Origin of the sequence: Paraburkholderia acidipaludis NBRC 101816, assembly GCF_000684975.1 — a bacterium.
Lineage (GTDB): Bacteria > Pseudomonadota > Gammaproteobacteria > Burkholderiales > Burkholderiaceae > Paraburkholderia > Paraburkholderia acidipaludis.
The window spans coordinates 1-55,101 of record NZ_BAXZ01000025.1 but is presented as its reverse complement, the minus strand read 5'-3'; the positions used below and the strand labels follow the sequence as shown (position 1 = coordinate 55,101).

Annotated in this window: 57 protein-coding genes, 1 pseudogene and 1 riboswitch (1 of these 59 only partly in view); of the genes and pseudogenes, 40 read left to right on the top strand and 18 right to left on the bottom strand. The window is 64.5% G+C overall.

The annotated features are described in order from the left end of the window. Window positions 1-324: the 5' portion of a hypothetical protein gene (locus BAC01S_RS24605; RefSeq protein WP_027797153.1), read on the bottom strand. 78 nt of this gene lie to the left of the window's left edge; only the first 324 of its 402 coding nucleotides appear in the window; it begins with the start codon at window positions 322-324; its stop codon lies beyond the left edge, outside the window. 130 nt (window positions 325-454) lie between these two features. On the opposite strand from BAC01S_RS24605, the gene BAC01S_RS34845 reads away from it, so the two are divergent. From BAC01S_RS34845 to BAC01S_RS24595, 3 genes are all read left to right on the top strand, one after another. Beyond that, on the top strand, window positions 455-670 hold the full coding sequence (locus BAC01S_RS34845) for a hypothetical protein (RefSeq protein WP_156954534.1): 216 nt from the start codon (window positions 455-457) through the stop codon (window positions 668-670). Between the two features lie 262 nt (window positions 671-932). Beyond that, complete coding sequence (locus BAC01S_RS24600; protein WP_027797152.1) at window positions 933-1,406, top strand: carboxymuconolactone decarboxylase family protein; 474 nt, start codon at window positions 933-935, stop codon at window positions 1,404-1,406. After that, window positions 1,403-2,260, top strand: coding sequence for a sigma-70 family RNA polymerase sigma factor (locus BAC01S_RS24595; protein WP_027797151.1), 858 nt, complete (start codon window positions 1,403-1,405; stop codon window positions 2,258-2,260). The genes BAC01S_RS24600 and BAC01S_RS24595 overlap by 4 nt, the downstream gene beginning before the upstream one ends. 45 nt (window positions 2,261-2,305) lie before the next feature. Here BAC01S_RS24595 and BAC01S_RS24590 read toward each other — a convergent pair whose 3' ends face one another. Next, window positions 2,306-3,673 carry an MFS transporter gene (locus BAC01S_RS24590; protein WP_084168852.1) on the bottom strand — a complete coding sequence of 456 codons (1,368 nt, stop codon included), beginning with the start codon at window positions 3,671-3,673 and terminating at the stop codon, window positions 2,306-2,308. A gap of 337 nt (window positions 3,674-4,010) precedes the next feature. On the opposite strand from BAC01S_RS24590, the gene BAC01S_RS24585 reads away from it, so the two are divergent. Next, a complete protein-coding gene (locus tag BAC01S_RS24585) occupies window positions 4,011-5,723 on the top strand; it encodes an IlvD/Edd family dehydratase (protein ID WP_027797149.1) in 1,713 nt (570 codons plus the stop codon). Window positions 5,724-5,990: 267 nt separating this feature from the next. Beyond that, a complete protein-coding gene (locus BAC01S_RS24580; RefSeq protein WP_027797148.1) occupies window positions 5,991-7,760 on the top strand; it encodes a methyl-accepting chemotaxis protein in 1,770 nt (589 codons plus the stop codon). Here the strand turns inward: BAC01S_RS24580 and BAC01S_RS24575 are convergent. Continuing rightward, on the bottom strand, window positions 7,739-8,713 hold the full coding sequence (locus tag BAC01S_RS24575; protein ID WP_027797147.1) for a response regulator: 975 nt from the start codon (window positions 8,711-8,713) through the stop codon (window positions 7,739-7,741). The two genes, BAC01S_RS24580 and BAC01S_RS24575, sit on opposite strands and share 22 nt — an antisense overlap. Window positions 8,714-9,000: 287 nt before the next feature. Between BAC01S_RS24575 and BAC01S_RS24570 the strand changes: the two genes are divergently transcribed. Further along, entirely contained in the window at window positions 9,001-9,498 is a 498-nt protein-coding gene (locus BAC01S_RS24570) for an acyl-CoA thioesterase (protein WP_027797146.1), read from the top strand. On the opposite strand, the gene BAC01S_RS24565 is transcribed toward BAC01S_RS24570, so the two are convergent. Together BAC01S_RS24565 and BAC01S_RS24560 are read right to left on the bottom strand one after the other, a co-directional pair. Further along, window positions 9,495-10,955 carry a sensor histidine kinase gene (locus BAC01S_RS24565; RefSeq protein ID WP_027797145.1) on the bottom strand — a complete coding sequence of 487 codons (1,461 nt, stop codon included), beginning with the start codon at window positions 10,953-10,955 and terminating at the stop codon, window positions 9,495-9,497. The two genes, BAC01S_RS24570 and BAC01S_RS24565, sit on opposite strands and share 4 nt — an antisense overlap. Window positions 10,956-11,138: 183 nt before the next feature. Then, window positions 11,139-12,164 (bottom strand): GlxA family transcriptional regulator, encoded by a 1,026-nt coding sequence (locus BAC01S_RS24560; protein ID WP_027797144.1) that lies wholly within the window; start codon window positions 12,162-12,164, stop codon window positions 11,139-11,141. 129 nt (window positions 12,165-12,293) lie between these two features. Between BAC01S_RS24560 and BAC01S_RS24555 the strand changes: the two genes are divergently transcribed. The 3 genes from BAC01S_RS24555 to BAC01S_RS32490 all read left to right on the top strand — a co-directional run bounded on the left by BAC01S_RS24555 (window position 12,294) and on the right by BAC01S_RS32490 (window position 16,534). Further along, entirely contained in the window at window positions 12,294-12,935 is a 642-nt protein-coding gene (locus tag BAC01S_RS24555) for an HD domain-containing protein (RefSeq protein WP_027797143.1), read from the top strand. A gap of 144 nt (window positions 12,936-13,079) precedes the next feature. After that, on the top strand, window positions 13,080-14,921 hold the full coding sequence (locus tag BAC01S_RS24550; RefSeq protein ID WP_084168840.1) for a diguanylate cyclase: 1,842 nt from the start codon (window positions 13,080-13,082) through the stop codon (window positions 14,919-14,921). 44 nt (window positions 14,922-14,965) lie between these two features. Then, complete coding sequence (locus BAC01S_RS32490) at window positions 14,966-16,534, top strand: EAL domain-containing protein (RefSeq protein WP_043203572.1); 1,569 nt, start codon at window positions 14,966-14,968, stop codon at window positions 16,532-16,534. Window positions 16,535-16,553: 19 nt separating this feature from the next. On the opposite strand, the gene BAC01S_RS24540 is transcribed toward BAC01S_RS32490, so the two are convergent. The 3 genes from BAC01S_RS24540 to BAC01S_RS32485 form a co-directional block, all read right to left on the bottom strand. Continuing rightward, window positions 16,554-16,970 carry a universal stress protein gene (locus tag BAC01S_RS24540; protein ID WP_027797141.1) on the bottom strand — a complete coding sequence of 139 codons (417 nt, stop codon included), beginning with the start codon at window positions 16,968-16,970 and terminating at the stop codon, window positions 16,554-16,556. A gap of 159 nt (window positions 16,971-17,129) precedes the next feature. Then, on the bottom strand, window positions 17,130-17,516 hold the full coding sequence (locus BAC01S_RS24535; protein WP_043203569.1) for a hypothetical protein: 387 nt from the start codon (window positions 17,514-17,516) through the stop codon (window positions 17,130-17,132). Further along, entirely contained in the window at window positions 17,513-18,157 is a 645-nt protein-coding gene (locus tag BAC01S_RS32485) for a GNAT family N-acetyltransferase (protein WP_084168836.1), read from the bottom strand. Before BAC01S_RS32485 ends, BAC01S_RS24535 begins: the two co-directional genes overlap by 4 nt. Before the next feature lie 248 nt (window positions 18,158-18,405). On the opposite strand from BAC01S_RS32485, the gene BAC01S_RS24525 reads away from it, so the two are divergent. Next, entirely contained in the window at window positions 18,406-19,065 is a 660-nt protein-coding gene (locus BAC01S_RS24525; protein ID WP_027797140.1) for a glutathione S-transferase family protein, read from the top strand. Window positions 19,066-19,173: 108 nt separating this feature from the next. Here BAC01S_RS24525 and BAC01S_RS24520 read toward each other — a convergent pair whose 3' ends face one another. After that, a complete protein-coding gene (locus BAC01S_RS24520) occupies window positions 19,174-19,428 on the bottom strand; it encodes an RNA-binding protein (protein ID WP_027797139.1) in 255 nt (84 codons plus the stop codon). Window positions 19,429-19,621: 193 nt separating this feature from the next. On the opposite strand from BAC01S_RS24520, the gene BAC01S_RS24515 reads away from it, so the two are divergent. Continuing rightward, window positions 19,622-20,302, top strand: coding sequence for a VIT1/CCC1 transporter family protein (locus tag BAC01S_RS24515; protein WP_027797138.1), 681 nt, complete (start codon window positions 19,622-19,624; stop codon window positions 20,300-20,302). 29 nt (window positions 20,303-20,331) lie between these two features. Here the strand turns inward: BAC01S_RS24515 and BAC01S_RS24510 are convergent, their stop codons facing one another. Next, window positions 20,332-21,087, bottom strand: a complete 756-nt coding sequence (locus BAC01S_RS24510; RefSeq protein WP_027797137.1) for a DeoR/GlpR family DNA-binding transcription regulator — start codon at window positions 21,085-21,087, stop codon at window positions 20,332-20,334. A gap of 79 nt (window positions 21,088-21,166) precedes the next feature. Between BAC01S_RS24510 and BAC01S_RS24505 the strand changes: the two genes are divergently transcribed. After that, complete coding sequence (locus BAC01S_RS24505) at window positions 21,167-21,766, top strand: NUDIX domain-containing protein (protein ID WP_027797136.1); 600 nt, start codon at window positions 21,167-21,169, stop codon at window positions 21,764-21,766. Window positions 21,767-21,984: 218 nt separating this feature from the next. After that, the gene (locus BAC01S_RS24500; protein WP_027797135.1) at window positions 21,985-22,317 is read left to right on the top strand and encodes a DUF2322 family protein; all 333 of its coding nucleotides are present in this window, start codon (window positions 21,985-21,987) and stop codon (window positions 22,315-22,317) included. Window positions 22,318-22,322: 5 nt separating this feature from the next. Here BAC01S_RS24500 and BAC01S_RS24495 read toward each other — a convergent pair whose 3' ends face one another. Beyond that, window positions 22,323-23,294 (bottom strand): helix-turn-helix transcriptional regulator, encoded by a 972-nt coding sequence (locus BAC01S_RS24495; RefSeq protein ID WP_027797134.1) that lies wholly within the window; start codon window positions 23,292-23,294, stop codon window positions 22,323-22,325. A gap of 454 nt (window positions 23,295-23,748) precedes the next feature. On the opposite strand from BAC01S_RS24495, the gene BAC01S_RS24490 reads away from it, so the two are divergent. The 4 genes from BAC01S_RS24490 to BAC01S_RS33400 all read left to right on the top strand — a co-directional run bounded on the left by BAC01S_RS24490 (window position 23,749) and on the right by BAC01S_RS33400 (window position 27,433). Continuing rightward, entirely contained in the window at window positions 23,749-24,909 is a 1,161-nt protein-coding gene (locus BAC01S_RS24490; protein WP_027797133.1) for a GGDEF domain-containing protein, read from the top strand. Between the two features lie 345 nt (window positions 24,910-25,254). Beyond that, the gene (locus tag BAC01S_RS24485; protein WP_027797132.1) at window positions 25,255-26,154 is read left to right on the top strand and encodes a hypothetical protein; all 900 of its coding nucleotides are present in this window, start codon (window positions 25,255-25,257) and stop codon (window positions 26,152-26,154) included. Window positions 26,155-26,246: 92 nt separating this feature from the next. After that, entirely contained in the window at window positions 26,247-26,852 is a 606-nt protein-coding gene (locus BAC01S_RS24480) for a hypothetical protein (RefSeq protein WP_027797131.1), read from the top strand. Then, window positions 26,849-27,433, top strand: a complete 585-nt coding sequence (locus BAC01S_RS33400; RefSeq protein WP_156954532.1) for a hypothetical protein — start codon at window positions 26,849-26,851, stop codon at window positions 27,431-27,433. The genes BAC01S_RS24480 and BAC01S_RS33400 overlap by 4 nt, the downstream gene beginning before the upstream one ends. Before the next feature lie 129 nt (window positions 27,434-27,562). Here the strand turns inward: BAC01S_RS33400 and BAC01S_RS24470 are convergent, their stop codons facing one another. Beyond that, complete coding sequence (locus BAC01S_RS24470) at window positions 27,563-28,582, bottom strand: D-cysteine desulfhydrase family protein (protein WP_027797129.1); 1,020 nt, start codon at window positions 28,580-28,582, stop codon at window positions 27,563-27,565. A gap of 201 nt (window positions 28,583-28,783) precedes the next feature. On the opposite strand from BAC01S_RS24470, the gene BAC01S_RS24465 reads away from it, so the two are divergent. The 4 genes from BAC01S_RS24465 (at window position 28,784) to BAC01S_RS24450 (ending at window position 32,933) form a co-directional block, all read left to right on the top strand. Further along, window positions 28,784-29,974 carry a CaiB/BaiF CoA transferase family protein gene (locus tag BAC01S_RS24465; protein WP_027797128.1) on the top strand — a complete coding sequence of 397 codons (1,191 nt, stop codon included), beginning with the start codon at window positions 28,784-28,786 and terminating at the stop codon, window positions 29,972-29,974. A gap of 15 nt (window positions 29,975-29,989) precedes the next feature. Continuing rightward, window positions 29,990-30,970, top strand: coding sequence for a hydroxymethylglutaryl-CoA lyase (locus BAC01S_RS24460; RefSeq protein WP_027797127.1), 981 nt, complete (start codon window positions 29,990-29,992; stop codon window positions 30,968-30,970). Between the two features lies 1 nt (window position 30,971). Continuing rightward, window positions 30,972-31,358, top strand: a complete 387-nt coding sequence (locus tag BAC01S_RS24455) for a VOC family protein (protein WP_027797126.1) — start codon at window positions 30,972-30,974, stop codon at window positions 31,356-31,358. Window positions 31,359-31,439: 81 nt separating this feature from the next. After that, on the top strand, window positions 31,440-32,933 hold the full coding sequence (locus BAC01S_RS24450) for an MFS transporter (RefSeq protein WP_084168834.1): 1,494 nt from the start codon (window positions 31,440-31,442) through the stop codon (window positions 32,931-32,933). 42 nt (window positions 32,934-32,975) lie between these two features. Here the strand turns inward: BAC01S_RS24450 and BAC01S_RS24445 are convergent, their stop codons facing one another. Continuing rightward, complete coding sequence (locus BAC01S_RS24445) at window positions 32,976-33,902, bottom strand: LysR family transcriptional regulator (RefSeq protein WP_027797124.1); 927 nt, start codon at window positions 33,900-33,902, stop codon at window positions 32,976-32,978. On the opposite strand from BAC01S_RS24445, the gene BAC01S_RS34840 reads away from it, so the two are divergent. Both BAC01S_RS34840 and BAC01S_RS24435 read left to right on the top strand, forming a co-directional pair. Next, window positions 33,889-34,074: a hypothetical protein gene (locus BAC01S_RS34840; protein WP_156954531.1), complete on the top strand. Its 186-nt coding sequence runs from the start codon at window positions 33,889-33,891 to the stop codon at window positions 34,072-34,074. The genes BAC01S_RS24445 and BAC01S_RS34840 overlap by 14 nt on opposite strands. A 16-nt stretch (window positions 34,075-34,090) precedes the next feature. Then, complete coding sequence (locus tag BAC01S_RS24435; RefSeq protein ID WP_027797123.1) at window positions 34,091-34,468, top strand: DUF2784 domain-containing protein; 378 nt, start codon at window positions 34,091-34,093, stop codon at window positions 34,466-34,468. Window position 34,469: 1 nt separating this feature from the next. Here BAC01S_RS24435 and BAC01S_RS24430 read toward each other — a convergent pair whose 3' ends face one another. Then, the gene (locus tag BAC01S_RS24430; RefSeq protein ID WP_407667955.1) at window positions 34,470-34,883 is read right to left on the bottom strand and encodes a hypothetical protein; all 414 of its coding nucleotides are present in this window, start codon (window positions 34,881-34,883) and stop codon (window positions 34,470-34,472) included. Between the two features lie 170 nt (window positions 34,884-35,053). On the opposite strand from BAC01S_RS24430, the gene BAC01S_RS24425 reads away from it, so the two are divergent. The 6 genes from BAC01S_RS24425 (at window position 35,054) to BAC01S_RS24400 (ending at window position 39,759) form a co-directional block, all read left to right on the top strand. Further along, window positions 35,054-35,563 (top strand): MarR family winged helix-turn-helix transcriptional regulator, encoded by a 510-nt coding sequence (locus BAC01S_RS24425; protein WP_027797121.1) that lies wholly within the window; start codon window positions 35,054-35,056, stop codon window positions 35,561-35,563. A 76-nt stretch (window positions 35,564-35,639) separates the two neighbouring features. Then, window positions 35,640-36,869: an MFS transporter gene (locus BAC01S_RS24420; protein WP_027797120.1), complete on the top strand. Its 1,230-nt coding sequence runs from the start codon at window positions 35,640-35,642 to the stop codon at window positions 36,867-36,869. Between the two features lie 48 nt (window positions 36,870-36,917). Further along, on the top strand, window positions 36,918-37,676 hold the full coding sequence (locus tag BAC01S_RS24415; RefSeq protein WP_027797119.1) for an SDR family NAD(P)-dependent oxidoreductase: 759 nt from the start codon (window positions 36,918-36,920) through the stop codon (window positions 37,674-37,676). 299 nt (window positions 37,677-37,975) lie between these two features. Beyond that, window positions 37,976-38,938, top strand: coding sequence for a chemotaxis protein CheX (locus BAC01S_RS24410; protein ID WP_027797118.1), 963 nt, complete (start codon window positions 37,976-37,978; stop codon window positions 38,936-38,938). A gap of 24 nt (window positions 38,939-38,962) precedes the next feature. After that, a complete protein-coding gene (locus tag BAC01S_RS24405; protein WP_027797117.1) occupies window positions 38,963-39,328 on the top strand; it encodes a response regulator in 366 nt (121 codons plus the stop codon). Between the two features lie 17 nt (window positions 39,329-39,345). Continuing rightward, window positions 39,346-39,759 (top strand): hypothetical protein, encoded by a 414-nt coding sequence (locus BAC01S_RS24400; RefSeq protein WP_156954530.1) that lies wholly within the window; start codon window positions 39,346-39,348, stop codon window positions 39,757-39,759. 46 nt (window positions 39,760-39,805) lie between these two features. Here BAC01S_RS24400 and fabV read toward each other — a convergent pair whose 3' ends face one another. Further along, window positions 39,806-41,002, bottom strand: coding sequence for an enoyl-ACP reductase FabV (fabV, locus tag BAC01S_RS24395; RefSeq protein WP_027797115.1), 1,197 nt, complete (start codon window positions 41,000-41,002; stop codon window positions 39,806-39,808). Window positions 41,003-41,629: 627 nt separating this feature from the next. On the opposite strand from fabV, the gene BAC01S_RS24390 reads away from it, so the two are divergent. From BAC01S_RS24390 to BAC01S_RS24350, 9 genes are all read left to right on the top strand, one after another. Continuing rightward, window positions 41,630-42,745, top strand: coding sequence for a SpoIIE family protein phosphatase (locus BAC01S_RS24390; protein WP_043203561.1), 1,116 nt, complete (start codon window positions 41,630-41,632; stop codon window positions 42,743-42,745). 14 nt (window positions 42,746-42,759) lie between these two features. Further along, window positions 42,760-43,323, top strand: coding sequence for a SiaB family protein kinase (locus tag BAC01S_RS24385; protein WP_027797113.1), 564 nt, complete (start codon window positions 42,760-42,762; stop codon window positions 43,321-43,323). Between the two features lie 18 nt (window positions 43,324-43,341). Then, window positions 43,342-43,728, top strand: coding sequence for a DUF1987 domain-containing protein (locus BAC01S_RS24380; RefSeq protein ID WP_027797112.1), 387 nt, complete (start codon window positions 43,342-43,344; stop codon window positions 43,726-43,728). Window positions 43,729-43,829: 101 nt separating this feature from the next. Then, complete coding sequence (locus BAC01S_RS32475; RefSeq protein WP_084168832.1) at window positions 43,830-44,504, top strand: GGDEF domain-containing protein; 675 nt, start codon at window positions 43,830-43,832, stop codon at window positions 44,502-44,504. 306 nt (window positions 44,505-44,810) lie between these two features. Beyond that, the gene (locus BAC01S_RS24370) at window positions 44,811-46,199 is read left to right on the top strand and encodes a class I SAM-dependent methyltransferase (RefSeq protein WP_027797111.1); all 1,389 of its coding nucleotides are present in this window, start codon (window positions 44,811-44,813) and stop codon (window positions 46,197-46,199) included. 22 nt (window positions 46,200-46,221) lie between these two features. Beyond that, on the top strand, window positions 46,222-47,556 hold the full coding sequence (locus tag BAC01S_RS24365) for a sensor histidine kinase (RefSeq protein WP_027797110.1): 1,335 nt from the start codon (window positions 46,222-46,224) through the stop codon (window positions 47,554-47,556). Between the two features lie 7 nt (window positions 47,557-47,563). Continuing rightward, window positions 47,564-48,697, top strand: a complete 1,134-nt coding sequence (locus BAC01S_RS24360) for a hybrid sensor histidine kinase/response regulator (protein ID WP_043203556.1) — start codon at window positions 47,564-47,566, stop codon at window positions 48,695-48,697. Beyond that, window positions 48,697-49,698, top strand: a complete 1,002-nt coding sequence (locus BAC01S_RS24355; protein ID WP_027797108.1) for a response regulator — start codon at window positions 48,697-48,699, stop codon at window positions 49,696-49,698. The genes BAC01S_RS24360 and BAC01S_RS24355 overlap by 1 nt, the downstream gene beginning before the upstream one ends. Window positions 49,699-49,755: 57 nt before the next feature. After that, window positions 49,756-49,965: riboswitch (cobalamin riboswitch) on the top strand. Between the two features lie 90 nt (window positions 49,966-50,055). Further along, window positions 50,056-51,114, top strand: a complete 1,059-nt coding sequence (locus tag BAC01S_RS24350; protein WP_027797107.1) for a HoxN/HupN/NixA family nickel/cobalt transporter — start codon at window positions 50,056-50,058, stop codon at window positions 51,112-51,114. A 75-nt stretch (window positions 51,115-51,189) separates the two neighbouring features. Here the strand turns inward: BAC01S_RS24350 and BAC01S_RS24345 are convergent, their stop codons facing one another. Then, window positions 51,190-51,807 (bottom strand): glutathione S-transferase family protein, encoded by a 618-nt coding sequence (locus tag BAC01S_RS24345; protein WP_027797106.1) that lies wholly within the window; start codon window positions 51,805-51,807, stop codon window positions 51,190-51,192. 16 nt (window positions 51,808-51,823) lie between these two features. Next, window positions 51,824-52,189 carry a YciI family protein gene (locus BAC01S_RS24340; protein WP_027797105.1) on the bottom strand — a complete coding sequence of 122 codons (366 nt, stop codon included), beginning with the start codon at window positions 52,187-52,189 and terminating at the stop codon, window positions 51,824-51,826. Between the two features lie 83 nt (window positions 52,190-52,272). Here BAC01S_RS24340 and BAC01S_RS24335 point away from each other — a divergent pair, with 83 nt between their 5' ends. Both BAC01S_RS24335 and BAC01S_RS35700 read left to right on the top strand, forming a co-directional pair. Beyond that, on the top strand, window positions 52,273-52,719 hold the full coding sequence (locus tag BAC01S_RS24335) for a MarR family winged helix-turn-helix transcriptional regulator (protein WP_027797104.1): 447 nt from the start codon (window positions 52,273-52,275) through the stop codon (window positions 52,717-52,719). A gap of 136 nt (window positions 52,720-52,855) precedes the next feature. Beyond that, window positions 52,856-53,134: pseudogene (locus BAC01S_RS35700) on the top strand (alkaline phosphatase family protein); the annotation flags it as partial. Here BAC01S_RS35700 and BAC01S_RS24330 read toward each other — a convergent pair. Continuing rightward, window positions 53,118-54,866 carry a tetratricopeptide repeat protein gene (locus BAC01S_RS24330; protein ID WP_027797103.1) on the bottom strand — a complete coding sequence of 583 codons (1,749 nt, stop codon included), beginning with the start codon at window positions 54,864-54,866 and terminating at the stop codon, window positions 53,118-53,120. The pseudogene BAC01S_RS35700 and the gene BAC01S_RS24330 sit on opposite strands and share 17 nt — an antisense overlap. Between the last annotated feature and the right edge of the window lie 235 nt (window positions 54,867-55,101).

Here is a 55,101-nt window from a genome sequence, read left to right as displayed (position 1 = left end):
GACGACGGCCATCAGCGTGCTGTCGATGTCGTCGTACACGCTCACGCGCTCGCTGCGCAAATCGTCCACGCCCGTGCAACCGGACGTGCGGCCCTCGTCCGAGACCTGGCACTGGATCGGATGGTCCGCGATATAGCGAACCCGGTCGCGCTCGGGCAGCGAGAGATATTCGCGCATGCTCTGCACCGCGCCGCCGGCGCCGGTGACGTAGCCAATGCTGCATTGATCCGCCGACGTGACGCCGCTGCCGGATGCCTGGGCTTGCGCCCACGTGCTGGACACCGCCATGAGCGCTGCGATTGCCGATGCGAGAAGGTATTTCATGGCGCAATGAGTTGGGTGGCTCGAAGTGCAGAATTGTAGTGGCATCCGGCATAAAGTGCCCGGGCGCGCACAGGCTCGGTAATGGCCCGCCTGCCGGGAATCACGAGGTGGATCTTCGACGGCGACCGTCGTGGCAACTTCTGTGGATCGATCGGCTTCCGTTGGCAGCCCGGAACATCGACTTTACCGCCGACTGACTTACGTCGAATTGACCGTGGATCCGGAGAATCTGGCTTCGCGGAAGGTGATCGAGTCGTCCGGAGGCCTGCTGGTCGAGCGGTTCAGAAAAGCGGCTGCCTATGGCGGTACTGAAGCGCTGCGGTTCCGTATCGCCCCCGGCGGTTGAGCTTCCCAGCAACACCGCACGCGGTGGGCGCGCGAGCGGACTCGGGCAGGCCGGCACCGCGGAATATTGCAGCGTTTCTCACTGGCGGTTCCGGCGGGAGCCGCGCCGCCACGTCCGGTTCTGAACGTCACGCTGCGGCCGGAGCACCCGGTGCATCCCGCTATGCCGTGAATCGCCTGCGCGAAAATTTTCCGCCCCGATGTCACACATGCCACGCCCTGACTCGTCATATCACCGTCACCCTCACAAAGGAGATGGAACCATGACTGCCAGGCTCGACCCATTTGCCGTCGCCCCCGCCCCGATGAAGTCCTGGATGAGCACCTCGCTCGCCGTGGCCGGGAGCCTCGACCCGACCCTCGTATCGCTCGTCGAAATCCGCGCGTCGCAAATCAACGGCTGCGCGAACTGCCTTAACATGCATACGGTCGACGCACGCGCGCGAGGCGAGACCGAACAGCGCCTCTACCTGCTCTCCGCGTGGCGCGAAGCGCCCTGCTACACCGATCGCGAACGCGCGGCGCTAGGCTGGACCGAAGCGCTCACGCGCCTTTCCGAGGACCAGACGCTCGAAGACGCGCGGACTGCGCTAAGCGACCACTTTACCGAGGAGGAACAGGTGAAACTCACGCTGATGATCAACGTCATCAACGGCTGGAACCGCCTCGCGGTCGGCTTCGGACTATGGGTCGATCCGGCGGTGGCGAAGGCCATGGCCAAGGCGGCCGCCGCATGACCGAGGGTGACCTCGCCGCGGCCGCGGCGGGTTTCGACCCGCTGCGGCCCAAGCTGATCCGCGTCGCGTATCGCATGCTCGGCTCCGTCGCGGACGCCGAGGACATCGTTCAGGACGCGTTCCTCCGCTGGATCGACGTCGAGCGCGACGAGGTGCGCGTGCCCGAGGCTTTCCTGCGCCGCATGGTGATGCGCCTGTGCCTCGATCAGCTCAAGTCCGCGCGGCATCAGCGCGAAACCTATATCGGCCCGTGGCTGCCCGAGCCTGTCGTCGAGGAGGACGAGCAGGATGACGTTACGCTGCCGCTGCTGCTCGCGCTCGAACGTCTGTCGCCGCTCGAACGGGCCGCGTTCCTGCTGCACGACGTATTCGGGCTCGATTTCGAAGAGGTCGCGGCCACGATCCAGCGCGAACCGGCCGCCTGCCGTCAGCTCGCGGCGCGGGCGCGGACCCACGTGCGGGAATCGCGCCCGCGTTTTCGCGTGGAGAAGCAGCGCGGGCTCGAACTCGCGAAAGCGTTCTTCGCCGCCTCGCGCAGCGGCGACATGAGCGCGCTGGGCGCCATGCTCGCAGCCGACGTGAGCCTGCATGCGGATGGCGGCGGCAAGCGGCCGGCGGCCGGCCACCCGATACTCGGCTTCGAGCAGGTGATGAAGATCCACACTTATCTTGCCGATCTGTTCCGCAAAAAAGGCTCGACACTCGTGCGCGTGGGCTTCATCAACGGGCTGCCGGGCTTCGTCACGCGCGAAGCGGACGGCGAATTGCAGACCACGGCGCTCGATATCGAGGAAGGCAAGATCACGGCCATTTACGTCGTGCGCAATCCGGACAAGCTGCGGCATCTGCATTAGCCCATGCCGCCATTCGGGGCCTCCGGCCGCGGGCGCGTCGCGGCTTCAGCGCGCCACGGCTGCCGGTTCCGCCCACGTCTGCTCGACACCCTGCGTGCTGCCCTCTTCCAGCGAGACATTGCGCGTCTCCCGGCCCTGCCACCACCAGAGCGCGGCAGCGAACGGCCCCGGCAACGCAAGCACGAGCAGCACGATCAAGGCCGAAGAAGGCGTGCCCGACGAAGCAAACACGCTCGTGAGCAGCAGCGGCGCGATCATGGCGCCGACGCGGCCCACCGCCACCGAAACCCCAAGGCCCGTGGCGCGAATGCGCGTGGGCAGCACTTCGGAGGAAACCACATAGCCGGAGATATACGCCCAGGTCACGCCATACTGGATCAGACAGTAGCTGATCACCATGCCGGCCAGCGTATGCGTCGCGTAGATCACGCACACGGCGAGCGTGGTGAACGCGTAGCTCACGAACAGCGACGCGCGCCGCCCCCACGCCTCGACCAGCAGCGCGGCGGTCAGCCCGCCGGCGAGCGCGGCCGCATTGCCATAGAGGTAATAGATGGGCATGGAAGCGGCGGGCACCTTCATGTACGGCAGAATCACGAGCGCCATCAGCGAAAGCACGCCGTAGACGATGGCCGCCTGCGAGAAGTTCAGCGCGCTCGCCAGCGCGCAGCGCACGCGGTACTTGCCGAACAGCGCGCCGACATTGCGCCAGAAGGTGGGATGCTGCGGCACGAACGCAGTGGGCGCATAGCGTCGGGCCACGGCCGCGCGCACGTCGGCGGGTGTACGCCCTCGCGCGGCCGCCGCGGCGATGCGCTCGACCACGGCCTCGGCGTCGGCCACACGGCCCTGCTGCAGCAGCCAGCGCGGCGACTCGGGAATCACGCGGCGAATCCAGAAGAACAGCAGCGCCATGGTAGTGCCGAAGCCGAAACCCACGCGCCACGAAACGTCGACGGGGAGATTATTCAGGACCACCCAGGAGACGGCGGCGGAAAGCAGCGCGCCCACCGGAAAGCCGGAAAGGATCAGCGAATCGGTGCGGCCGCGATGGCGCTTCGGAATGAATTCGCCCATCGTCGCCGTCACGGCCGAATATTCGCCGCCCACCGCCAGCGCCGTCATCGCGCGGAAAAACAGGAACGATTCGTAGTTCCAGGCAAACACCGTGGCCACGCTGAACGCCGCGTACCAGAGCAGCGTGGCGAGGAAGAGGCGCTTGCGGCCGAAACGGTCGGAGAGATAGCCGAACGCGATCGCGCCGACGAGCATGCCGAGCACCCAGATGCTCACGGCCAGCGACCCCTGCGAGGGCGACAGATGCCATTGCGCCTTGAGCGCGCCGAACACGCTGCCGATGATGTTGGTTTCGAACGAGTCGAGCGCCCAGCCCACGCCGAGCGCCACGGTCATCAGCGTGTGAAAGCGCGTCCACGGCAGGTTGTCGAGCCGCGTGAGGGCGTCGGTCTGGATCGCGGTTTGGGAGGTCACAATGGAGTCCTTGAAGACGGCCGGCCCGGCGGAACCGGAATGCAATGCATTCGTCAGAATAGGGACGCCGCGTGACGACCATGTGATCGAAACGGTCGTTGAAATTCGGTGAGCCGAACGATTTTTTCGATAGACTGGCCCTCGACCGCACCGGACCCACGCTTCACCGCGAAACGAGGAGAAGGGACAGAACGCATGCGCGCGCGTTGCGGCCGATAATGAGCAAAACGCCACACGCCCCCCACTACACGGAGACACCATGCGCAAGCTACGCTCGCAAGGCTGGTTCGGCCGCAACGACAAGGACGGCTTCATTCATCGCTCCTGGATGAAGAATCAGGGCATTCCGCACGACGAGTTCGACGGCCGCCCGGTCATCGGCATCTGCAATACCTGGTCGGAGCTCACGCCCTGCAATGCCCACTTCCGCGAGCTGGCCGACTATGTGAAACGCGGCGTGCGCGAGGCGGGCGGCCTGCCGCTCGAATTTCCCGTGATGTCGCTCGGCGAAACGAACCTGCGGCCCACGGCCATGCTGTTCCGCAACCTCGCTTCGATGGACGTCGAGGAATCGATCCGCGGCAACCCCATCGACGGCGTCATCCTGCTGGTGGGCTGCGACAAGACCACGCCCGCGCTGCTGATGGGCGCCGCCTCGTGCAACCTGCCCGCCCTCGCCGTCTCCGGCGGCCCCATGCTCAACGGGCGCTTCCGCGGCCGCGATATCGGCTCCGGCACCGGCGTGTGGCAGATGTCCGAGGAAGTGCGCGCGGGCACCATGAGCGAGGCCGAATTCGTCGAGGCCGAATCGTGCATGAACCGCTCGCGCGGCCACTGCATGACGATGGGCACGGCCTCCACCATGGCCTCGATGGTCGAATCGCTCGGCATGGGCTTGCCCCACAACGCGGCCATCCCCGCCGTGGACGCGCGCCGCCAGGTGCTCGCGCATCTGGCCGGCCGGCGCATCGTCGAGATGGTGCGCGACGACGTGACCATGACGAAGATCCTCACGCGCGAGGCCTTCGAGAACGCCATTCGCGCGAATGCCGCGATCGGCGGCTCGACCAACGCCGTGGTCCACCTGATCGCGCTCGCGCGGCGCATCGGCGTGCCGCTCTCGCTCGAGGACTGGGAACTGGGCTCGAACGTGCCGTGCCTCGTGAACCTCCAGCCTTCCGGGCAGTACCTCATGGAGGACTTCTATTACGCGGGCGGCCTGCCCGCGGTGCTGCGCCAGCTCGGCGAGCAGGGCCTGCTGCACCGCAATGCGCTCACGGTCAACGGCAAGACCATCTGGGAGAACGTGCAGGACGCGCCGAACTACAACAGCGAGGTGATCACCTCGTTCGCCGAACCTTTCAAACCGAAGGCCGGCATCGCCGTGCTCAAGGGCAACCTTGCGCCCAACGGCGCCGTGATCAAGCCTTCCGCGGCCACGCCGGCGCTGCTGCGCCATCGCGGGCGCGCCGTGGTGTTCGAGAACGTGGAGGAACTGCACGAGAAGGTCGACGACGACTCGCTCGACATCGACGAAAACTGCGTCATGGTGCTCAAGGGCGCGGGGCCCAAGGGTTACCCGGGCTTCGCGGAGGTCGGCAACATGCCGCTGCCGAAGAAGGTGCTCAAAAAGGGCATCACCGACATGGTGCGCATCTCCGACGGCCGCATGAGCGGCACGGCTTACGGCGCGGTCGTGCTGCACGTTTCGCCCGAAGCGGCGGCGGGCGGACCGCTCGCGCTCGTGCGCACGGGCGACATGATCGAGCTGGACGTGGATGCGCGGCGCCTGCATCTGGACGTTTCCGACGAAGAACTCGCGCGCCGCAAGGCCGAATGGAAGGCGCCCGACCTGCCCGAGCGCGGCTACTACCGGCTCTATGTGAAACACGTCCTGCAAGCCGACCAGGGCGCCGACCTCGACTTCCTCGTTGGAGCGAGCGGCGCGCCCGTGCCGCGCGAATCGCACTGATCGCACGACGGCGTGGCGGGTGGCCGCGGCCTCAGGGCCTGCCGCTCGCCCGCATCCCGAGTCCCTTGTTGCCCTGCACCCACGCCGCCGCCCGCCTGGGCGGCGATCTCCGCCTTCGATCCCCCCCATTCGCCAATCGTTTGCGCGTAGACCTTCAGATTGCCCCGAATCGTCCGTTAAGTAGGGTGGGAAAGCAGTCCCCGCTGCCGGATTTGCGTTGTCGGGTAGCCGTTGTTGGGTAGCGAAAGAGACCGGGAACTCAGAAAAGTGAAACGTTTATCGTTGAATAAGCGAGCATGGAGCATCGTCGCCCTGCTCTGGATTTCGCTCATCGTCATGGTCGCGGCGAATGCCGTCATGACGCGCCAGGGCATGCTGAGCGACCGCAAGGACATGCTCGCCCAGCAGACCGAGAGCGCCATGAGCCTCATCGCCTGGTATCAGAAGCAGGCCGCCTCGGGCCGGCTTTCGGCCGACGACGCGAAGCGCCAGGCCCTCGCCGCGCTGCGCAACATGCGCTACGGCGCCGACCAGAGCGGCTATTTCGGCATCTACGACTCGCAGACCGTGGCCCTGCTCGTCCCGCCCAAGCCCGATATGGAAGGCAAAAGCCAGGCGGACATGGTCGATCCGCAGGGCACGCACGTGGCCGTCGAGATCGTCAAAAGCTCGTCGCCGGGCGGCGATCACTATAGCCAGTACGTCTGGCCGAAACCCGGACACAGCTCGCCGGTCGGCAAGATCACCTACTCCGACCTCGTGCCGGCGTGGGACTGGCACGTGTTCACGGGCGTCTACGTGGACGACATCGACGACGCGTTCTACCGCGCCCTCGCCGGCAATCTCACGCTGATCTGCCTGATCGGCGCGGCGCTCACGCTCGGCATGCTCTGGCTGATCCGCAGCATTCGCACGAGCCTCGGCGGCGAGCCCGACTACGCGGCCGAAATCTGCGCGCGCATCGCCTCGGGCGACCTCAACGCGCAAGTGAAGATTTCGGGCGGCGGCGAGCGCAGCCTGTTGTATGCGATGAGCCAGATGCAGCATCAGCTCGTGGACACCGTGCGCCGCATCCAGACCTCGGCCGAATCGATCACGACGGGCGCCAACGAGATCGCCACCGGCAACCTCGACCTGTCCTCGCGCACCGAAGAGCAGGCGGCCTCGCTGGAAGAAACGGCCGCGAGCATGGAAGAGCTCACCGCCACGGTCAAGCACAACACCGACAACGCGCGCCAGGGCAACACGCTCGCCGCCAACGCGGCCGAAGTCGCGGCGCGCGGAGGCGCAGTCGTGCGCCGCGTCGTGGCCACGATGCACGATATCTCGACCACGTCCGAGCGTGTCGAGCAGATCATCGGCGTGATCGACGGCATTGCGTTCCAGACGAACATCCTCGCGCTCAACGCGGCCGTGGAAGCCGCGCGCGCCGGCGATCAGGGGCGCGGCTTCGCCGTGGTCGCCGCCGAAGTGCGCAGCCTCGCGCAGCGCAGCGCGAGCGCCGCGAAGGAGATCAAGGAACTGATTGGCCAGTCGGTGGCGCAGGTGGTGGAAGGCTCGAAGCTCGTCGACGAAGCGGGCACGACGATCGACGAAGTCGTGCAGTCCGCGAAGCGCGTGGCCGACCTCATGGGCGAAATCTCGGCTGCCTCCGAAGAGCAGCATTCGGGCATCGAGCAGGTCAATCGGGCCGTTTCGCAGATGGACGAGATGACCCAGCAGAACGCCGCGCTCGTGGAAGAGGCGTCGGCGGCGGCGCAGGCCATGGCCACACAGTCGCAGGGCCTGCGCGAGGTGGTCGCGGTGTTCCGGATTGGCGGAGCGGCTTACGCAAGCGCTCCCGCGCCGGCCGCTCCCGCCTCGCCCGCGGCGCGCGCCGTTTCCGCGCGCAAGGCGCCGGTGCGGCCGGCCGCCCCGCGCGAGCCGGTAATGAAGTCACGCCCGAGCGCCGTGGCCGCGCCCGCACGCCAGCCCGCAGCGGCGGTTGAGGCGGCCTCGGCGGCAGCCGGCGACAATCAGGACTGGGAAACCTTCTGACGCTGCTGCTTGCGCCAGTCAGCAAACGTCGACATTCCCGGCTCGAGCACCACCGCATCGAGCCGGGTCCAGCTCCAGTGCGCACCGTCCACGCCGGACATCGGCACGGGCGTCGCCATGGGTACGCCGGCCGAACCCGGCCGATAGGCCTCGCCCGGCCAGAACACCGGCATCGCGCTTCGGGCGGTCATGGCTTCGAGCAGATCGGCCGGGCCGCCCTCGTCCGCCACCACATCGCATTGCGCAGCCCAGTCGCGACTGTCCCACGCCAGAAATACGCCGGTGTTGCCGAGCGCATCGAGCGTCAGCACGGCGTTCTGCTCGGGCCGCCAGTAGTACTCGACAATCCGCTCGCGCTGCGCGAGTTCGTCGAGCACTTCCTGCGTCTGCGCAGTCGCATAGATCGAGCCGACGCCGTGCACGCCGATGTGGCCGCGGCCCGCGCAATACTTCTGCTTCGCCTCGTCGAGCACGCGCGCGAGCTTGCGCGTCATCGCCGGATCGCTCTTCTTCAGGTAGTAGTCGATCAGGCCCGCGTTGAACGCGTCCACGGCGTGCGACTCGTTCGCCGTGCCCGTGAGCAGGATCTTCGAGCACGCCGTGCCCGTGACCGAAGAAAGAAACTGAATGCCGTCCATACCCGGCATTTCGCAGTCCACCACGAGTGCCGCAATGTCCTCGAAACGCGCGGCGTCGGCCATCACGTCCTCGCCCAGCGCGTTGCCTCCTCGCTTCTCGAACTCCGACCAGGCCGGCCCCGATAGCGGGCTCTTCGTGGCATGCCGCTCCGAACGCGAAGCCACGTGCGCGAGCGCCTCGTGCGGGTCCGTGTAGAAGCGGTGCATGGGCGCGTCGTGAAAGAACCCGCGCAGGGCGTGGAGAAAGTCGGCGCTGTCGTCGACGAACACTACGGATACGGGATAAAGCACCGGCTGTCTGACTATCGAACTCATGGCTGCCTCAGTAAATACAGGCCGGGGCGGCAACGATTCCGTGCGCGATACCCGGTGCAAAGCGTCCAGATTATGCGGCGATAACGCATCGCGGAGCAACCTGTGGACATTAGTGTGCGGCCTCGAATGCGATGCGCATCAACAGCAAACGTTGGCCGCCACGAGGGCACAAAACAGTGTGGGCTGAGCCGTTTTTGCGACGCACGAAGGGGGCCAGAATGCCTGCATGTCATTTCCCGAAATGACATGCGCGGCTGCCGCCTGCAGTCACCTTCTGGAGTTATACGATGTTCACACGCGAAGCCATTCCCGCCCTCCTTACCCGTGGCACTGCACAGCTCTCCGAGCAGATCACGGATGCAACGCCCAGCAAGACGTTCCATCACGTGATCGACATCTATCTCAAGGACTCCAATGCCTTCATGAACACCTATTTCGCGCGCTATTTCGAGTGGCAAGGCATTTGCCGCGAACGCTGGTTTCACGAATGCATTCACAACAATCTGCTCGCTTCGGGTGGCGTGTTCGTGACCAAGCGTGCGCATCAGGAATACGTTCAGGAGACGTTCCCGTTTCAGCGGGTGGACTGCTATCTGAACACGTTCCAGGTGCGGCAATGCTCCGCCTATCTCGTGTTCCGCTTCTGCGTGGACGGGCGGCCGGTATCGCTCGGCTATCAGCAGATCCTGTTCGCCGGCACCGACAAGCGCATCCGCCGCTTCCCGCCGGGCATCATCGAACGGGTCAAGGAATATGAGCTGATCCTGCCTTCAGGCGTGAATTAACCCGCGTAGTCCTGCCCCGCCGCCCAGCGGCGGGTCCGCCCCGGCGCGTCGTGCAGCGCGCGGTCAGCGGCGGACCCGGGCTGGGGCAGGCGCAGCGTGAAGGTGGTGTGGACGCCCAGTTCCGATTCGCAAGCAATGCTGCCGCCCAAAGCGTCGGCCACGCGCCGGCAGAACGCGAGGCCCATGCCGACACCGCGGCCATGCGATTTGGTCGAAAAGAACGGGTCGAAAATGCGCGGCAGAACCTCCGCGGCAATGCCCGGACCGGTGTCGCGGAACGTCAGGACGCAAAAGCCGTTTTCGTCATGCGCGCAGATCTCGACGCGCCCTGGGCCACCCTCGGTCTGGATCGCGAACAGCGCGTTCTTGAGCAAATTGAAAAGCACGAACACCACGAGCGAATCCGAACCCGAGAAACGCAGCGAGGCTTCCATCGGCTCGACGTCCACCATCTCGCGCTCGCCGGAGCGGAACGGAAAGCGCTCGAGCGCCGCGTTCACGCAAGAGCGCATGGAGCAGTTTTCGAAGCTGCGCCGGTCGAGCCGGTCGAGCGTGAACGACGCGAGCGACATCTCCACCACGGTGCTCGTGCTGTCCACCTGGCGGCGGATCGAGGAAGCGAGCGACGTGAGCCGTTCCGACTGCCCGGGATACAGGCCATCCACGCAGAGCTGATGCTGCACGGCCAGCTGATAGCCGCGCATCAGTTCCGGCAGCACGTTGCCGATCTCCTCGGCATGCATGCCGATGGCGGCAAGCGGCGTCGCCACTTCATGCGCAACCGTGGCCGCGAGCAGATACGGCCGCATGAGGCCGTAGCGCACGATCGTCACGGCCAGGATGCCGAGGCTCACGGCAATGAAGACGGCCCCCACCGGATAGAAGCCGACGCCGTAGTTCACGGCGTAGTCGCTGGCGGCGAGCCCGTAGAGGCCCAGACTCACGAGGCAGAGGTCGAGCAGCTTGCGGCGGTCGTGCGCGTGCGTCTGCCGGTGCGCCGAAACGAGCAGCCAGCCGCTGCGCAGCGCGAGCACCACCGTCTGCAGGACGTGCAAGGGGTGCAGCAGACCCGCCTTCGGGTAACGCCCGAAGAAGAACGTGCCATAGCCGTCCACCACCCAGTTGCTCAGGACGAGCAGCACCGCCAGCACGGCGCTCAGGCTGTACGAGGCGACGAGGAGCGGCTTCTCGCCGCGCCGCGCGGTGACCTCGGCAACGAAGTGATAGAAGGTGGTGGGCAGGAACAGGATAAAAAGATAGCCCAGCTTGACGAGCATGCCCGAAAGCTCGGGATCGGAGACCTGAAACAGGAAGGCCCACGTGCCCTGCCAGATGAACGTGGTCGCGCACATCAAGGCGAACGGCACCGAAAGGCGCGTCACGCCCTCCGTGAGCAGCACGTACACGCCGAATCCGAGAAACTGCGCGGACACGAACGCGGGCAGGATCGAGAACATAAGTTTGTCGCGTGAAGGGTATTTTTGCCGGCCGATCGTCCCCTGGCGGCGGGCAGCGATTCATTCTGCAGATTATCGCCGGTATTGTCTTTGCAGGGTGGCTCTTATCTTGCTCAGGCACAAATGATGCCGGACAAATGCACTCCCGATGCAAGGCGAATCGCTTTCCAATCCTCACTGAATCTAACGAGCCGCCGGACCCGCCGCCGCGTGCGAGGCGAAACGCCGGCGATATTCAGCCGGCGTCACGCCGACATGCTTGATGAATGCGCGCCGCAGCGTGTCGGCATTCGCGAAACCGCAGCGGGTCGCCACACGCTTGGGCGCCTCGCCCGACGTCTCCAGCAGGCCGCGCGCGGCATTGACACGAACCGTCTCGACCCACGCCGCAGGCGTCATGCCCACCTCGGACTGGAAAAGCCGTGCGAAATGGCGCGGGCTCAGGCCCACGCGCGCAGCGAGGTCGGGCACGCGGTGCGGTTCCTCCGGATGCGCGGCCACCCAGCGCTGCACCTCCTGCAGCGCGGAGCGCCCGGCCGGCTGCGCCGCGCCGCTGCGGCTGAACTGCAACTGCCCGCCGGGCCGTTTGAAGAACATCACGAGCTGGCTCGCCACCCGCATCGCGATCTCGCGCCCGAGATCCTCCTCTACGAGCGAGAGCGCGAGGTCGAGGCCGGCCGTCACGCCCGCCGCCGTGCGCAGCTTGCCGTCGCGCACGTAGAGCGAGTCCGGCTCGACGATCGCACTGGGGCACACCTGCGCGAGCCGCTCTGCCGCGGCCCAGTGCGTCGTCACGCGGCGCTTGCGCAGCAGGCCGCTCGCGGCAAGCACGAAGGCGCCCGTGCAGACCGATCCGTAGCGCCGGCTGCGCGCGGCGGTTGCCCGCAGCCATGCCTGCACGCGCGCGGGCAACTGCGCGGTGGCGGCGTCGGGCGCGCCCGCCACGAGCAGCGTATCGATGCGCTCCGGCTCCTCGCCCGCTGCCTGCGCTCCGGCGTGCGGCTGAGCGGCCGGTGCGCCGGCCACGGCATCGGCCACCAGCCGCACGCCCGAGGAGCTGCGAATCGGGCCCGGCCGGCACGCCACCACGCGCAGATCGTAGACATGCCGGCCCGCCTCCAGATTGGCCTGGGCGAAAACGTCGAGCGGCCCGCTCACGTCCAGCAGCTGGACGCCCGGCAACGCAAGAATGGCGACGATTCTGGCCATGTTTCCCGGCACTCCTTTTCCGTGTCCGGATCCTGCGCGAAATGGCAGAATTCGGCGCCCTCAGTCAATTGAGGACAATTCTCGCACGAACCACAATACATTCACACCCCTTCCCCCACGGAGATTCCCATGAGCTTCGACCTGTCCAACGTCGCCATTCCCGATAGCCAGCTGGCCCGGGAAATCACCGAATTCGTGCGCGACACCGAAACGCCGCTGCTGTTCCATCATTCGAGCCGCGTGTACTACTTCGGCGCGCTCGCCGGCCAGCGCCGCGGATTGAAGTTCGACCCCGAGCTGCTCTACGCGGGCGCGATGTTCCATGACGTGGGCCTCATGCACACGCACAGCAGCCCGCACGAGCGTTTCGAGGTGGACGGCGCCAACGCGGCGCGCGATTTCCTGAAGAGCCACGGCATCGCGCAACACGACATCGATCTCGTGTGGACCGCCATCGCACTCCACACGACGCCTGGCATTCCCAAGCATATGCATCCGGTAATCGCGCTCGTGACGGCGGGCGTGGAGATGGACGTGCTCGGCCTCGCCTACGACAAGTACAGCGACGCCGAACGCGAAGCGGTCGTACATGCGCATCCGCGCACCCCGCACTTCAAGGAGGACATCATCCAGGCGTTCTACGACGGCATCCACCACAAGCCGGCAACGACGTTCGGCAACGTGAAGACCGACGTGCTGGCCGACAAGGATCCGCATTTTCACGCCGGCAACTTCTGCAGCGTGATCCGCCACTCGGCCTGGCGCGGGTAGCACGCGAGGGTGTGCGAGGACGGCCACCGTCCGTGCGTTCGTGGGCGATGCTATTCTTTGTCCATTGTCCGGACCGGCCCAGCCCGTGCCCTGCGGGCGACGGCCCCGGATTTCACGCGCCGCTTCGGCGGATCGGGGAGATCCATGGATCGTACGGCGGACCCATCGCGGCAAACGGCCGCCCGCACAGGCAGGCGGGCGGGCATCGTTTCCCGCATCGTGATGAAGTGCCCGCGTCTGATCGTGACGCTATGCTTCGGCTGCGCGATGGTGCTCGTGGCGGTCGTCGGTGTGCGTCAGCTCTATCTGCTGACGCGCCACGACCTGGAAAGCCGGCAGCGCGACCTGGAAGTTCGGGCCGCGGGCGTGAATGCGCTGATCGCCTCCGAAAGCCGCCGCCTGCTGTTTCTGCGTGACTATGCGCAACACGTACTCGCGTCCATTCCGGAGCCGGAGCAGCCGCACAACACCCGTCCAACCCATGCGGCCCCGCTCCACCCCGCCCCCGCCGCCACGTCCACGGCCGATTCCGATACGAGCCTGAGCACCTGGGAAGTGGCGGGCGCCATGGACGGGCCGCCCGTATTCGGCACGAACGCCGCGGGTCTCTACGGGCTCAAAGGCTTTCGCCGCGACGACACCACGCTGCCGGCCGACCTCGTGCTCGCCCGCCAGATCGGACCGCTGCTCGCGATCAGCCAGAATGCGGACGCCGTGGAAAGGACCGCGGCGTTCATCTCGTCGAACGGGCTCTACGTGATCTCGCCGCAACGCCCGGCGGCCAATGTCGAAGCCATGTTCCGCCGCTTCGAGAAGATGCCCTATTACCGCGGCCAGTTGCCCGACAGCAATACGTCGCATGATGTCGTCTGGACACCGGTCTACACGGAGTTTCAGCAAGGCGAAAGCATCGCCACGCTCAGCGCGCCGGTCTATGTCCGCGGGCGCTTTCGCGGCGTGGTGCTGATGGACGTCACGCCATCGCGCCTGCTCGCGCTGCAACGCTCGTCAGGCGTCCTCACCGACGACGAAACGGACGCCGACTTCGCACTCTTCAACAGCGACGGCAACGCCATCTACTTCCACAACGGCAACATGATCGCGGCACGTCCCGCGTCCTTCACCGACGACCTGCTGCAGGCCGCCCACACCTCCGCCGGCGCCTGGCTACGCGACGGCAGGACGACGGCGGAACGCGGCGGCCATTACCTCATCTTCCAGCGCATCGGCGACACGCAATGGGGACTGGCGAGCGCCACCGACAACGTGGAGCTCACCCTCAACGCGGCGAAGCGCGTATTCAGCAGCCCCCTGATCGTCGCATGGCTCGCGCTTGCCGTCCTACTGTTCGGCACGCTGCGCGTCGTAAACCATATTTTCGGGCGCTATGTCGAAGCGAGCGTCAAGCTCGCGGCGCTCGCGCGCAGCGACCCGCTCACGGGTCTCGCCAACCGGCGCTCCTTCGACGAAACCTTTGCCAGGGCCATCGCACACGCCGCCCGCGCGCCCGGCGGTCCGGCACCTATCGCAGTGCTGATGATCGACATCGACTTCTTCAAGCACGTCAACGACCGTTGGGGCCATGCTGCGGGGGACCGCGTGCTGGAAATCCTCGCGGACATCATGCGCACGAGCCTTCGCACCGTGGATGTGCCGGCGCGCCTCGGCGGCGAAGAGTTCGCGGCGCTGCTGCCCGACGCGGATCGGGCCACCGCCGCCGCCGTGGGCGAGCGGCTGCGCCGGGCCGTGGAAACACACGCCGGGCACGCCGCGCATACGGGCAGCGCCGGACAGCCCGATGCGGCAAGGCCCGAGACGATTCCTTTCTCGATCTCGATTGGCGTGGCGGCAAGCCCCGAAGACGGCCCTGCCGCCAGTGACGCGCTGATGGCGGCAGCCGACCGCCGCCTTTATCGCGCGAAGGAAAGCGGGCGCAACCGCGTCGTGTCCGACGACACAGCCCGCTCCGGACCTGTCAAAGCGTAAGCCGCAAAAAACGCCTGCCCGATATGGCCAGCAGACTGACAACGTTGGCAACGATTGCCCTCGCCGCGCTTGCCGTTTCGGTAGCGCTGGCGGTCGTCACCTACACGACGAGCGCCGTGACGGAGCGCCACCAGCGCGCCCAGGTTGACGAATACGCGCAGCGGGCGCTGATACGCGCCGAACTGGTGACCGACGACGCGCTAACCGCCTTGCGCGAACTCTCGCGCTACAGCGGTCCGCCCTGCACGGCGGACCACCTGCGCCTGCTCCGGCAGGTGGAAGCGGAGCACCGCTACGTGCGCGGCGTCGCCTGGAACGACGGCCAGGGTACTGCCTGCTCGACGCTCAACGATGCCGGCACCCCGTTGCCGCCGCCCGAACTGACCTTGCCCGGCGGTTTCCCGGCATGGCAGAGCACGACCGGCAGGCCTGGCCACGAACAGCGCATGTTCAATATCCGCTACGGCAATCATTTCGTGGTGCTCGATCCGCGCTTCTACCTCGACATCGTGCCGCTCGACGGCACGATCGAAGTCGGCATACTGGAGACCCACAACGGGCTCGTCATCGCGCGCTGGCCGAACGCCGACCCCGGCGCCGTAAAAGAAGCCATGCGCCGCGGCAGTCCCTCGATCTACGCCGACGACCGTTACTACGTCATGGAACGGTCGAGCCGCTATCCGCTCGCCGTCGTGGCTTACGAACCCGAAAGCCGCATTCGCCCCGACTGGCTGCGGTGGGTGAAGACGCTCATCCTCCCCGCCCTGCTTGCCAGCACGTTCATCGCGTGGCTCGCGCTCGCCTGGCGCCGCCGCCAGCGCACGCCGCGCGCCGCGTTGCTGGAAGGCATCCGTCAACGCCAGTTCGAGGCGTGGTTCCAGCCCATCGTGGAGCTGCGGAGCGGCCGCTGTGTGGGCGCCGAGGCGCTGGTGCGCTGGCGCCTCGCCGACGGCACCATCGTCGCGCCGGATTCGTTCATTCCCATGGCCGAGCAGCTAGGCCTGATCCAGCCGATCACGGACCTCGTGATCCGTTCGGTGTTCGAAGGAGTGGGCACATTGCTCGCCGAGCACCGCGACCTGCACGTGTCGATCAATCTCACGCCCGACGATCTCGAGACCTCGCGCATGATGGACACCTTGCAGGCCGGCTACGAGCAATACGGCGTGCGGCCGAGGCAGATCTGGTTCGAGGCCGTCGAGCGCGCATTCATCGACGCACGCCGCTGCGCCCCCGTGCTCGAGCGCTATCGTGCTGCGGGCCACCGGATCCTGATCGACGATTTCGGCACCGGCTATTCGAACCTGGCCTACTTGCAGGAGCTTCCCGTGGACGGCATCAAGATCGACCGGGCCTTCGTTCGCGCACTCCATACGGGCGCGCAGGTCAACGCGATCGTGCCGCACATCATCGCCATGGCGAACAGCCTCGGGCTCGAAGTCATTGCCGAGGGCGTGGAAACCGCGGACCAGGCCGACTGGCTCGAAAACCATGGCGTGCGGTACGGGCAAGGATGGCGGTATGCGAAGGCCATGCCGGCCGAGCAGTTCGTGCGCTATGCGCTGGCGGCGGGTGTTCCGCCCAATGCGCGCGGCGCGGTCCCCATCGGGTGAATGCCTCAGGACACCGAACTCACTGCAACAGCGTGACGGGCGTATGCGTGAGCCGGCGCAGCCGCGCGAGCACGCCCCATTTGCGAAAGAAACCCAGGCGGCTCGCGTCGAGCACGACGATGTCGGCATGACCGCTTTCCGCGCAGGTCGCGATGATGCGCTCGGGCTGGCCGAACACGCGTTTCCAGGTGTAGGGCACGCCCGCATCGTCGAGGATCGCGCGCGTGCGCAGAAGCGCGTCGCGCATGGCCTGCTTTTCGGAGCGCCGCAACTCGCCCCTCGACCGGAAAGCCGAACTCCGGTCCTGCCCGACCTCGTCCAGCACCTCGACAATCTCGACCTCGGAAACGCAGCGCTCCGCGAAGAGGAACGCACCGTGGCGCGCGGCTTCCAGTGCGCCGTTGCGATCGAGTATGGGGATCAGCAGTTTCAACACCGCGCACCTCGTTGGGCCATATACCCGCTGCCTTTTGATGGAATGACGCCCGATGCGCCTGATCTCACGATACCGGGCGCTCCGGCAAAAAGCTGCAAGGAATCCTGATGGTGCCGCAAAAATTGCGTAAACATCCCTGTGTTTATGCGCTTTTGCGCGTCAGGCCCTGGCAGCAGGGTTCAGCTCCGCATACAGAATGACGAGCCAGCGGCGCGGACACGCCGCCGCGATTTCGATGCCCGGCAGCGGGCCCTGCGTGCCGCGACGGACATGGCCGCGCTCGCGGGCATGCTCCCAGGCGCGGCGCGCGTCCGCCTGCAGCCAGTAGCTCACCAGCGCGCAGGTCACGTAGCCGAAGATCAGGGACGGCGTCGCGGATACACCCGGATCGATGGTTTGTGCGGCCATCCCGAAGAGCATGACCAGCACCTGGCTGAAGACGATCGTCACCAGCACGATCTTGAGCAGCGCACGCGTGCGCAAGGCAAGCCGGATGCGCGCTTCCTCTTCCTGTCCGGTGGGCGGCGTGCGCCGGTCGTCGCTCATAGCGGCAGATGCGCGGCGCCGCGCGGCAATGCGATGGGCTGCATGGAGTCCGGAAAGGCCGGAAACGGCCGCCCGGCCGTGGCGGGTTTGCTGAGAATCGCGCTGTCGTAACCACGGCCCGCGAAGCGCACGACGTCGACAAGGCTGAACCCGTGAGCCCGGTAATACTCGATCAGATGCGTGGCGGGAAACGGCGTGTCGAGGGCCAGTTGCGTGAAACCGCGCGTGGCGGCCCAGTACCCCGCGAAGGCCAGCAGCGCACGGCCGATGCCGCGTTGCTGCCACGAAGGATCGACGCCGAACTGATGCAGCGAGGCAACATGACGTTGACGGTACTGCTCGCACTGCGAAGCGCTGTCGCGCGACTCGAGCGTCATCGTCCCGACGATGCGCCCGTTGCACACGGCGACAAAACAGTCGCCGGCCAGCGCCCGCTGCCGCGTGACGCTCGCGCCCTGGTCCACGCAGCCGCAGTGCAGGCCGAGCGCCGCAAGCCTCGTGAACGCGCGATGCAGCAGCTTCGTGAGATGTTCCCAGGAGTCGCGTTGGGGATCGAATCGCCGCAGCACGAGCCGCCCGACACCCGGCTGGTTGCAGATGATCCGCTCTCCATTTCCCGACGCTGTGCGCTGCTTTGACATGGCCCCTCCGGTCCTTGCTACATACCGAAGTCTAGGGTTGGCCCCCTTGGCGTCACAAGAAAAAATGTCGTAAAAGCCGGCGGGTTTTGCGTTACCGACGCATCATGCGTGCCGCCGCGGCACACGGCGTTGCGCTTGCACAAGCAACGGATTCGGCACTTCGTTGCCTTCCTGCAATAATGTCGACGCGGCGCCCGCCTCATCGTCGCGCCGCATCCCGGAACTCACCTGCCGAGCGTAAAAAACCGATGAAGACGCTGTTCTACTATCCCGGCAATGCCAGCATGGCTCCGCATATCCTGCTCGAGGAAATCGGGCAGCCGTTCAAGCTGAAGCTCGTCGATCGCGCGCATGACGAGCACAAATCGGCCGAATACCTCAAGCTGAATCCCAATGGCCTGATTCCCGTGCTGGTTGACGGCGACTTCGTGCTCTACGAAACGGCCGCCATCTGCCTGCACCTCGCCGACACGCATCCCGCGAAAGCACTGGCCCCGGCGCTCGGCACGCCGCAGCGCGCCCACTTCTACCAGTGGCTCATGTGGCTCACGAATACGCTGCAGGCGGCCCTGATTGTCTATTTCTATCCCGAGCGCTGGGTCGAAGCCGGCAATACCGAAGGCGCGCGGCAGGTAGCGGCCCAGGCCGAGGCGAAGATCGCCGGGCTGCTCGATCAGCTCGAAGCGCAGCTCGAAGCGCAGCTCGCGAGTTCGGGCGGCCCGTGGCTGCTCGGCGAGCACTATACGGCGCTCGATCCGTACGCGCTGATGCTGTGCCGCTGGACCCGCGGCTTCCACCGCCCCGCGCGCACGTGGCCGCGGATCGGCGCGTATCTCGCGCGCATGCTCGAACGCCCGGCCGTCGTGCGTGCGTTCGAAACGGAGCAGCTCGCGCAGCCTTGGGTGTGATGCACAGCAGCCGGCGTGACGGCCGGCTGCCGCCGGAACGGCTCGCCGATTGTTTAGTCATGCCTGGCAGCATGGCGCGCCACTGAGGCGGCGGCGCGCCTCTTCGGCTCAGATGAAGCGTTCTCGCCCAACGGTTGCCGAGAGCTGTCGATTCTTCCAGTACATATTGTGCAGCCGCGACTGCAGGCTCGTAAGCACGTGGGCGTCGATCGAGCGGAACGTCAGCGCGGCAGCGGGCCGGGAGCCGTCGCCCTCGATAAACGTGATCTCGTCGAAAGGCGGGAAGCCGTATTTCACGAGCAGGTCGCGAATCTCGTGGTCGGTCGTCCCCGGTTCGATGTTGCCCAACAGCATATGCATCATGTCGCTTCTCCGTGATTCAGGTGGCTGGCGCGCCGCAGTTGCCCTTGCGACAGCGGTGCGCCGCTCCTATTAAACACATTTCGGCGCCATGCCGCCTTGCGCGCGGCAAAAGTACACTTCAAAAATACGGGATCGCCGGCGCGACGTTTGTGCTCGGACAGACTCCCGCCATCACCGGAACCAGGAACGCCTCATGAACGTAACGCTCACCACCGCCCACGGCCAGCCCGAACCGCGCGAACCCGTGCTCGATACCGTCGACCGCGTTTCCGAACTGTGCTTCGGCCTCTTCATGGCGCTCACGTTCGTCGGCGCGGTCTCCGTGGTGAGCGCGGGGCACGATGCCGGACGCAAGATGCTCTATTCGGCGCTGGGCTGCAACCTCGCGTGGGGGCTGGCCGATGCCGTCATGTTTCTCGTGCGCACGTTCACGGGCCGCGGCAAGCGGCTCTCGCTCGCCTTGAGCATCAAGCGGGAAAACGACCCCGCCGCCGCGGTGCAAAGGCTGCACGAGGCGCTGCCGTCTTCGCTGCGCGGGCTGGTCGCCACACCCGAACTCGAACTCATACGGGCGCGCATCGCGGCCATGGAGCCCCTGCCTCGCCACGCCCGGCTGGACGCCGCGGACTTCGCGGGCGCGCTCGGGATCTTCACGATCGTCGTGCTCTCCACATTCCCGGTTGCGCTGCCCTTCGTGCTGTTCCAGAACCTCACTGTCGCGCTGATCGTCTCGCGCGTGCTGACTCTGCTGATGCTCTTCGCCGGCGGCTATGCGCTGGGACGTTTCGCCGGCACGGGCGGCTGGAAGCCGGGCCTCGGCATGGTGGCGCTGGGCAGCATCCTGACCATGGCGATCGTGGCCCTGGGCGGCTGACGACCGGCCCCGGCCCTGTCGCACCCGCCTCAGGCGCGCACGACCGTCACGCCGGCCTGCTCGACCGGGGCAATCAGCGTCTCCGGCGTGGAGGCTTCTACAACAATCGTTTGGGCCAGCGAAATATCGCCGATCCGGTACGCCGAGGCGGCATTGAGCTTGGCCGCCGATGCGAGCACAACGGTCTCCGCGGCACGCGCGGCGAGCGCGCGCTTGATATAGGCCTCCTCGAAATCGCCGGTGCTCAGCCCCGCCTGCGGGTGCACGCCCGTGACTCCCATGAAGTAGAGATCGGCATTGACGTGCGAGATCGCCTCCACCGCGGCCGCGCCAACCGACACGATCGAATGCTTGTAAAGCCTCCCGCCGATCAGCACGACTTCCAGCGCGGGATGAGCCGCGAGCGCGACGGCGACGCTCGGACTGTGCGTCACGATCGTCGCCGCGAGGTCGGGCGCGAGACTGGCGACGAGGAGCGCCGAGGTGGTCCCGCCATCCACGATCACCACCTGTCCCGGCGCGATCATCGCCGCGGCGCGGCGCGCAATGCGCCGTTTGGCCGCCGTCTCCATCCCCTCGCGCTGCGCGAAAGGCGCCACGGCGGGCGAGGCCGGCAGCGCACCGCCATGCACGCGCTGCAGCAGGCCCTCCGCGGCCAGCTCGCGCAGATCGCGGCGCACCGTGTCCTCCGACACGCCAAACCGCTCGCTCAGGTCGCCCGCCAGCACCTGCCCCTCCTGCCGCAGCGTTTCCAGAATGGCTTTCTTGCGTTGACTGGTCAGCATTGTTTTGCACGAAATATCTTGATGTTGCACGAATATGCACGTTACCATGCAAGTCACAATCTGTCGAATGGAGAGTGCCATGACTGCAACGCGCGAGCGGGTTCGTATTGTCGAAACGACTGTCCTGTCCGACGACTGGTATGTGCTGAAAAAGGTGACGTTCGACTTCCGCCGCCGTGACGGCAGCTGGCAGCGGCAGAACCGGGAGACTTACGACCGCGGCGACGGCGCGACGATCCTCCTGTGGAATCCCGAAACGGCGCACGTCGTGCTGACGCGCCAGTTCCGCATGCCCGCATTCGTCGGCGGCCACGACGGCATGCTGATCGAGGCAGCGGGCGGCCTGCTCGACAACGCCACGCCCGAGGCGCGCATCCGCGCCGAAGTCGAGGAGGAAACCGGCTATCGCGTGCGCGAGGTGCGCAAGGTGTTCGAGGCGTTCATGAGTCCCGGTTCGGTGACCGAGCGATTGCACTTCTACGTGGGCGAATACGACTCCTCCATGCGCGTGGGCCGCGGCGGCGGCGTGGAAGCCGAAGGCGAGGAAATCGAGGTGATCGAGTTGCCGTTGAGCACGGCGCTCCAATGGATCGAAGAAGGCCGGATCGAAGACGGGAAAACCATCATGCTATTGCAGTATGCCGCCCTGCATCTGGGCACGTCGCAACGTGCCGCATGACTCTCGCGAGCAAGCCCATTCACCGTGCCGATTGAACTGCGTCCCGAGCGCCTATCGATAACTATCTGATGGAAGCGTTGCCGCCGCCAGGTGCCGTGGCTGCCGGAATCGTTTCGGACCACGATGCATTCGCGGCCTTGGCTGCCGTTACGTAGCAAGCCGGGTTCCAGGTTAAGATGCGGGCCGCCAGTTTCATCCCCTTCAACGGAGTATTTCGCGTGATTCAACCGAGCAACGTATTCAAGGACAACCTCGCCCAACTGCCCGCTATCGACGGCATCGAGCGCATCGACCTGATCGACGGCCAGGGCGCCGTGACGGCGAGCATCGAGAACAAACCGGGCAAACAGGGGTCGCTCGCGGTCTATCACTACCTGAAGCAGGTGTTCGGGACGCTCGATGCGCGTGCCGCCGAGCATGGTCTTGCCGTATTCGCCGAACATACCGCCGACGCGCGCAATCGCCCGGGTGCGCATCCGAATATCGACCGTTTGCTTGCCGTCGCAAGCGGTGGCGAGGCTCTGCGGATCGATGTGATTCCGGCGGGTTGAGCCTTCTAAACGCCGGCATATCTAAGCTGCTGCACGAGCTCGGCGTTAGTGTGCACACCGGCACGCTCATGAATAGCCTGCAGATGATTGCGAACGGTAGCAGGCGCAAGCGCAAGCACTTTCGCAATTTCCTTATGCGTGAGCCCTGCCACCGCCAGCCTGGCGACTTCGAGTTCGCGCGGCGAGAGCGCGTCGACCGGCACACGCACACGGGCGCGCACGAAGACCGTACCGTGCACGACTTCGATAACGAAGAGCGCCGCGCGGCCCTGAAAGCGCGCTTTCCTGGCTCCGCCGATCAGGCCGGCAAGCTGCCTGGGCAAGCTACGTTGCGCGAGGTTCGGCCACTCCTCGCGCAACAGATCGCAAAAGCCCGGCTCGACGAAGCGGAACTCCCCTGCCGTATCGCAGATGGCGAGTGACCACACGATCTCGCCGCCGCGTGGCCTGATCCGCTCCACATGGAACGCCATGCTGGTTTGCAAGGCCTCCGCAAGATGCGGGAAGACAACCTCCAGCATCCGCCGCTGCGCCTCCGCGAACGGCTTGTCCTCGTAGGCGCGGTACAACGAGATCGCCTGACGCATACCCGCTTCCCCGCACCGCCGGCCGATGATCAAGGCCTGAATATGCCGGTAACGGTGTACATAGTCGAGCAGCCCCGGCGTGCGGTTTTGCACGTAGAGGTCGGGCAGGTGAAAATTCAGCGCGGTGTCGAGATTGGCTAGACACCAATGGGCCGCGTGATCGTCTTCCCGGACTTCGTCATAATCTTTGAGCGTTTCGGACGAGTCGTTGTAGAGATACGGTGCATGAAACTCGGCGCCGCGCGCGTCGTGCCGCGCCATGCCCCAGCGTGCCGCATCGAACGGCAGAATTTGTCTGAGCAGATTGAGCGCATGCTCCTGGAAAACTTCGAACGGGACCTCACGGGCCGCAGCATGCAACGACAACAGGAAACCATCCGGTTCGTGCACGGGCGCCTCCTTTCACAACTTCTTTCTGGTGTGCCCCCCGGCTGAACCCTGAAAGTGCCGCTACCGATTCTTGTTCGTGCTGCTTACCTTGATAACACAAAACCGGATCGATCCCAAGCGCACGAACGGGTCCCGCTACGCTCGTGCACGTCGACCGCCTGCAAGCCTGATTGCGCAATCACCGGGTTTGCGTTCGCCGTGCCGATTTAGACGGCGTTTAATTAAAAGCCCTTTCAGCGGCCCCCGGATGGCGCAATGACATAACGAATCCCGCATCCCGCGCCTGGATTTATCTGCACGAGTCGGGTTGACGGAAATTCCCGGAATACGCGCGCGATACGATATGCTTTCATCGCCGCCGGGATACGCAGCCCATGGTTTTCGTTTTGCTTTCATGCGTTTGATAGCGGCCTGTCTTTCCCGATCCGTTCTCCTTTGCCGCCCGCCCAAACTCATGTTCAGCCCGCTCGCGCTATTCGGGATATTGATCGTATCCTGCCTGATGAGTGTCGCCATCCTGGGCTCGCTGCACCGGACCGCGGTGCCGGGGATAGACCGCTGGTGCGCTTCCTACGCACTATTCGCGGTGACTTCGGCGTTCGTGCTGCTCGCCGGCGAGCGGCCACACCCGCTTGCGATCGTCTGCACTTCGCTCATCGCGCTGGTGGCCGTGCTGCTGCTCGTACAGGGTACGCGTCAGTTTCTCGGCATGCGCCCCGCGCTGCACAAAGAGTCGGCCGCATTCGGCATTGCCTTCGCTGCGCTGGCGTACTTTACGTGCGTCTCGCCGAACGTCGATGCCAGGGTCATCCTCCTGTCCACCGTCCTCGCCTACGGGCGAATCGCCGTCGGTATTCTGGTGCTGCGCCACACGCCACGCGACGGCGCGCGGTACGCCTTCCGTTTCGTCACCGCTGCCGCCTGGCTTGGCGCGCTAGTCCATGTCGCGCGGGCCGTCGCGATCATCTTTGGTCTCGTGCCGCCCAGCACGTTTTTGCAGGCTTCGCCCTGGAATGTCCTGCTCGTCGGTCTGGGGATCGTTTCCTTACCGTGCATGTCGATAGGCATGGTGATGCTGGTCCACGATCAAATCGTCAAGAGAATGGACAAACTCGCGACGATCGACGAACTGACGGGCGCACTCATGCGGCGCGCGTTCATGGCGAAGGCAAACAGACTGCTTTCCGAGGCAGTGGTGACAGGCAAGCCGCTGTCCATCACCATTCTTGACATCGACAACTTCAAGGGCATCAACGACCGCTTTGGTCACGCGATTGGCGACCGCACGCTTACCCACATCGCGTCGGTTGTGTTCGGTCAACTGCGGTCCGACGATCTGTTCGGAAGACTGGGTGGCGAAGAGTTCGCGATTGTTTTCGTGGATGCCCGCAAGGACAGCGCCGCCGAGTTGGCGGACGCGCTGCGACTGGCCGTGGAACAGTCGCCTGTCGACGGCGTGCGGTGTACGCTCAGCGCGGGGGTGGACCGGATCGCTCCGGACGATACTCTGGAGCGCGCCATGGCGCGGGCCGACGCGGCACTCTACACGGCGAAGGCGATGGGACGTAACCGCATCGTGACGGCGTCCGAGGTCGAGGTGCGGGACGTGGCATAGCGCCGCTGCGCACCAATCGGGCGGGTCAACCAGCTACCTGCTCGTGCGCCTGATTAGTGGTCGATTAAAAGCGGCCCATTCCAAATCAGGCGCCTTATATCATCAAATGACATTCCCGTCTATCGACCCGGGAATGCTTTATTCATTCCGCATTTTTATTGCCGAAAATTAAAGTCGCCGGTGTAAATGCCGTTTACGTCTTACGCAGCATTTCGAAATACCACCAGATCGACAGATTAAAAGCGGTTAGCGAATTGATGCATGGGATGCACGCAGGCATTAATCGGGTGTTCAACGCCGGGGGATCTTTTTGAGCGGACGGCGCCCGGAATAACTGGAAAGTACATGAAAAACAAGAAATTATTGGTTCCGTCTCTGGTTGCGACGATGGCCCTCGCCGCTTGTGGCGGCGGCGGTGGTGGAAGTTCCGGCGGATCGGCGGCATCCGCAGCGAACAGCGCTTCGTCGCCCTCCTCGGCTACCGCTTCATCACCGGCTGCCGCCTCGTCACCCGCAGCGGCATCGACACCGACCGTAGCAGGTGAAGCATTACCGAGCCTGACGAGTCCTCAGGCGGGTTCGACTGCATCCACGGGCAACGGCATTGAAGGCATCTGGTCGACCGGATATGGCGTAACAAGAAACACCGCGTTTATCGATTCCCAAAATAACATCTCCTATATGAGCGGAGTAGCAAGCACCGTTCTTGAGGAGTTCTTTGGCGTAGTCACCACGGCCGCGCCGAACTGGACGCTCACCTCCGGCGATTACTTCGATCTTGGCACCTACTGGCCAACCACCTCGGGTTCGGGCACATTCGCAGGCAGTCAGACTTTTGCCGGCAGCTATGTGGCAAACGGCACCACGTATAGCCTCTCGTGGACCTACGATCCGGCGAATGCGCTGGCCGTATCGCAATCGAGCGTAACGGGAACGTGGTCGGAGACGGGATCGTCGCTGACGGTGTCCGACAACGGAGCCGTGACCGGCACGCTGAGCAATTGCCCGGTCACGGGCACGCTGCTGCTTGCCACGCCGTCATCGAGCCAGAACCTCTATACGCTATCGGTCACCGGCACGACGACCGGCGGCTGCCTGCTGCAGGAAGGCACGACTTACTCGGGCAATGCCGCGATCACCTTCCTTCCCATTTCAGGTAGCAATTTGTATCAACGCACGATCACTTATCTGATCAGGTCGTCGAATAATTCGGCAATCGCGTACGGTCAACTTTCGAAGCAATAAACCAGCCATTCTGAGGCAAAGGTTCGCAGTGCGATTAAGTATAGCGCTGCGATTTTTTCTAAAAACCATCTATCAATTTACGGGGAAACCAGATGTTCAACATGAGCCGCGCCGCAACGCTAGTCGGAACCGCCAGCCTTGCCTTGTCTCTTTCCGCTTGCATGACTCCGCATTCGTATGTGGACAATTCACTTGGCGAGCCGAATGCCTCAGCTTTGAAGAAACCGGCGACGCCGCAGCCAATCCAGCTTCTTGTTGAATTCCAGACCAAAGGCGTCACCAACGCACGCGGCACGGACTATGTGAAATCGCATATCTACGAGCAGGTTTCCCAGTCGGGCCTGTTCAGTCAGGTATCCTACGATCCGGTTCCGTCCGGCCGCAAGCTGTCGATTGTGATCAATAACGTACCGCTTACGGACAACGTTGCAGCGAAAGGGTTTGGCGTGGGTCTGACGTTCGGCCTGATCGGTACGATGGTCACCGACGGCTACGAGTGCACGGCAAGCTATGTCGAACCCGGTCACGAGAGCGTCGACAAGGTCGTCAAGGACGCCATCTACACGACGGTCGGCAACGCCTCCGGGCCCGAAGGCCTGAAGCCCATGCCGATCCAGCAGGCAAGCGAAACGGTGCTGCGGCAGATGGTGGGCAAAAGCCTCGAGGAACTGGATCAGTCGACCGATATCGCCCAATGACAACTCGACCACCTTCACGTCGTCTGGCCAGGTCGCTCGCCGGGCTGGCGATGCTCGCTTCATTGACGAGCCTGACTGGTTGCGTGACGCAACAAATATTGCCCTATCACGCAAGCGTGGCTAACCAGATGAAACTGGGCAGCGTACCGCCTACCGCGCGCTTCCAGGTCGCAAGCAATGAAAGCCAACCCTCGGACGTTCAAACGATAGTCCGCACGGTGCGCATCCAGGCGCCGGGCGATGGCTCCTGGTCCACGTATCTGAATCAGGCGCTGCGCACCGAGCTGACGACATCAGGCAACTATGATGCAAGTGCTCCTTTGCAAATCGAAGGAATACTGACGGAAGTTCATATCTTCGATGGCAGTGCCGAACTGACCGCACGCTTCGTCGTTCGCCGGGATCAGTCTGTGCGATACGACAAGGTGCTGCATGTCGATGAACGGTGGGATACGCAATTTCTCGGCGCACTCGCAGCATCCGACGGCATGAATCAGACCACGGCCGTATTCCAGGATCTCTTGCGCAAACTGTTTGAGGATCCGGATTTCATCAAAGCGGCGCAGCAATCCGGCACATGATCGATGGCGCCGGTTGGGCGTGACATAGAGCGAGGGCCTGCGCGTTTTGCCAGGCTCCCCTCATCGCCGGCGCACGCGAAAAGGAAAGCATGCCCTCTTCTTCGCGTTACCCGAAATGCCCAACCGACGTCAAAACTCGCTCCGGTAAGCAAAAAGCCCGGGAATACCACCGGTCATGATGAAAAGAATATTCTGCCCGGCAACGTAGTTCCCGGAGCTGGCATTCTGCAAAAGGCCCGCGAAAGCCTTTCCACCATACACAGGATCGAGCAGCAGCCCTTCCGTCGAAGCCATCAGGCGAACGGCCGCGCGCATTCCTTCCGTCGGGATTCCGTAGCCGGGCCCAAGCTGCCCTTCATCAATCGAAATCGCCGCACTATCGACGCTCAGGCCGGCATTGATGAGTCTGGCCGTTTGATTGGCCTTCTCGAGCGTAGTGGTTCGCGCCTGCCCGGCCTTTCCGAGCACCGTGAACGCAGAAACGATCGACGGGTCCCGCCCCAATGCGACCCACCCTGCAACGAGTCCGGCATGCGTCCCGCCGCTGCCGTTGGGAACGACAATGCGATCGAAGGTCAAACCGGCGGCACTCGATTGCGCCACGATTTCGGCGGCGCAATCCGCGTATCCGAGACAGCCTGCCGGGCTTGAGCCGCCAAGCGGGCAGACATAAACGTTTCGGCCCTTCGCGCGCAACTCGTTTGCGCGCTCTTCGGCGTATTGCAATGCGTTTGCGGACCCGGGCAAGTCATGCACGCGCGCGCCCAGCAAGCCATCCAGCAGGATGTTTCCGTTGTCGATATAGTCGGCGTCGAAACGGGGTACCGCTCTGGTCAGAACGAGCTCGCAGTGCAGGCCGACGCGCGCCGCCGCTGCGGCCGTCAGCCGGGCGTGATTCGACTGCCGGGCTCCCACGGTAATGATCGTATCCGCACCGCCTGCCAGCGCTTCGCCAATCAGGAACTCGAGCTTTCGCAGCTTGTTGCCGCCGCCGCCGAGGCCATTCAGATCGTCTCGCTTGACGTAAATGTTGATGCCGCCAAGGTGGGCACTCAGCCGGGGAAGAAGCTGAATGGGCGTCGGGCCCTCAAGGAGCGCGTGACGCGGAAACCTCGAAAGGTCGAGCTGGGAGTGTGACGCCGTGGCCATGGGATCGAGTAACGGGAGAATCTCACAAGCATGATAGGCTACCGCGGCCCTCTGCGCGGCGCCGTTCGCCACTGCGATGCCGAATGTCCCTCTAGCCGCGCCTTTCCGTTCGGGAAAGCCTGCTTGAGCATCGATCGATTATCGGGCCCGAAAAAATCGCGCAACATGATCTCCAGCTGATCGAAGGAAGGAGACACGGCGATGAAGCGGCCTTTGGAGGGTGTTCGGGTACTCGAGATGGGGCAGCTCATCGCGGGCCCTTTCGCGGGGAAGATGCTGGCGGAGTTCGGCGCCGAAGTCATCAAGATCGAGCCGCCGCAAACCGGCGACCCGCTGCGCAAATGGCGTCTGCTGCACGAAGGCACTTCCGTCTGGTGGACCGTGCAGTCGCGCAACAAGCAGTCCGTAACACTCGATCTGCGCACGCCCGAAGGCCAGGACGCCGCGCGCCGCCTGATCGCGCAGAGCGATGTGCTGATCGAAAACTTCCGTCCCGGCACGCTCGAGGCGTGGGGGCTCGGCTGGAACGAGCTGCAAACGATCAATCCGCAGCTCGTCATGCTGCGCGTCTCCGGGTATGGGCAGTCCGGGCCATACCGCGACCGCCCCGGCTTCGGCGTGGTAGCCGAAGCCATGGGCGGCCTGCGCCATCTCAGCGGCGAACCCGGCCGTCCGCCGGTTCGCGTGGGCATCTCGCTCGGCGACTCGCTCTCCGCGCTGCACGGCGTGATCGGCATTCTGCTCGCCCTTCGGCACCGCGAGCAACAGGGCGGCCGCGGCCAGGTGGTGGACGTCGCCCTGTACGAGTCGGTCTTCAACATGATGGAAAGCCTGCTGCCCGAATATTCCGTGTTCGGCGCGGTCCGGCAGCCCGCCGGCAGCAGTCTGCCCGGCATCGCTCCCAGCAACGCCTACCGGTGCGGCGACGGCCGCTACGCGCTGATTGCCGGCAACGGCGACAGCATCTTCCGCCGGCTCATGGACCTGATCGGCCGCCCCGACCTGGGCGGCGATCCGGCGCTCACGCAGAACGACGGGCGCGTGAAGGACGTCGAGCGCATCGACGCAGCTATCGGCGCATGGGCCGCCCGCCACACGCTCGACGAGGTGCTCGCCGCGCTCAACGAAGCGAAGATTCCGGCGGGCCGGGTCTACGACGCCGCCGACATTGCCGCCGACCCGCACTACCGGGCCCGCGACATGATCGTCGAAGCCGCGCTGCCCGACGGCACGCCGGTTCAGGTGCCCGGCATCGTGCCGAAGCTGAGCGAGACGCCCGGTGCGATCGAGCGTCCCGCGCCGGCGCTCGGCGAACACACCGATGCGGTGCTCGGCGCGCTCGGCATCGATGCCGGCACGCGCGCCGCCTGGCGTTCGCGCGGCATCATCTAACAAGGAGTCCGTACCATGATGCCAGAACGAAAGAAGCTCTTTATCCACGAAGTCGCCACACGCGACGGTTTTCAGAACGAAGCACGCTTTGTCGATACGGATGCGAAGATCGCGCTCGTGAACCGCCTCGGCCAATGCGGCTTCGCGAAGATCGAAGTCACCTCGTTCACGTCGCCCAAAGCCATTCCCGCGCTGCGCGACGCCGAAGCCGTCATGCATGGGATCGCTCGCGTACCCGGCGTGGTCTACACGGCGCTCGTGCCGAACGTGCGCGGCGCCGAACGCGCATTGACGTGCGGTGTCGACGAAATCAATCTCGTGATGTCCGTTAGCGAGAGCCATAACCGCACGAATCTGCGCATGAGCCGCGAGCAATCGTTCGCACAACTTCGCGATGTCGTTGCGGCCGTGCGCGGCAGCGGGAGCGGTGTGGCGATCAACGTGTCGCTCTCCACGGCGATGGGCTGCCCGATGGAAGGCGATGTGCCGGCCGCCGCCGTGATGGACTGGATGAGCCGGTTCTCCGACCTCGGCGCGCACGGCATTACGCTGTGCGACACGACCGGCATGGCCTTTCCTTCGCAGGTGGGCGATCTGTGCCGCCGGGCAATCGAAGCGTTCCCCCATCTGGAACTCACGCTGCACTTCCACAACACACGCGGCATGGCGCTGGCGAACACGCTGGCGGCGCTCGCGGCCGGCGTGATCCGCTTCGATTCGTCGCTCGGCGGGCTCGGCGGCTGCCCTTACGCGCCAGGCGCGACCGGCAACGTCTGCACGGAGGAACTCGCGCATATGCTGGAGCTCGACGGCTACGACACCGGCGTCAATCTCGCCGCGACGCTCGATGCCGCCGCCCTGTTGCCCGTTCTCGTCGGCCACGACGTGCCCAGCCAGATCCTGAAAGCGGGCCGACGTCTCGACCTTCACGCAAAGCCAGCGGCGCTGGCCGACAGCGTTCCCGACCAACGCGCCTTCGCGCAACAAGGAGCATGACATGGCCCTGATCGATCACCTCGATCATCTCGTCCTTACCTGTGTGGATCCCGAAGCCACGAAGGACTTCTATACCCGCGTGCTGCACATGGAGCTGGAGACGTTCGGCGCGGGGCGCATCGCCTTCCGCTTCGGCAACCAGAAGATCAACCTGCACGTGCGCGGCGCCGAATTCGAGCCCAAGGCTCACCTGCCCGTTCCGGGCGCGCTGGACCTCTGTTTCATCGCGGCGGTCCCGCTAGACGAGGTCATCGCACATCTGCAGCGCGTGAACTGGCCCATCGTGGAAGGGCCGGTGCCGCGCACGGGCGCCACGCACAAGATCCGCTCGGTCTATGTGCGAGACCCCGACCTGAACCTGATCGAGATTGCCGATCTGCTGGACTAACTGCTGCATGGCGACGGCCCTCGCCACGGGACGTAGATCCCGGGAAGCCACACGCCACACCCGAAACATCAAGGAGACATCATGGGCATCAACCCGCTCGACCCGCGCGGCGAAGCGGCCGCGGGCACACCTTTGCCGGTGTTCGGCGCGGCCCCAGACTACGCGGCGGCCCTCGACTCCAGGCAGTGCGTCGCTCATGAGGCGACTCGCGAGACAACGAAAGATGCCGCGCTCGGCAGCCTGATGGACGATATGCCGGTGGGCGCGTTGCATCGCTTCGTCGTCTGGGTGGTCGGTATCGGGCTCTTCTTCGACATGTACGAGATCTTTCTCGTCAGCTCGATCGGCTCCGCGCTGCAACACGACTTCGGCATCGCCCGGCAAAGCGCCGATTTCAAACTGCTGCTCGCCTCGGCGTTTATCGGCATGTTTTTCGGCTCGCTCTGTCTCGGCAGCCTCGCCGACCGCATCGGCAGGCGCAAGGCGTTCGTGTTCTGCCTCGTGGGGTACAGCGCGTTTTCGCTGCTCGGCGCCTTGTCGGTCAATGCGGACATGCTCGTGCTCTGCCGTTTTCTGACCGGGATCGGCGTCGGGGCCATCTATCCTGTTTCGGACAGCTACCTTTCGGAGATTCTGCCGAAGGAGCGCCGCGGCCGCCTTGCCGCCTGGGCCTATACCGTCTCCTATGTCGCGGTGCCCCTCGTCGGCTTCCTCGCCGTAGGGCTCAATACGCTGCAGATCGGCACCGTGGCAGGATGGCGCCTGATCCTCGCCGTTGGCGGATTGGGCGGGATATTCGTGCTGTTCGTCCAGCATCGCCTGCCCGAAAGCCCGCGCTGGCTGCTGGCGCGCGGCCGCTTCGACGAAGCGAAAGCCCAGTTGCGCCGCTTTGCCGAAAGCGCGGGCGCGAAACTGCCCCCGGTGATCACGAGCGGACCCGCCGCGCCGCACGCGGTGGGCCTTGCCGAACGGATCGCCGTTCTGCGCCAGGCGCCTTATGACAAGCGATTCCTGATGCTGGTGGTCTTTCACCTGTTTCAATGCTTCGGCTACTACGGATTCGGCACGCTCGCGAGCCTCGTGGTCAAGAGCCGGGGTTTCGACGTCACCAGCAGCACCCTGTTCATGGCCCTGTCGTTCCTCGGCTACCCGGCCGGCTCCCTGCTTTCGATCCCGCTTCTCAACTGGCTCGAACGCCGCACGCTCGTCATCGCGTCGATTCTTTCGATCGCGGTCTTCGGCTTCGGCTTCGCGTATTCGGAAAACACAATCCTGATCGTCGTCTTCGGTGTGCTAACGACTTGCGCCTCGAACGTGTTCAGCAACGCCTACCACGTCTACCAGGCCGAAATCTTTCCGGCGCGCGTGCGCTCCACCGCCATCGGCAGCACCTATGCCCTGTCCCGCATCATGAGCGGTGCGTTGCCTTTCCTGCTGCTGCCGGTATTGAACGGGTACGGCGCCGGGGCGATGTTCGGCGTCATCTCCACCGCGCTCGTGATCGTGGCCGTAACGGTACGCGCGCTCGGCCCGTTGACGACACGGCGCAGCCAGGACGAGATCAACCCCGTATGAACCCCCTTGAACCCGCTTGAACCCGCTGCCTCCGCTCGCGAATCAAGGAGCCTCGTGCGCGGGCTCCGGCTGTGCGCCGCCGGAGAGAAAATCGAACAGCCTCGCAACTTCCAGCGCGGACAGCGACGAATCGTTCGCGCTGATCCAGAGCGTCCGGCTCGCCCAGGCATCGGTAAGCCGCACCATGCCGAGCCGACTGACGAGGAGTTCCTGCCGCACCGCCTCGCGCGGCAGGATGCCGATGCCAAGCCCCGACTCGATCATGCGGCAGATGCCGTCGAAACTCGAAACCTGAATCCTGAGCTTGAGCGGCCGGCCCGCTTCGAACGCCGCGTCGGTCAGCCTGGCGAACAGCGAGCTGCCGGTATTGAGCCCGACATAGTCCTCTTCGAGCGTTTGCGCAAAATCGACCTGCTCCTCGCGGGCCAGCGGATGCGACTGCGGAACGAGCAGGACGAGTTCGTCGCGCCGGTACAGCCGCCGCGCGATGCCATACGACGGCACGTTGTCGGCGAAAATGCCGAGATCCGCCTTGCCCGACTTCACCGCTTCGACGATGTCGCCGCTCAGGCGTTCCTCGAGACTGATCCTGATCGACCGGTTCGCACCGAGGAAGCCCGCGAGATCGCCCGGCAGGAACTGCACAACGGCCGAGGTATTGGCCCATAGTCTCACGTGCCCCCGCACGCCGATCGCATAGTCGCTCATTTCGCTGGCCATGCTGTTCACCTGGTCGAGCACGCGGCTGGCATGTTCGACGAGACCACGCCCGGCCGCCGTCAGTTCGATGCCGCGCGGCCGGCGAATCAGCAACGCGCAGTCCGTCACGCTTTCGAGTTCGGCAATGCGCTTGCTGACGGCCGATAGCGTCAGATGGCCGCGTTCGGCCGCTTTCGTCAGGCTGCCCTGCTCGGCCACCATCAGAAAGACCCTGAGCGACTGCAGATCGAAATGTATGGGATTGACCATTGCGGGAATTCCAGTGGACGCGCTGCGCCAAAGCGGACCCGGCAAAGTCTACACCGGCCTCCTCGCGCGGCCCGGCATGCCGATGGATTGCAAACAAAACGCTTACAGGCTCACGATCCCGATCCGCACGAATGGCGCCGCCGGCGGTCGAATTCCGATAACCGCGAACTGACCGAGGCGACTATTTCATGAGCGAGCTTGCGAATCTGGTACTTGTGCTGCACGCGTTACTCGTGCTCTTCATCGTTGGCGGCCTCGCCGCGATCTGGGCAGGCGCCGCCATGAGGCAGAACTGGGCGCGCAATCGCACGTTTCGCACCACGCACGTCGTCGCGATCGGTATCGTCGCAACGCTTGCGGTGCTCGATGTGCCGTGCCCGCTCACCGTGCTTGAGGATTACCTGCGCAATGGAACGGCCGGAGCCGCCGGGCAGCCAGGTTTCATACAGCGCTGGGTCAGTGCCTGGATGTACTACGATTTTCCGGGCTGGGTGTTTACGCTCGCCTACGTTGCGTTCCTGTTAGCCGTCGTGCTCACATGGCGCCTGATCCCGCCCAGGCGGTGAACTAAAGTTTCGGACAGGAAAGCACCTGCAGCGGTCCGGTTGCCGTGCCCGGCTTGCCGTCGCGCTGCGGTGCGCCTTGCGGCGGCGTGGAAACGAGGCGCACGCTATTCGTACCCGCGTTGGCGAGCGCGTATTTCTCCTCGCCGCCTTGCGCTTGCCAGTACGCGCGAAACCATGCGCCGTCATGGAACATGAGCAGCCTGCCGTGGGCCGTCCGGCCGCCCGAAATGAAATCGACGGCTTCGCCGTCTCGCAGCACGAAGCCCTCGTCCGCGTTTCCGGAAACATTCGCCCCGACCAGCTTGCCGCAAGGCATGGTGCTAGATGCCGCTTCGTCGGCGTGCGCGGGATGCGCCAGGACGAGCGCCGCCGCAATGCAGCATGACGGCCAGGCCTGCGTAACGGTCGCTTTCACGTGAAGCCTCGTGGCATCGATATCGATGGGCAGCGGCGCGCAAACAGCGTTCCCGTGCCCGCGCTTCGGTTTCCACAGTTCGTCCCCACTTAGTAGAACTCCCAACTGTTGGATCTCCAATCATTTGCTTTAATGCAGTCGTTCACCCATTTCATGCGGGTCGATCCTCCATGAGCCAGGACAAGTCGAATGCCGCCCGCAAGGCGAAGGTGCTGGAAGATCAGCCCGAACCGCGCTACTCGCCGCCGGAGATTGCGTTTGGCGAGCTCGAACAAACCATTGGTTTCCATTTGCGCCTTGCCCAGCAGGCTTCGTTTCAGGCATTCGCGCGCCGTGTGGGCGCGAGCGATCTGCGCCCCGGCTTCTATGCCACGCTGGAACTGATTCACGAGAATCCCGGTATTTCCCAGACCGCGCTGAGCCAGGCCAACGGTCGCGACAAGTCCACGCTGACGCCCGTGCTCGACGCACTCGAAAAGCGCGGGCTGGTCATACGCGAACGTCTTGCCACGGACCGCCGCAGCTACGCCCTGCGGCTGACGACCGAAGGCGTGAAGGCGTTGAAAACGCTGCGCATGCACGCACGCGAGCACGACAAGATGCTGGACGAATTGATCGGGCCTGCCTCCAAAGAGGAGTTCTTGCGTTCGCTGCGCAAGATCATCGCGCACCTCGCGTGAGGCCACCGGTCGAGGCCGCGCCGCCAACCGATGGCGGCACCACCAGGCGGTCCTTCATTGAACGGAGGGGTACATCATGGAAAGGTCGGACGGACGTTCGAAACTTGTGCTGCTTTTGCTGTTCCTGACGTGGGGAACGGTCTTTCTGGACCGGATGTCGCAGCTCTACCTCGCGCCCTACATGATCGGCGACCTCCACCTCGATAGTACGAAGGTGGGCAATCTGGCCGCGATCACCGGCATCTGCTGGGCAATCTCCACCTTGCTGCTCGGCGCACTGTCCGATCGCATAGGACGCCGTAAGGTCTTGCTGCCCTCGATCTTTGCGTTCTCGCTGCTTTCCTGGCTATCCGGCGTGGTCCAGAGCTACGAGCAGATGCTGCTGGTGCGCGGGCTGCTAGGCATTGCCGAAGGGCCTTGCTTCTCGGTCATCATGGCGCTCACGGAGGAAACGGCCGAACCGCAACACCGGGGGCGCAATGTCGGGATCGTAGTCAGCGCAGCGTCGCTGATCGGTCTCGCCGTCGCCCCGGTGCTGACCACCCAGGTCGCCGCGCACGCGGGCTGGCGAACCGCATTCTTCGTCGCCGGCGTCCCGGGCATCATGCTTGGCCTCCTGATCTGGAAGTTCGTTCCGGAACCCGAGCGCAAAACCCGGATCGAGAAGGAACACCTCACGCTCGGCGACTATCTTTCGATCCTCACGTACCGCAACATGTGGCTTTGCTGCTTCGGCGCGATTGGCGTGATCTGCTGGCTCTTCGAGGTCAACGTCTTCGCGCCGCTCTATATCACGCAGGTGGCGGGCCAAAGCGGCACCACGGCGGGATTCCTGCTCGGCGCCGCCGGCCTTGGGGCGTTCCTCCTCGGAATCCTTTTCCCGACCCTCTCGGACCGCATCGGGCGCAAGGCAGCACTCCTCATCATGTCCGTGCTGATTGCCCTGCTGGTTCTCGCCATGCTGACGCAGTCGCTGTACGCCAATCTGTGGCTGCTGGCGGGAATCTTCTTCCTGACGAACGCGCAGCAAGGCATCGTCGCGCTGCTGATGGTGCTGGTGCCCACGGAGACCGTTCCTGCGCGGCTGGGTGCAACGGCGATCGGCATGGCGACCATGGCGGCCGAAATCGTCGGCGCGACGGCGGCGCCCGCAATCGGCGGCGCGCTGGCCCAGCAATTCGGTCTTTCGGTGCCGCTTTACATGGCGCTGGGCGGCGCGGCCGTCGTCTTTCTCGTCGGGCTGCTGATGAAGGAAACCGCGCGCCGCACGAGCGGCGCGCACGAGGCGGGTTCGTCGATGGCTTGAGGCTCAGGCCACCTTTCCCGCTTTCACGGAAACAGGAATGCAAGGACGATGAGCTTACTGAGCGGCAAAACCTGTCTGATCACGGGCGGCGCGGGCAGCATTGGAACCGCAACGGCGCACCGCTTTCTCGAAGAGGGCGCGCGCGTGATGCTGGTCGATCTGGATTCCTCACAGATCGATGCGGCGCTCGCCTTGCTGGCGCATGCCGACGCCGCGGGTTGCGCCGCCGACGTCGGTGACGCCGGCGACACCCAGCGCTTCGTGGCGGCAACGCTCGCGCGCTTCGGCAAGATCGACGTGGTGTTCGCCAACGCCGGCGTGTTCGGCCAGGTCGCGCCGTTGACGGACTACCCCGAGGACGTCTTCGATCAGGTGCTGCGCGTGGCCGTTCGCGGCAGCTTCCTCACCTGCAAGTACGCGATTCCCCAGATGAACGACGGCGGCTCGATCATCATGATGTCGAGCGTCATGGGCTTGACGGCGGATCCAGGCGTTGCGGCTTATGCCACGTCGAAGCATGCCGTGGTCGGTCTCATGCGTGTTCTCGCGAAAGAACTCGCGCCGCGCAGGATACGTGTGAATACGATCCACCCAGGGCCGGTAGCGAACGAATTTCAGAACACCATCGAACGCTCGCTCGATCACGTGCTGAACACCGACGCCACCGCATTTCTCAACGGAGTCATTCCGCTGCGCCGCCATGCCGATCCGGTAGAAATTGCCAATGGGGTGACGTACCTCGCATCGCCGCTCAGCAGCTTCGTCACGGGCGCGACGCTGCCCGTGGATGGCGGCATGAGCATCTGAACGCAGTGTCATACGCACTGCCGGGCGTGTCGCCCTGATCGTCCAGCCCGATTAGGAGTTAACGGCAGGAAAACGGTTTAATTTAGGCCGTTCGATGCAATAACGCATTTCATCGCGCACGGCGGATTTATGCGGATTGAGTCACCCTGCCGTCATACTCGCCCGGAATAATTGCGGCGCTCGCCCCAATCGGGATGCTGACCGATCGACCTTCCCCATTGAGAAATTAATTAGGGTTACATAACGTACCTCACGATGATTGCGGGGGATACGCTGCCGACCCAACCAGGTACGTTCACATGACCGACGCGAAAGTCCCGATCAGCAAGCTGCTGGTTCTCGACGACAACCCCGATCACGCTCCCGCGCTCAAGCAGTTCTGCGACGAGCGCAGTCTCGTCGCGCTCAAGGCGCGCCACGACCGTCTCATGTCCGTGCTGCGCTCGAACATCGATCTGGGCGGCGTGCTGCTGGGGGACGACTACGGCGGCTCCATCGAGGAAGCAACCAGCGCGGCCCTGCGCATCGAGGCGCTGCGCCCCGAATTGCCGATCATCCTGCGTCTCTCGCCGGAAACCTCGCCCGACGCCCTGCCCGCGGCGCTGCGCAAGGCCGTTTGCGCCACCTTCACGACGCGCGAAATGGCCGCGCTCTCGGCGGCCGTCGACGAGTACATTTTCAGCCTCGAATTTCCCAATGCCCTCGTGCGGGGCATCTCCGAAATCACCGAAGTGCGTCTCGCGAGTCTCTTCCGCGGCGTTTCCGTCACGTGGGACACGCCGAGCATCGTTCGCGACCGCATTATCTTCGGCGAAGTGTTCAGCCTGATTCCGCTGGACGGAGCGTGGTGCCGCGGCTACATGCTGATGCAGGTCGAAGAGGATCCCATGCTCGCCCTCCTCGCGAGGGAAAGCCAGGGCGACGGGCCGGGCGACTTCCGCGATATCAACGGCCTGCTGGGCGAGCTGACCAATCTGATCTGGGGCGCTTTCAAGGACCGTTTCCTGAATCAGGAAGCCATGACGTCGCGCAACCAGGTTCAGGTGCCGCTGCTGGTCAATCACAAGAACCGCTACATTTCGTTCGGCTCGAGCAACCCGCAGCTGTGCTTTCACTACCGGCTCACGGACCCGCAGACCGGCAACTCGGTCACGATCGATCAGCGCTTCGTCTTCAGCCTGAGCTGGTCTCCCGAGGACTTTTCCGAAAACATCGTCGACGTCGACACGCTCGTGGAAGCGGGCGAACTCGACCTCTTCTGAATCTTGCACGCGAAGGAGGCGAGCATGGCAAAAATTCTGGTGGTGGATGATTCGAGCACGGTGCGCGACGAAGTCGCGGGCTTTCTGAAGAACAACGGGCTCGATGTCGCCACGGCGATCGACGGCAAGGACGGACTCGCCAGGCTGAAGGCCGACCCCGGCATCCGCCTGATCGTCAGCGACGTCAACATGCCCAACATGGACGGCCTGACCATGGTCGAAAAGATTCGCGGCGAGCTGGCCAACACCGCCGTCAACGTCGTCATGCTCACGACCGAAAGCAGTCCGGCGATGAAGGAGCGCGGCAAGGCGGCGGGCGTAAAGGGCTGGATCGTCAAGCCGTTCAAGGGCGACGCCGTGCTCGAGACATTCAGGAAGCTGGCCGGCTGAGCCGAACCGTGACGCGCTTGCCCAATATCGAAACCGTGCCGTCCGCAGCCGACTGTCTTCTTCGCGTAGCGCAGTTCGCCTGCTCGATTCAATCCGGTTTCGCGGCGCACAGCTTTTCCCGTCGCGAACGTGCGGCCGAGTTTCTCGCGTCGCTGGCCGACAGGCTCGACGCGGTCGCGGTGAAACTGGAGACCGGCGAAGCGCCTGTTTCCGAGCGCGCCCGGCTCGGGACGGTCCTCGACCAGGTTCCGGCATTCATACGGACCTTCGACAAGAGCGAACCGGCGCGGCGTCTCGCCCATGCCGTTGAGGTCGACCACGACAGATTGGCAGTGGGCGAAGCGACGCTGCAGGACGGCGAGCTTCGGAAACTGAGGCAAGCCTCGGATACGTTCCGGACGGTATGCGCTACCGTGCTGGGAGGGCTCTGAGCAGGCGCAGCCCGGACAACGGCTGCGCCGCCTGACACTACAGCTACTACAGCTGAACGAGGTTCGGTATCGCCACGTCGGGATTCACGTCGGCCTCATAGTCCACGCCGTCGATGCCGAATCCGAACAAACGCAGAAACTCCGTCTTGTAGCCCGCAAAATCGGTGAGCTGATAAAGGTTCTCGCTGCCGACCTGATCCCATAGCTGCCCCACGCGCGCCTGCACCTCGGGATCGAGCTCCTTGTAGTCGGCGCGCAAACGCCCTTCTTCGTCCACGTGCGGCACACCGCCGTAGAGACTGTCCTTGAAGAGCCCGTAGACCTGCTCGATGCAGCCTTCGTGCGTGCCCTTCTCCTTCATGACCCGGAATAGCAGCGAGAGATAGAGCGGCATCATCGGAATCGCCGAACTCGCCTGCGTGACGACCGCTTTCAATACGGAAACGCGTGCGTCGCCGCCAAGGGCCGCCAATCTTTCCCGAATCTTCAGAACCGTCCGGTCGAGGTCTTTCTTGGCGGCGCCAATCGAGCCGTTCCAGTAGATATCCTGCGTAACCCGTTCGCCCAGGTAAGTAAAGGCGGTGGTCTTTGCGCCCCTGGCCAGAACGCCCGCGTCGTCCAGTGCGTCGATCCACATCTGCCAGTCTTCGCCGCCCATTACGGCAACGGTCGCATCGATCTCGTCCTGCGTCGCGGGTTCGAACGTGCTTTCCCTGACAACTTCCTTGTCCGTGTCGACGCCGCGCAGCGTGACGGACTTGCCAACGGGCTTTAACGTCGACGTGAAGATCTCCCCCGTCACGGGATGCTTGCGCCGCGGCGCGGCCACGCTGTACACCACCAGATCGACCTGACCGAGATCGCGCTTGATGATGTCGATGGTTTGCTGCTTGACCTCGGTGGAGAAGGCGTCGCCGTTGAGGCTCCGCGCGTAGAGGCCCTTGGCGTTTGCGGCCTGTTCGAAGGCGGCGGTGTTGTACCAGCCCGCCGTGCCCGGCTTGTCGGCGCTGCCGCCGCGCTCGAAAAACACGCCCAGCGTATCGGCACCGCAACCGAACGCGGCCGTAATGCGAGCCGCGAGGCCGTAGCCGGTCGATGCCCCGATCACGAGCACCTTGCGGGGGCCTTCCGCCACGGGCCCCGCCGCGACAACGTGCTCGATCTGTTCGCGCACGTTGGCCCCGCATCCCGCAGGGTGCGTCGTCACGCAGATGAAGCCACGCACACGGGGTTTGATAATCATGAAGTCTCCTGGATAAGTCCGCACATGCGCGCATTGTAAAGGACGCAACGCCGGCCCTCTTCCGGCGCCGGACCCGAACGACGTTCGGCGTCGCTGTCGAAATTAGCGATCCCGGCCGGGCGGTCTATCTCCTTTCCGAACGATGAAAATAAAGGCAAGGATAATGCTATCGGGTTTATCGTTTGAATCGGATAGCCTCAAAACCGGGATTCAGAAAAATCGGATTCGATTTATCGGAAAAACCCGTTTTCAAATTATCGGCTCACCGGCAGACAGCGCGCAAAGGCGAGTCGGTCCCAACAAACCGCTCCAAAATTAAATCTTACATATTCATTTCAGTCACCGACATTTTTACCGCCGTCCGTGCCCCTAAAAATCCCGCAAACGTTAGCGCACAAGCCGCCAACCGGAACGATCCCACCATCGTCCCATTTCCATCGCCCTTGTAACGAAACTGACATAAATAGCCTTTAGCGTGCTGGTTTTCCTCATCGACAGGAGCGGATCGCCATGCATCCCGCGCTTGCGCAATTTCGTCGTCCGGGATTTTCCGCTGGCCCGCGAAGCGCCGGTGATCTGGTTCAGGAAGTGCCGTCCATTGATGTCACGGATTCAAATTCTCAGGTCATGGAGATTTTTTATTCGCGGCCCGATATGGTCAGCCTCGCTGTCGTTGAAAACAGCCGCCCTATCGGTTTGATCAATCGGGATATATTCCTCTCGAAAATGAGCAAGCCGTTTCATCGCGAGCTTTACGACAAAAAGAGCTGTATTGCATTCATGGACAAGGAGCCGCTGATCGTCGACGCCGACATGAGCATCGAGGCGCTCACGTTCAAGACGGTCGAGGTGGGCGAGAAGGCGCTGGTGGACGGCTTCATCGTGACCCGCGAAGGCCGGTTCGCGGGCGTCGGCAACGGCCTGCGGCTCCTCGGCAGCGTGGCGGAAATGCAGGCGGCCAAGAACCGCCAGATCATGCAGAGCATCGAATATGCGAGCGTGATCCAGCAGGCCATGCTGCGCGCCTCGCGCGACACGCTCTCGACCATGCTGCCCGACGCGGCGCTCGTCTGGGAGCCGCGCGACGTGGTGGGCGGCGACTTCTACCACTTCGCGTCGTTTCCCGACGGCTGGTTCGGCGCCGTTGCCGACTGCACCGGCCACGGCGTGCCCGGCGCGTTCATGACGCTGCTCGCTTCGGCCTCGCTTTCGCAGGCGCTGGAGCGGCTCGGGCCGCGCGACCCGTCGGGACTGCTTGGCGCCGTCAACCGCAATGTCAAGGGGCTGCTTGGGCAAATCAACGGCAGCGGCGACGCCCCCCAGTCCAACGACGGGCTCGACGCCGCCTTCTTCTGGTTCGACACCGCCCGCCAGCAAGTGTCGTTTGCCGGCGCGCGCGTGGCGCTGCATGTGCTTCGGCCGGATGCGGCCGAGTTCGAAACGATTGCCGGCGAACGCATGGGCGTGGGCTATGTCGACAGCCTCGCGAACTACGCATGGACGCTGCACACCGTCGAGGTTCCCCGCGGGAGCCTGCTGTTCGTTTCGACGGATGGGCTGACCGACCAGATTGGCGGTCCGCGCAAGATTGCCTTCGGCAAGCGCCGCGCAATCGAATTGATTCTGGGTCGCCGCGAAGAAGCGCCGTCTGCGATTTGCGCAGGCCTGCTCGAAGCGCTCGCCCAGTGGCAGGAAACGCAGTCCCGGCGTGACGACGTCACGCTCTTCTTTGCACGAGTTTGAGGTATTTGACCACCATGTCTGTCACTATGGATCAGCATAGCTGCTTCTTTGAAATTGCCCAGCAGCGCAATCTGATTTTCTATCACAAGGGCTATTTCTCGCACAGCATCGTGGCGGCGATGAGCGAGGTCGTGAAACTGCAACTGGAAGTCGCCGGCGTGAGCACGTCCACGCGCCGAAGGATCTTTTCGTCCTTCATCGAACTCTCGCAGAACATCGTCCATTACTCGTCCGACTCGCTGCCCGAAGGCACGGTCCAGGGCGGCGCGATCCGCGAAGGGGCGATGTGCATTTCCGCCGACGGCGACCGCCACCTGATGGTCTGCATCAACCCCATCGCCACGCAAGCCGTGGACGATCTGCGCGAGAAGCTCGAGCCGCTGCAGAACATGTCGATCGACGAGATCAAGCAGGCTTACAAGACGTCGCTGCGCGCCGAAACGCCTGCCGACAGCAAGGGCGCGGGACTCGGCTTTCTGACGATGGCGCGCGACGCCAGCGCGCCGATCGAGTTCGCCTTTTATCCGCGTGAGGACGATCCGGGCACCACGCTCTTTTGCCTCAAGACCATCATCTGACCAGGGTCCGTGTACAGAATGGAAAATCTTTTCATCGCCGCCACGGCCACGTCGCCGGAAATCGACTTTCGCTTCGACCAGAACGTGCTTGCGCTTCGTGGCGAGTCCTATCCCGAGAACGCCGCCGCATTCTATGCGCCCATCATGGAACAGCTGAACGCCTGGCTCGCGGGTTGCGCGGATGCCGCGATCACGGTCGACGTGACGCTCACCTACTTCAACAGCTCCAGCACGAAGATGCTGTTCGGCATGTTCGACGCCCTGGACCGGGCCGCGTCGTCCGGCAACCGGGTGGAGGTGAACTGGTACCGCGACGAGGAGGACGAAACGATCCTCGAGTTCGGCGAGGAACTGCAAACCGACTTCACGGCAATCAAGTTCAACGATTGCCCGGTTGCAACTTGAGAGCCGCTGCCGTGAAACCGGCCGACTCCCGGAGCGCGTCGCACGGCGACGCGCCGGACCTGTTCCGCAGCGAAAGCGAAGCCCTGGAAAGAGCCCGGGCCATGTGCGACGATCCGCACGCGGAAGCCGGGAGCTATCGCGAGGCGCTAGGCGAGCTCATCGGCCATTACGAGCGCCTGATGCGCGAAACGCGCCGCCTGATCGGGCGCAGCGATCGGGCCGAGCGCGAAATGCAGGCGCTGACCCAGCAGCTGCAGTATCGCGCGACTCACGACGCGCTCACCGGCGTGCTCAATCGCAGCGCCGTGATCGAGCGAACCGTCAAGGCGCTGCGCGTGAACCGCGCCGTGATGATCCTGCTCGACATCGACGACTTCAAGAAGGTCAACGACGATTACGGCCACCCCGCCGGCGACGCCGTGATTCTCGGCATCGTCAACTGCCTTCGCCAGATCCTCGGCAGCACGGGCATCATCGGGCGCGTGGGCGGCGAGGAGTTCACCGTCGTCATGCCGGGCGCCGATATCGCGGATGCATTGCCGCTCGCCGAGGACATGCGCGCGGCCATCGCCAGCCATGTGTTCCCGGCCCCCGTGAGCCGCAGCATCACGGCCAGCTTCGGCGTGAGCGACAACCCCGCGGGCACCGACTTCGATACCGCCTACGGCATCGCGGACGCCGCCCTCTACGCAGCAAAACGCGGCGGCAGAAACCGCATCGAATTCGACGCGCAACAGCAAGTGAGCGCATCGAAGCCCGCGCCGCGGCAAGACTAGCGCGGCACCTGCATCGCAGGTCCGTGCGCCCCGGCGCATGCGGCGCCGCATCTCCCCGCCTTCCTTCGCAACCGGCCTCGCCCGGAGGCCCTTCCCGCCAAAATTGGCATAGGTCAGAATAATCGGCGTTGATGTTACACTGCAACACGCCGGAGGCACTCCGGCCAAGGGTTTGGGTGTTTCCCGTGCAACGCCGGTTTGAAGCATGTCCACGGCATCGTATGCGATGCCGAACATGCAGCCGCCATTCACTGGACCGCGTCCGACACCCAGCTGCGTTTTCCGGATTCCTCAGGTTCTTATACCGTGTACTCTCAAACGCAAATCGACCCGGTAGTCAGCTTCCGCAACTCGCAGCGCGAGCAGGTGCGTGGAACCATCATCAACCTCCAGAGAAAGTCGCTGGTGATGGAGGTCTATAACCCATACTCGATCGTGCAGGTCAGTGAAGTCCTGAGCGACCTGAGCGTGCGTATGGGGGCGAGAAACGCCTATCTGGGCAAGGCGGTGGTCGTCAGCCTCGTGAACACCGGCCTTACGGCGGTGGTTTCGCTGGCGCTGATCGACGAGTGGCGCGAGCTTAGCGTGCTGTCCAACGAGCCCAGGTCGGTCGGGCGGGAAGCCGAGCTCTTCATCACCGACTGGGACACGCGCTTCAATATCCGGCGCGACTATCAGATCGTGGTCAACGAAATGCGCGCGTTCCTCTCGGAGGTGTCGCGCTGGGTCGAGCAGGTCGACCTGACCGAAAGCCTGCCGAAGAACGAAGGCCGGCTGCGCGAGGATCTCTTCTACGAGCTCGCCACGCCCATCATGGTCAAGGTCAAGACCTACCTCAACTGGCTGGAGGAAGAAGCCGAGCGCGTCGATCCGGAGCTTGCGCCCGTGCATCGCGCCTATGCGCAATCGGCGCTGCATCCGCTGCTGCTGCGCGCGCCCTTCGTCTACCGGACGTTTACCAAGCCGCTGGGGTACGCCGGCGACTACGAGATGGTCAACCAGATCCTGAGCGATCCTCAGCAGGGGCCGACCACCTACTTCCAGATCGTCAATACGGCGTTCCTCAAGGCCGCCGTGGCCACCGCGCACCGCAACCGGATCACGCTGCTGATCGACTTCCTGACGCGCCAGGCCGATGCAGCGCGCATGGCCGGCAGGCCCTTTCGCATCCTCAACGTCGGCTGCGGACCGGCATTCGAGATCCAGCGCTTCGTGCGCGAATATGCGCAGCCCGAGCTGCTGTCGTTTCAGCTGGTCGATTTCAGCGAGGAAACGCTGGCCTTCACGGAGGCCTCGATCAAACAGGCGGCGGCCGAAGCCGGGCACACGGTCGCGGTGGAAATGGTGCATCAGTCGGTGCACGACCTGCTCAAACGCAAGATCTCGCCCGACGAGTCCGCGCGGGATTTCGACGCCGTCTATTGCGCCGGCCTCTTCGACTACCTCTCGGACAAGGTCTGCGCGCGTCTCCTGAGTTATTTCGCGGCACGCACGCGGCCCGGCGGCCATCTGCTCGTCACCAACGTGCACTCGGCGAACCCGGAGAAGTACGGCATGGAGCATCTGCTCGAGTGGTATCTGATCTATCGGAACGAGAGCGGCATGAGTTCGCTGCTGCCCGCACAATCCGCCGACCACAAGCTCTATGTCGATGAGACCGGGGTGAATGTGTTCGCGGAAGCCACGATCCTCTGAAACGCCGGCGGACACCCCATCCATGAGCACTGCTCAACTGCACACAGGCTATCAAACCGAGCTGGCCGACTTCCGCGTGACTTTCAGCCGCGGCGGCGCCTGTACCGCCATCGTGCTCGTCCTGCTAGGCGTGGGGCTGGACTACGCGCAGTATCCCCAACAGCTGATCTCGTTCTCGGCCGCGCGCGTGGTCGTCTCGGTACTGATCGGCGGCATCGCGATCCTGCTCGGCAGCGTGGTGGGGCGGCGTCTCTCCCCGTGGCTGACGCTGTCCTGGCTGCTGCTGCCGCAGATCATGATTTCGTGGATGATCTGGAAGACCGACGGCGTGCTGTCGCCCTACTACATGGGCCTGAACCTGGCCATCTTCGCTTCGGGCATCGCCCTGCCGTTCGGCCTATGGCAGAACATGGTCTTCGGCGTGCTGTCCTGCGTGCTTTATCTGCTTGCCTGCCTGATGCATCCCGGCGGCAGCGTGCCGATCGGCACGCTGACCGTCAACGTGCTGCTCCTTCTGTTCGCCGCCGCGGCCAGCGGCGTCTATACCTTCTTCAACGAGCGGGTGCGCTTCATGTTGTTCCGCCTGAAGGCGGAAGTCTCCCAGAAGAACGACGAGCTCGAATCGATCAACCGCAAGCTGGTCGACATCAAGGGGCAACTGCTGCAGCAGGAAAAGATGGCGGCTATCGGTACGCTGGCCGCGGGTCTGCTGCATGAAGTCAATAACCCCGTGAACTTTTGCCTGATGGCGATCGAAGTCGCGATGGAGGAGCCCGTGGCCAAGGCGGAGCCGACGCTGCAGGAGTGCCTCGTCGACGCCAAGCAGGGCATGCAGCGGATCCAGCACATCGTCTCGGACCTCAAGACCTTCGCCTACCGCAAGCCCGGCGCCGAGGCGGAGGTGGGCACGCCCTTCCTGTTCGAAAAGGCGCTCGATTCGGCCACGCGGCTCGTCGCCCACGAACTGCGCGGCGTGACCGTGACGCGCGAGCTTCCGACCGATACGCTCGTGCAGGGCGACGAAGCGGCCATCATCGGCGTGCTGATCAACCTGCTCTCCAACGCGGTTCTGGCCATGCGCAACGTGGGCACCGTCGGGCCGGCGATTCACATTTCGGCGACGTGGAAAGAGCAGCGCCTCGCCGTGACGGTCAAGGACAACGGGCCGGGCATCAAGGACGAGAATCTCGCCCGCGTGTTCGAGCCGTTCTTCACGACCCGCGAAGTGGGACAGGGCCTCGGCCTGGGGCTGTCGATCAGCTATGCCGTCATCGAGCGCCACGGCGGCCTGCTGTTCGCCGAAAGCGAGCTGGGAAGCTGGGCGGCGTTCAGCTTCGATCTGTCGCGCGCGCCGTGAGAACGCCATGAATGAAATCCGGCAAGACATCCGGCAAACGCAGCCCACGGTGCTCTACGTCGACGACGAAGAGCTGGCGGGGAAGTATTTTTCGCGCATGGTCGGCACGGATTACGAAGTTCTGCTGGCCACGAGCAGCGACGAGGCCGTCGCCATCCTGGCGCGGGACAGCGCCCGCATTGCCGTGCTGGTCACGGACTTCCGCATGCCGGGCCGCGATGGCGGCGACCTGCTGCGGCAGGTGGCGCACGACTACCCGCATATCGTCCGCATTCTGGTGACGGCTTACGCGGACATCGACGTGCTGCTGCAGACGGTCAATACCGGCGAGGTGTTCCGCATCCTCGAAAAGCCGCTCAGGCAGGCTTCCGTGCGCGAGACGCTGCAACTGGCCTTCGAGCGCCACCAGGAACGCGCCATCCAGAATCATCGGCTGATCGCAATCGACGAGACCCTGGCATTTCTGGCGCATGAACTGAACACGCCGCTCGCCGCCATTGCCTTGAACGCGAGCAACATCGAAAATCGCGCCGACGCGCAGCACGAGTCGCAGTGGGATATCGACGGCGCCGCCCGATCCATGCGCGAAAGCGCGCAGTACTGCCTGGCGGTGGTTTCGTCCTTCTGGCGCTCGGTCCAGAACGGGCGCCGCAAACCCGCTGGGGAAGAGGCCCGCAGCGAGGTCACGGCGCATGGGCTGATTTCCGCCCTGCTCGATACCTATCCGTTTGCGGCCGGGCAGCGGTCGTGGGTGCAGGTGGAGGTCGACGGCGACTTTGCCGTGCTCACGCAACCGAACTGCGTGGCGCTCGTGCTCTCTTCGCTCCTGTCGAACGCGCTGCGCGCGCTCGCGGACGTGCCCGCGCCGGCGGTGCGCTTTACTGTCACGGCGGAACCCAGTCCGGGCATCGGCATTTCCGACAACGGCCCGGGCATTCCGCCCGAGATCAAGGCCCGCCTGTTGACGGACCCGATCACAACGCACGCGCAATCCGGCGGGCACGGTTTGGGCCTGATTCTCTGCAACCGTGTCATGCAGTCTTGTGGCGGCGGACTTCGGATTGAGTCCGCCTCGGGGGTTGGCACCAACGTAGTGCTGGATTTCCCCCCTATCAAAGGTCAAACACTCAGGAGTTGTTGATGAACGAAGCGAAAGCCAACCAGGAGTCGTCACCGGCGATCCTCTTCGTCGATGACGAGGCCACGGCCGTGAAGTACTTCCAGCGTGCCATTGGAAGCCTGGCGCCGGTCCTGACTGGCGGCTCGGTTGAGGAAGGCAAGGCGCTGCTGGACGCGCACGGTGACAGGGTGGGGGTCCTTGTCTCCGACCAGCGCATGCCGGGCGAGTACGGCAACGAGTTGCTCCGTTACGCGAGCGAGCGCTATCCGCATATCGTGCGGATCTTGACCACCGCGTATTCGGAGATCGACCAGACCGTTGCGGCGGTGAACCTCGGCCAGATCCACCGCTATATCAAGAAGCCGTGGGACATTACCGCGTTGCGCATGGAGCTGAAGCAGGCGCTCGAACTGGCCGAGCTGCGCAAGGAGCGCGACCAGCTGGTGCGCGAAAAGCTGGGCGTGCTGCAAAAGCAGACGCTCTCCACGCGGATCGGCCTGATCCGCACGCTCTCCGCCGCGCTGATCGGGCCCGAACGGTTCCAACCGGTCGAGACCTACCTGGCCGCCGCTGTTCTCGCCGAGGTGCCCAGCCCCGAGCCGGACTGGCTGCTGATGGACTACTCCGATCTGATCGCCGCCGAAAGCGGCCGAAGCGGAACGTTTGGCCACATGGTGGCGGCGAACCTCGCGGCGCTGCGCAACCGCCACGTCGGCGCGACCGCCGGCAACGCGGTGTCGGCGATGGCCGAAACGCTGGAGCACGCCGGCATCGCGGTCCGGCGCGAAGGCGATGGCCTGATCCTGGACGACCTCACCGCCCTTGCCGAGTTTCTGGGCGAGCCGGCCAGCAAGGCCGTGTCGATCGGGCACGCCGTCTGGCTGGCAAGCCTGCTTTGGCTGGACGGCAACGACTTCGCGCTCGAGCCGGTCCGCAAGGGCGACGGCATGGCGTTCCTGCCCACGCAGCACAGAACCGAATTTCCTGCCGATCGCCTCGCGGCATGGATCGAGCAGTTCTGAGCGCAGCACGGGCAGCGGCTGCGCTGGCGCAAGGTTGACACCGCAACGTAAGGGCGATTACGCTTTTGCGCTGATGGTTCCCGGCAACGGGATCAAAAGGGAACGCAGTAGAGGCTCGCCGTGCAGACGGCCGGGTTTCGAGTCTGCGGCTGCCCCCGCAACTGTAAGCGGCGAGTTCATGCCACCCCGCGCCACTGGGAAACCGGGAAGGCCGGCATCGAACACCGACCCGCGAGCCAGGAGACCTGCCATCAACCGAGGTCCATGCAGCCGCAACGGGCGGGGTGTCCCAATGCGCCGGCGCCGCTTTACGCGGCCGCTCGTTGCAGGGACAGTCCCGACCTCAGGATCTGTCACATGTCCACCACTCTGGAAACGGTTGCCGCTCCGGCATCCCTCCGCCGCCGCGTCATCGGCATCTATGTCGTCCTTGCCGCCTTCAACATCGGCGCCTGGATCTGGGCATTCATCGCCTTTCACGCTCACCCGCTGCTCCTGAGCACAGGCCTCCTCGCCTATGGCTTCGGCTTGCGCCATGCCGTCGATGCCGACCATATCGCCGCGATCGACAACGTCACGCGCAAGCTGATGCAGGACGGCAAGCGTCCCGTGACCGTGGGCTTTTTCTTCGCGCTCGGCCACTCGGCCGTGGTGCTGCTGGTTGCGGCGGCTGTCGCCGCGACGGCCGCCGCCCTCGAAAGCCGCGTCGAAGCCTGGAAAGACCTGGGCGGCATCATCTCCACCAGCGTCTCCGCGCTGTTCCTGTTTCTCATTGCCGCGATGAATGTCGTCATCCTGCGCGGCGTGTGGCGCGCTTTCAACAAAGTCCGCCGCGGCGAGCCCTACAACAACGACGATCTCGACCTGCTGCTGAACAGCCGCGGCCTCCTCGCCCGGCTCTTCCGTCCGCTCTTCCGCTTCGTTTCGGGACCGCTGTGGATGCTGCCGCTCGGCTTCCTGTTCGGCCTCGGCTTCGACACCGCGACGGAAGTGAGCCTGCTCGGGATTTCCGCGAGCCAGGCCGCGCAAGGCCTCTCGATGAGCGTCGTGCTCGTGTTTCCCGTGCTGTTCGCGGCCGGCATGTCGCTCGTCGACACGACCGACGGCGTGCTCATGCTCGGCGCCTATGACTGGGCCTTCGTGCGCCCCATCCGCAAGCTCTACTACAACCTCACGATCACGCTCGTTTCCGTGCTGGTGGCGGTGCTGATCGGCGGTATCGAAACGCTCGGGCTGATCGCCGACCAGTTCAATCTGAAGGGCGGTTTCTGGGATCTGATCGGCACCCTCAACGACAACTTCAACAACCTCGGCTTCGTCATCATCGGCGTGTTCATCCTCGCCTGGCTGGTGTCGTTCGCCATCTACCGGCTGAAACGCTACGACGAACTGCCGGTCTACCCGTCGGGCCAGTAATTCGCCGCGCGCGTTGCTGCATGCTGCCGATGTCGCGCAAGGTTGCGGGCATCGGCACCAGGACAGGCGTTGCCATCAGGCGGCTTTGCGCGCGTCGGCGATCCGCTGCGGCGCCTCGGGCCGCGCATACAGGCGTTCGAGGTACGCCTGCAGGCGCGGGAATCCATCGATCAACTGGACTTCATTGGCCCAATCGATCAGATAGACCGTCACGCAGTCGGCAACCGTCAGCGTGTCGCCGACGATGAACCGACGCCCTTCGAGATGCGTTTCGAGGATCGCGGCCATCGACCGGAAATCCTCCCGCGCCAGTTCGATATCGGCTGGAAGGCGCTTGTCCGGCGGATAAAGAAAGGCGTGCCGCGTCATTCTCCAGAGCGGCTGTTCGAGCTCGGTCACCGCGAACAGGGTCCAGCGATACGCCTGCGCCCGCTCTTCGAGATCGACGGGCAGCAGCGCCTTCTCCGGATATTTTTCGGCGAGATACAGCACGATCGCGGCCGATTCCGGAATCACAAGGTCGCCGTCCATCAGCACCGGAACCTTGCCCGCCGGATTGACGCGCAGGAATTCGGGTCGCTTGTGCTCGCCTTCGAGCAGATTCACCGACACGTATTCGAAATCGGCGTCGACCTCGTGTAGCCCCCAGAGCGCACGTTGCGCACGGGTGCCTGGAAATCCATAGAGCTTCATGACGACTCCCTGGAAGTCAGCCGCGAGGGATCGGAAGAACGGGCATCACTTCAACCGACTCGCCCGGAAAGATCGCGAAATGCGGGTGGCCTTCAAACATCTTCGCGGCCTCTTCATGCGAGGCGCTGCGCACGACCGTAAAGCCGGACAGCGCGTTGACCGTTTCCTTCACGCCATGTTCGCCGATGGCCAACGTCTTGCCGAGCGGACCGCCCATGTCGACAATCGCCGCCTGATGCCGGTCGACCCAGGCATGCCACGCCGCAATGCCCTCCTGCTGCCTGGCGAGCCGTTCTTTTTCCGGCAATGCCATCCACGCCTGCATGCGGGGGTTGTCCTTGCTGCCGAGAAACACCGCGAGAAACAATTTCTGATCGCTCATAAATCCTCCGTCCGATGAGGAGAGCAACGGAATGTCGCCCTTCGAGCCTTGACAGGATAAGTTGATATCAACATAATTGCAACATGGCACCGGCAAAAAAAATCCCCTTCGAAACGACCGCGATGGTTCGCGACTGCTGCCTGTGCCTGCATATGCAGCGCGCGGCGCGCAACCTCGCGCGCATTTTCGACGATGCCTTGCGCCCGCTGGAGCTCACGAACGGGCAGTTTTCGCTGCTGATGTCGCTTAACCGGCCCCATCCGCCGGCGATGAAAGACGTCTCCTCGCTACTGGCGATGGATCGCACCACGCTAACGGCCGCGCTCAAGCCGCTCGAGCGGCGCGAGCTTGTCGTCATTACGCAGGATCCGGACGACAAGCGCAGCCGTCTGCTCAGCCTGACGCCCGCGGGCCAGCAATTGCTCGCCAAGGCGTTCCCTTTGTGGCAGCAGATGCATGCCGAAATCGAAAGGCCATTCGCTCCGGGCGAGGTCGATCGGCTGCGCCAACATCTGCGCGCGCTTTCGTAGCTGGACGCGTCGAAGTCGACTTAGCCCCTCCTCTGCTTGCCTTTTTGTTATGCCGCGATCCTGCTGTTTATGGTGGGGTGCGCGCTGGACCGTTAGTTGCGCTTTTAACCGGGTCCCGAGCACTCGCCGCAGTCCCCGCTTCGGGCTGCCGCCGCTCGGCGTATGCGGCAGCGACCCGGCAACCGTCAATCTCGCGGACGCGCTCGACTTCACCGATGCGCCGCGCGCCAGCGCACCGACGATCACGGTCGCTCAAGGACCGTTCGGAGAACCATGTAGTGGCTCGACGGCGCCCTCGTCGTCCAGTTCGGTGTCCAGCGTGGATAACGCGCGGCTTGCGGTGAACCCGACGGCCGACCGCTTCGCGGAACTACGCGCCAAGGCGAGCGCGCTGGGGTTCAGGACGGTATCGTAGCGACGCGCGCCGTCAGCGCCTCGCGCACCGCGGCGAGCACGCTGCCCCAGTCTCCAAGCGCGGGCTGGCGGAACAGCCGGGCGCCGGGATACCAGGGCGTGTCGCTGCGTTCGAGCATCCAGCGCCAGCACGTATCGAAGCGGTTCAGAATCCAGACCGGCTTGCCCATTGCGCCCGCGAGGTGCGCGGTCGACGTATCGACCGAGATCACGAGATCGAGGTTCGACACGAGGGCGGCCGTGTCGGCGAAGTCGGCAAGCTCGCCGGTGAAATCGACGATATCGTCGATTTCGGCGCCAGGCCGGTTCCCTTCGCGACGTTCCCGCAACGCGGCAAGCTGCTGCGCGGGTGCGCCTTTCTGCAGGCTGAAGAACCGGATACCTGGCACATCGAACAGCGGAAGCATCTGCTCCAGTGCGATCGAGCGACGCCTGTCGTTCTTTCTGAGCTCGGGAACGTGAGACCGATCGCCGCCCGCCCAGACGAGCCCGACTTTCAGCGCGGGCGAACCCGCTGCCTGGCTGACTTTTGCCTCCCAATGCCTGACCGCCTGCGAATCCGCAAACAGATACGGCGTTGCGCCGGGAATGCTCGCGACATCGGTCTCGAACGCAAGCGGCAGGCTCAGCAGCGGGCAGTGCAAGTCGAACGGCGGCAGCGGCTCGCCTTGCGCCACGATGCGCGCGACACCTTCCAGCGGCGCGAGCAGCCGAACCAGTTCGGGCTGGACCTCCAGCACCACCTGTGCCCCGCGCCGCGCCAACATCGACGCATAGCGGCAAAACTGCAAGGTATCGCCCAGGCCTTGCTCGGCGTGCAGCAGAATCACCTTGCCGTCGAGCGGAGCGTCGCCCAGCCACAGCGGGGCTTCGAACGAGCGCGCCTCCGCCGCGTTGCGCCTGCGCTTCCAGCGCCATTCGTACTCGTGCCAGCCCTCCTCCAGCCGCCCCATCTGCAGGAGGCACAACGCGCGGTTCCAATGCCCCTCCACATGGTCGGGCTGCAGCGCGAGGGCCTGATCGTAGCTGGCCAGCGCGTCGGCGTGGCGATTCATGTCGATGAGCGCGAGCCCGAGATTGCTCCAGGCATCGGCGAGACCTGGCGCGGCCGCAATGGCTTTCCTGTAGCTTTCTTCGGCTTCCGCGGGGCGGTTCAGATCGCTCAGGGCGTTGCCGCGGTTGCTCCATGCCTCGGCATAATCGGGCCGCAGCGCGAGCGCCCGGTCGCAGTTCGTCACCGCCTCTTCGGGCCTGCCCAGATCGCGCAGCACGCAGCTGCGGTTGTTCCAGGCCTCGGGCATTTCGGGCTTGAGCGCAAGCGCGCGGTCGAGGCTTTCTAACGCTTCGGCGGGCATGTCGAGCGCGCCCAGCGCCATGCCGCGATTGGTCAGCGCGTCGACGAAATTCGGCATCAGCGCGAGCGCCTGGTTGGCGCGCCCGAGCGCCTCCCTGTGCCGCGATCTGGCATTCAGTGCGAACGCGAGGTTGGAATGAATCGCCGCCTGCTTCCCGTTGATCGAGAGGGCGGTTTGCAGCAGCGCGATGCCTTCGTCGAGATGGCCTGTCTGCAAGGCGAGCGTGCCCAGCAACTGCAGTGCGTCGAAATGCTGCGGCCGAACCGCAAGGATCTCCCGATAAATCTCGGCCGCTTCGGTCCACGCGCCATTTTGCTGAAGCGCGAGCGCCTGCTGAAGCAAGGCGTCGAGTTGCCGCTGACTGAGTGGTTTCCTCATGATTGCGTTTCGCTCAGGGCGCGCTGCCCTGTGGGTCCGGACAAAGTGATGGGCGAGATTATGGCCGAAATGGCGCAGCGCCTTCGGCTCCGGCATTTTACAAATACGCAAGGCACGAAAAAGGCCCGCCTGAATCGCTCCAGGCGGGCCTCGCTATTTCATGGCGGCGCACTCGCCGCCAAAGAAGGGATCAGTGCGCGCCAATGCCCTCGAGCACCTCGTCCTCTTCGTCCCG

What these genes read in the sequence shown, in the direction of transcription:
- BAC01S_RS24600 (WP_027797152.1), top strand. Translation starts at nt 933, where the DNA reads ATGACTGCCAGGCTCGACCCATTTGCCGTCGCCCCCGCCCCGATGAAG.
- BAC01S_RS24595 (WP_027797151.1), top strand. Translation starts at nt 1,403, where the DNA reads ATGACCGAGGGTGACCTCGCCGCGGCCGCGGCGGGTTTCGACCCGCTG.
- BAC01S_RS24590 (WP_084168852.1), bottom strand. Translation starts at nt 3,673, where the DNA reads ATGACCGTGGCGCTCGGCGTGGGCTGGGCGCTCGACTCGTTCGAAACC.
- BAC01S_RS24585 (WP_027797149.1), top strand. Translation starts at nt 4,011, where the DNA reads ATGCGCAAGCTACGCTCGCAAGGCTGGTTCGGCCGCAACGACAAGGAC.
- BAC01S_RS24575 (WP_027797147.1), bottom strand. Translation starts at nt 8,713, where the DNA reads ATGAGTTCGATAGTCAGACAGCCGGTGCTTTATCCCGTATCCGTAGTG.
- BAC01S_RS24570 (WP_027797146.1), top strand. Translation starts at nt 9,001, where the DNA reads ATGTTCACACGCGAAGCCATTCCCGCCCTCCTTACCCGTGGCACTGCA.
- BAC01S_RS24565 (WP_027797145.1), bottom strand. Translation starts at nt 10,955, where the DNA reads ATGTTCTCGATCCTGCCCGCGTTCGTGTCCGCGCAGTTTCTCGGATTC.
- BAC01S_RS24560 (WP_027797144.1), bottom strand. Translation starts at nt 12,164, where the DNA reads ATGGCCAGAATCGTCGCCATTCTTGCGTTGCCGGGCGTCCAGCTGCTG.
- BAC01S_RS24555 (WP_027797143.1), top strand. Translation starts at nt 12,294, where the DNA reads ATGAGCTTCGACCTGTCCAACGTCGCCATTCCCGATAGCCAGCTGGCC.
- BAC01S_RS24550 (WP_084168840.1), top strand. Translation starts at nt 13,080, where the DNA reads ATGGATCGTACGGCGGACCCATCGCGGCAAACGGCCGCCCGCACAGGC.
- BAC01S_RS24535 (WP_043203569.1), bottom strand. Translation starts at nt 17,516, where the DNA reads ATGAGCGACGACCGGCGCACGCCGCCCACCGGACAGGAAGAGGAAGCG.
- BAC01S_RS32485 (WP_084168836.1), bottom strand. Translation starts at nt 18,157, where the DNA reads ATGTCAAAGCAGCGCACAGCGTCGGGAAATGGAGAGCGGATCATCTGC.
- BAC01S_RS24525 (WP_027797140.1), top strand. Translation starts at nt 18,406, where the DNA reads ATGAAGACGCTGTTCTACTATCCCGGCAATGCCAGCATGGCTCCGCAT.
- BAC01S_RS24520 (WP_027797139.1), bottom strand. Translation starts at nt 19,428, where the DNA reads ATGATGCATATGCTGTTGGGCAACATCGAACCGGGGACGACCGACCAC.
- BAC01S_RS24515 (WP_027797138.1), top strand. Translation starts at nt 19,622, where the DNA reads ATGAACGTAACGCTCACCACCGCCCACGGCCAGCCCGAACCGCGCGAA.
- BAC01S_RS24510 (WP_027797137.1), bottom strand. Translation starts at nt 21,087, where the DNA reads ATGCTGACCAGTCAACGCAAGAAAGCCATTCTGGAAACGCTGCGGCAG.
- BAC01S_RS24505 (WP_027797136.1), top strand. Translation starts at nt 21,167, where the DNA reads ATGACTGCAACGCGCGAGCGGGTTCGTATTGTCGAAACGACTGTCCTG.
- BAC01S_RS24490 (WP_027797133.1), top strand. Translation starts at nt 23,749, where the DNA reads ATGTTCAGCCCGCTCGCGCTATTCGGGATATTGATCGTATCCTGCCTG.
- BAC01S_RS24485 (WP_027797132.1), top strand. Translation starts at nt 25,255, where the DNA reads ATGAAAAACAAGAAATTATTGGTTCCGTCTCTGGTTGCGACGATGGCC.
- BAC01S_RS24480 (WP_027797131.1), top strand. Translation starts at nt 26,247, where the DNA reads ATGTTCAACATGAGCCGCGCCGCAACGCTAGTCGGAACCGCCAGCCTT.
- BAC01S_RS33400 (WP_156954532.1), top strand. Translation starts at nt 26,849, where the DNA reads ATGACAACTCGACCACCTTCACGTCGTCTGGCCAGGTCGCTCGCCGGG.
- BAC01S_RS24470 (WP_027797129.1), bottom strand. Translation starts at nt 28,582, where the DNA reads ATGGCCACGGCGTCACACTCCCAGCTCGACCTTTCGAGGTTTCCGCGT.
- BAC01S_RS24465 (WP_027797128.1), top strand. Translation starts at nt 28,784, where the DNA reads ATGAAGCGGCCTTTGGAGGGTGTTCGGGTACTCGAGATGGGGCAGCTC.
- BAC01S_RS24460 (WP_027797127.1), top strand. Translation starts at nt 29,990, where the DNA reads ATGATGCCAGAACGAAAGAAGCTCTTTATCCACGAAGTCGCCACACGC.
- BAC01S_RS24455 (WP_027797126.1), top strand. Translation starts at nt 30,972, where the DNA reads ATGGCCCTGATCGATCACCTCGATCATCTCGTCCTTACCTGTGTGGAT.
- BAC01S_RS24450 (WP_084168834.1), top strand. Translation starts at nt 31,440, where the DNA reads ATGGGCATCAACCCGCTCGACCCGCGCGGCGAAGCGGCCGCGGGCACA.
- BAC01S_RS34840 (WP_156954531.1), top strand. Translation starts at nt 33,889, where the DNA reads ATGGGATTGACCATTGCGGGAATTCCAGTGGACGCGCTGCGCCAAAGC.
- BAC01S_RS24445 (WP_027797124.1), bottom strand. Translation starts at nt 33,902, where the DNA reads ATGGTCAATCCCATACATTTCGATCTGCAGTCGCTCAGGGTCTTTCTG.
- BAC01S_RS24435 (WP_027797123.1), top strand. Translation starts at nt 34,091, where the DNA reads ATGAGCGAGCTTGCGAATCTGGTACTTGTGCTGCACGCGTTACTCGTG.
- BAC01S_RS24425 (WP_027797121.1), top strand. Translation starts at nt 35,054, where the DNA reads ATGAGCCAGGACAAGTCGAATGCCGCCCGCAAGGCGAAGGTGCTGGAA.
- BAC01S_RS24420 (WP_027797120.1), top strand. Translation starts at nt 35,640, where the DNA reads ATGGAAAGGTCGGACGGACGTTCGAAACTTGTGCTGCTTTTGCTGTTC.
- BAC01S_RS24415 (WP_027797119.1), top strand. Translation starts at nt 36,918, where the DNA reads ATGAGCTTACTGAGCGGCAAAACCTGTCTGATCACGGGCGGCGCGGGC.
- BAC01S_RS24410 (WP_027797118.1), top strand. Translation starts at nt 37,976, where the DNA reads ATGACCGACGCGAAAGTCCCGATCAGCAAGCTGCTGGTTCTCGACGAC.
- BAC01S_RS24405 (WP_027797117.1), top strand. Translation starts at nt 38,963, where the DNA reads ATGGCAAAAATTCTGGTGGTGGATGATTCGAGCACGGTGCGCGACGAA.
- fabV (WP_027797115.1), bottom strand. Translation starts at nt 41,002, where the DNA reads ATGATTATCAAACCCCGTGTGCGTGGCTTCATCTGCGTGACGACGCAC.
- BAC01S_RS24390 (WP_043203561.1), top strand. Translation starts at nt 41,630, where the DNA reads ATGGAGATTTTTTATTCGCGGCCCGATATGGTCAGCCTCGCTGTCGTT.
- BAC01S_RS24385 (WP_027797113.1), top strand. Translation starts at nt 42,760, where the DNA reads ATGTCTGTCACTATGGATCAGCATAGCTGCTTCTTTGAAATTGCCCAG.
- BAC01S_RS24380 (WP_027797112.1), top strand. Translation starts at nt 43,342, where the DNA reads ATGGAAAATCTTTTCATCGCCGCCACGGCCACGTCGCCGGAAATCGAC.
- BAC01S_RS32475 (WP_084168832.1), top strand. Translation starts at nt 43,830, where the DNA reads ATGTGCGACGATCCGCACGCGGAAGCCGGGAGCTATCGCGAGGCGCTA.
- BAC01S_RS24365 (WP_027797110.1), top strand. Translation starts at nt 46,222, where the DNA reads ATGAGCACTGCTCAACTGCACACAGGCTATCAAACCGAGCTGGCCGAC.
- BAC01S_RS24360 (WP_043203556.1), top strand. Translation starts at nt 47,564, where the DNA reads ATGAATGAAATCCGGCAAGACATCCGGCAAACGCAGCCCACGGTGCTC.
- BAC01S_RS24355 (WP_027797108.1), top strand. Translation starts at nt 48,697, where the DNA reads ATGAACGAAGCGAAAGCCAACCAGGAGTCGTCACCGGCGATCCTCTTC.
- BAC01S_RS24350 (WP_027797107.1), top strand. Translation starts at nt 50,056, where the DNA reads ATGTCCACCACTCTGGAAACGGTTGCCGCTCCGGCATCCCTCCGCCGC.
- BAC01S_RS24345 (WP_027797106.1), bottom strand. Translation starts at nt 51,807, where the DNA reads ATGAAGCTCTATGGATTTCCAGGCACCCGTGCGCAACGTGCGCTCTGG.
- BAC01S_RS24340 (WP_027797105.1), bottom strand. Translation starts at nt 52,189, where the DNA reads ATGAGCGATCAGAAATTGTTTCTCGCGGTGTTTCTCGGCAGCAAGGAC.
- BAC01S_RS24335 (WP_027797104.1), top strand. Translation starts at nt 52,273, where the DNA reads ATGGCACCGGCAAAAAAAATCCCCTTCGAAACGACCGCGATGGTTCGC.
- BAC01S_RS24330 (WP_027797103.1), bottom strand. Translation starts at nt 54,866, where the DNA reads ATGAGGAAACCACTCAGTCAGCGGCAACTCGACGCCTTGCTTCAGCAG.